The sequence below is a fragment of the Mesorhizobium australafricanum genome, from assembly GCF_033977265.1.
Classification (GTDB): domain Bacteria; phylum Pseudomonadota; class Alphaproteobacteria; order Rhizobiales; family Rhizobiaceae; genus Mesorhizobium; species Mesorhizobium australafricanum.
Genome location: NZ_JAVIIT010000005.1, coordinates 333065 through 384636, shown reverse-complemented (window position 1 = coordinate 384636; position 51572 = coordinate 333065). Strand labels below are relative to the sequence as shown.

The following is a 51572-nucleotide window of genomic DNA, read 5'->3' as shown; positions in this document are numbered from 1 at the left end:
TCCGCAGGCTCGCTCAAAACATCTTGACCGCTCACCCCCTCGACAAACCTATCGCAAGCAAAATGCGCAGAGCCAACTGGAGCAAAGACTTCTTCTATGAGCTCTTTACTCATATGCGATAGCCCTACCCTCAAGGGGGAGACCAGATGTCACACGGGACTTCGCCAATCTCCAATGTTGCAGGAATGAGCAAGGCGCCGAAGGCGACAGAGGGGGGCCTTGCGCGTGAAGCTGCGACATATCCATCGTCATTCTAGGGCGGAGCAAGGAGCGAAGCGACGCGCGCAGACCCTAGAATCCATGCCGTGACGCAGGCCGTAGAATGCAACGGTCCAGAATAGCCGTTGGCAATAGCGCTAGGTAAGATCGCAGCATGACAGGCTACGTCTACATGACTGCGAGCCAGAAAGGCGGCACGATCTGTATCGGCGTCACCAACGACCTTGCGCGTCGGATGCCCGAGCATAAGTCCGGCCAAGGCTCCAGCTTCACCAGCCGTTACGGTGTGCAGCGTCTGGTCTGGTACGAGGAGTATTTCGACATCACCGATGCTATCCAGCGCGAGACGTCATTGAAGCGCTGGCCACGGCAATGGAAGATTGAACTGATCGAGAAGACCAATCCGGAATGGTTCGAGCTCTTTCGCGGGATTGGCTGGTGAACGTTCTGCACGGTTGCGGCTCTCAACCGTCACGGCATGGATTCTAGGGTCTGCGCGCGTCGCTTCGCTCCTTGCTCCGCCCTAGAATGACGAAGGACAGGTCGGCGCGAGGCACCCCCCTCTGCCTTGCCAGGCATCTCCCCCGCAAGGGGGGAGATTGGACGTCGCGGCGACCTTCGCAAATCTCCAGCGTCGACCCTACGCCCTCCTTCTTTCCGGCCCGTGGTCCAGCCACGCCACATCCTCCGGCGTCAGCTTGATGTTCAGCGCCTTGAGGCTGTCTTCCAGCTCGTCCAGCGTGCGCGGGCCGATCAGCGGCACTGACGGGAAGGGCTGCGCCAGCACATAGGCGAGCGCAACGTGGATCGGGCTCTTGCCGAGCTTCCTCGCCAGCTCGATCGCCCGGTCGCGGCGGCCGAAATTCCTTTCCGAGTACCAGACGCGCACCAGCTCCTCGTTGTCGGTCCGGTCGCGGCCGGCGCGATCGGTGAAGAAGCCGCGGCCCTGGCTCGACCAGGCGAAGTTCGGCATCTGCCTTGCCGTCAGCCAGGCCTTCCAGGCATCGGTGGAGGAGGTGACGCAGCCGGCCCAGATCGGCTCCAGCATCTCAGCCAGCGAGAAATTGTTGGAAAGCGCGCCGGGCCTCTGCTTGCCGTTCTTCTCGGCATAGGCAATGGCCGCGTCCATGCGCTCCATCGTCCAGTTGGAGCCGCCGAAAAGGCCGCGAATGCGCCCGGCTTTGGCCTCCCGGTCCATGGCGTCGACGAATTCGCCGACCGGCACGTCCGGATTGTCGCGATGCATGAAATAGATGTCGACATGGTCGGTCTGCAGCCGGTCGAGCGACTGGGCGAGCTGCTTGCCGATCACATCGGGATAGCAGAGCGGCGAATGCGCGCCCTTGGCGATGATGACCGATTGCTCGCGCACGCGGCGATTTTTCAGCCACTGGCCAAGCAGCGTCTCGGTGTAACCCGAGCCGTAGACAAAGCCGGTGTCGAACAGATTGCCGCCGGCCTCGAAATAGGCGTCGAGCAGGATCGAGCCGGAGGAAAAGGTGCGGAAATCCTCGAAGCCGAGCGCCAGAAGCGACACTGAGCGCGGCAGGCCTGGGATGGCGCGCTTGCCGATTTCGGTGCCGTTCGTGCGCAGCGGCCGGCCGGAGAGCGTGTTGACGCGCTTAGCCGGCTTCTCGATCTCATATTCCAGTCCGACCGCGGCGCGCCATTTGTCGAGCGCGCGCAGCGTGCCGAGGCTGTCGGCCCAGCCCATGCCCGGCCAGGCGAGTTCCTGCCGTCCGGCGAGGATTGCCTCGCCGGCGGCATCGACCTCGAAGGAATAGAGGTGGCGGGTCTCGTTGAGGCTGATCACCTCGCGGGCGGCCCCGGACCGGATCACCTCGATCCGGCCCGGTCCGACATCGCGGTCGCCACCGGCGAACCAGAAATCGGGCACCTCGATGCGGCCCTTGGTGCCGAGAATACGCAGCACATTGTCCTGGTTGAGCGAGATGCTGCAGGAGATTTCGGCGACGATGCCGCCGGGGAAATGCAGCAGCGCCGAGGCCCATTCATCGACGCCGGACTGGCCGAGATGGGCGGCGCCGACAACCCTGTCGGGCTCGACGAAAGGCTGACCCACGGCAGCACCCGCGATCAGCCGCGCCATCGACACGGGATAGCCGCCGACATCGAGGATGCCGCCGCCGGCGAGCTCGTTGGCATAGAGCCGGTGGTCGGGCATGAAACCCGGCATGGCGAAGCCGAAGCTCGACTTGATCATGCGGATCTCGCCGATCGCGCCCGACTTGATCAGCTCGACCAGTTGCAGGGTCTGCGGGTGCAGCCGGTACATGAAGGCCTCGCCCAGAAACGTGCCGGCCTTGCGCGCCGCATGCATCATGGCGTCGGCTTCGAAGGCGGTCAGCGCCAGCGGCTTCTCGCACAGCACATGCTTGCCGGCCTCGGCGGCCTTGATCGCCCATTCGGCATGGCCGGGATGCGGGATAGAGATGTAGACGGCGTCGACGTCCTTGTCGGCAAGCAGCGCGTCATAGCCGTCGAGGATGCGCGCGCCCGGGAACGCTTGCGCCAGACCCGGCTTGGCAGGGTTGCGGGCGCCGAGCGCCACCAGCTCGCCGGTGCGCGACTGCGCCACGCCGCCGGCAAAGGATTTCGCGATGCTGCCGGGTCCGAGGATGCCCCAGCGGATTTTCTTGGATGAGGATGTCATGTCGAATTCTCCATGGGTCGCCGCCACGCCTGGCATGCCGGCAAAGAAAATTTGCGGGTCAGCGGATCCTCGCGCCCGTCTTGTCGAAGAGCAGCGCGCGGTCCGCCTTGATCGAAACCGTGAAATGGTCGCCGCTGGCGCGCTGCCGCGAGGCCTCGCGCTCGACGATCAGTTCCTCGGGTCCGGCGTTGGCGTAGACGTAGCTCACGGAACCCAGATGCTCGGCGACGTCGGCCTTGACGGGAATGTCGCAATCGCCCTCGCCGGCCTCGAGGAAATGTTCCGGCCTGACGCCGAGCACGACCTCGGCACCAACGGCCGGCAAAGCTTCGCAGAGCGGCTTGCGCAACCGCGCGCCGCCATGATTGACGAGCTCGATAATCGCGGCGCTGTTCGTCGTCTCGACGACCTTGGCGCCGAGAAAATTCATCTTTGGCGAGCCGATGAAGCCGGCTACGAAACGGTTGGCCGGGTCGTCATAGAGGTCGAGCGGCGCGCCGATCTGCTCGACATTGCCGGCCTTCAGCACGACGATGCGGTCAGCCAACGTCATCGCCTCGGTCTGGTCGTGCGTCACATAGATCATGGTGACGCCGAGCTCCTTGTGCAGGCGCGAGATCTCGACCCGCATTTGCACCCGAAGTTCCGCGTCGAGGTTCGACAGCGGCTCGTCGAACAGGAACACCTGCGGCTCGCGCACGATGGCGCGGCCGATGGCGACGCGCTGGCGCTGGCCGCCGGACAATTGCTTCGGGCGCCGCTGCATCAATTCGTCGATGCGCAGGATCCCGGCGGCTTTGCTAACCCGGCGATCCGTGTCGGCCTTCGGGTTGCCGTTCATCCGCAATCCGAAGGAAAGGTTCTGCTCCACGGTCATGTGCGGGTAGAGCGCGTAGGACTGGAACACCATGGCGATGCCGCGGTCGGCCGGCTCGACATCGTTCATCACCTTGCCGCCGATGGCGATGTCGCCGCCGCTTATGTCCTCCAGCCCGGCGATCATCCTGAGCAGCGTGGACTTGCCGCAGCCGGAGGGGCCGACGAAGACGACGAACTCGCCGTCGGCGATGTCGATGTTGGCGCCGTGGACGACCTCGAAGATGCCGAAGCGCTTGACGACATTGGTGAGCGTGACGGCGGCCATCGCGTCCTTTCTATTTGACGGCGCCGGCAGCGATGCCGGCGATGAAGTGGCGCTGCAAGAGCACGAAGACGACGAGCATGGGTACGGTCAGCATCACGGCGCCTGCCATGATGCCGCCCCACGACACCTTGGTGAGGCCGATCAGCGTGCCGAGCGCCACCGGCGCCGTCATGGCGCCGGGCTGGCTGTTGATGAGAAGCGGCCAGAGGTAATTGTTCCACGAAGCGAGGAAGAGGATGATGGCCAGGGCCGCCAGCATCGGGCGGGCCAGCGGCAGCGCCACGAACAGGAAAATGCGCCATTCCTTGACGCCCTCGACGCGCGCCGCGTCGAACAGCTCTGCCGGCATCATCGAAAAGGCCTGGCGCATGAAGAGAACGCCCAGCGAATTGAACAGCGGCGGCACGATCAGCGCGATCCAGGTGTTGGCCAAAGCGAAGTCGCGCGCCACCATGATGAATTGCGGGATGAGCACCACGGCGTAGGGTAGCGTGATGGTGCCGAAGATGATCGCCACCACGATGCCCTTGCCGTGGAATTCGTAGCGCGCCAGCGCCCAGCCGGCCATCGAGGTGAGCAGCACCGAAAGCACGGTGTAGGTCACCGCCACCGAGACCGAGATGCCGATGGCGCCGACGAAATTGGTGTCGCGCTGCAGATTGTTGACATTGTCGAGGAAATTGTCGTGCGGCAGAAGCTCGATGCCCGGGCTGAAGATGCCGTTGTCGGGCATGGTGGAAAACACCACCATCATCCACAGCGGAAACAGCCAGACCAGCGCCAGCGGCGTCAGGAAAAGATGCAGTGCAATGCTGCGCCCGAGCCTTGCTTGCGAACGCGAGCTCATTTCGGCTCCCTCATCAGCCAGAGCTGCACCAAGGTGATGGCGATCGCCAGGCCCGCCATGGTGTAGGCGATGGCCGAGGCGTAGCCGAAATTGAGCGAGCGGAAGCCCTGGCGGTAGAGCAGCAGCCCAAGCGTCTCGGTGCCGCCGCCCGGCCCGCCGCGCTCGGTGATCAGGAACGGCTCGGTGAAGAGCTGCATGGTGCCGATGATCGACAGCACGGCGCAAAAAACGATGACCGGCTTCAAGAGCGGCAAGGTGATGTAGAAGAACTGCCTCACCTTGGAGACGCGGTCGAGCGTCGCGGCCTCGTAGACGTCCTCGGGAATCGACTGCAGGCCGGCGAGGATGATGATGGCGTTGTAGCCCGCCCAGCGCCAGGTCACCGCGATCATGATCAGCGCCATGGCCGGCGTGACGTCGGAGAACCAGTCGATCTTGGGCAGGCCGACGCTGTTCAAGAGCTTGTTGATGATGCCGAAATCGAGGCTGAACATCAGGCGGAAGACGGCCGAATAGGCGACCTCGCCGACCACGACCGGGGCGAAGAAGGCGAAGCGGTAGAGGCCGCGCGCCTTCAACAGCGGCGAATTCAGAAGCACCGCCATGACGATCGCCAGCGAGATCATCACCGGCACCTGGATGACGAGGATCAGCAGCGTGTTCTTCAGCGCATTGTAGAAGGCCGGGTCGCCGATCAGGCGGCCCCAGTTGAAGGCCGGCGCGAAGCGCCACGGCACGGTGCGTGTCGCCTGGAAGGAGATCAGGAAGGACGAGATGATCGGCCAGATCCAGAAAATGGCGAAGATCAGGAGGTAAGGCGTGAGGAAGCGGTACGCGGTGGCGTTCTGGGTGCGCATTGGCTTCCTCCTTTCTCTGTCTTTCCCTTCTCCCCCTGCGGGAGAAGGTGGCCGCGAAGCGGCCGGATGAGGGGTGTTCCAGGGAAAGCCGACGTCTCGCTCCGCTGGAGCACCCCTCATCCGTCTTGGCGCTGCGCGCCAATCCACCTTCTCCCACAAGGGGAGAAGGGGAAAGCGGCTCGTCACTTCACCGGCAGGCCGGTCGCGGCGGCGATCTGCTTGGCGGCATCGTCGAGCGCGGTCTTGGCGTCGGGATAGCCATTGGCCAGATATTTGGTCTGCACGGCGCGCAGGATGATCTCTGCATCGCTCTGGAACTGCGTGCCGCGGCTCGGCACCACCTTGGGCAGCGTGGCCAGGATGTCCTTCCAGACCGCCTGGCCGCCCCAATAGGGCTGCCCCTGCGCGACATAAGGGTCGTCGAGCGCCGAGATCAGCGACGGCACCAGGCCGAAATCCTTCAGCATGGTGATCTGGCCCTCATTGGTCCCCAGCGTGTATTTCAGATAGGCGTAAGCGGCTTCCTTGTTCTTCGAGGCCGAGGTGATGGCCAAGGACGAGCCGCCGAGATTGGCGGCGCGCGGGCCGTCGGCGGTGAGGCTCGGCATCAGATAGACGCCCCATTTGCCGCTCTCCTTCGGCGATTCGGTGCGGATCGTGCCTTCATACCAGCCGCCATAGACCTGGCTGGCGACGGTGCCGGCGGTGTTGTTGGTGATCTTGGTCGACCAGTCGGCCGACGACACGATGCCGGCGTCCTTCATCTCCTTGACCTTGGTCAGGGCGTCGACGCATTTCGGTTCGGCCACGGTGATCGACTGGCCGTCCTCGGCGAAATAGCCGCAGCCCTGCTCGTTGGAGATCATGCGGAAGAATTCGGTGTCGCCGTTGAAGTCGGCATTGGTCATGGTGACGCCGGGATTGGTCTCCTGGATCTTCTTGCCCGCGGCGATGAAATCGTCCCAGGTCTTGATCGAGGCCGGGTCGACACCGGCTTTCTCGTAGAAGTCGCGGCGATAGAAGACGGCCACGGGGCCGGAATCCCAGGGCATCGCATAGGCCTTGTCGCCGACTTCGAGTTCGGTGCGCTTGAAATCGGGGAATTTCTTCTGATCCTCGGCGGTGTAACCCAGCGTGTGCAGGTCGACGAAGCAGTCCGGGAACTGGCTCCAGTAGTTTTCCGCCTCGCCGTTCTCGATCGAGACGATGTCGGGCAGGCCGACGCCGCCGGCGGCGCAGCCGGCGATCGATTTGTCATAGGTCGGCTGGTTGCCGAGGTCCTGAACCGTGACCTTGATGTCGGGATATTTCTTGTTGAAGCCCTCGACCGTCGACTTCAGCGACGAAGCCGCGATGTTCCAGCTCCAGATGGTGATCTCGCCGGACTGCGCCAGCGCCGGGCCTGAACCCAGGGCAAGCAAAAGCGCGGCGCAGGTCAGTGTAGTGCGCATTGAAATCCTCCCATTTCATTTGCTCTCTCGCTGTGAGCGTGGCTAGACTATGCGGCGCGGAAGGCTTGTCCCCGTCAGAGGGAATAAGAAGTTGGCGGAAAGTAAGGTGTCGGGGCGTCCGTTCTACCAGCCCGGAGCGAGCAGCGTCGAAGGACTGCCGCTCATGCTGCAGATGTTCCACAACCACCCGTTGGTGATGCTGAAGCCGCACTGGCACGCCCAGGTCGAGGTGAACTTCATCGTGCAGGGCCGCGTGCATTACCGCATGGCCGAGCACGAGATTTCACTGTCGGCCGGCGAGATGTGCCTGTTCTGGGGCGGCCTGCCGCACCAGATGGACGACCTTTCCGACGACGCCGTCTATGCGGGCGCGCATCTGCCGCTGGTGCATTTCTTCCGCCTGCATCTGCCGGCCGACATACGCCATCGGCTGATGACCGGCGCGACGCTGGTGACCAACGCGACCGACCAGTCGGACAACGACAATTTCAAGCGCTGGAACGAATATGCGCGCTCGGGCGATCCAGCCAGGACCGAGCACGCCGTGAGCGAGCTGCTGCTTCGGCTCGAGCGGGTGCGCTTCGAGCCCTACCGCCTTGTGCCGGGAGCCGCGGCCGGGCAAGGGGCAGGCAATCGATTCGACCAGCAATCCTCGCGTAATGTCGGGCGCATGTGCGATTTCATCGCCGAGAATTTCCTCTACGACATCGACTGCGTGAGCATTGCCTCGGCCGCGGACATCCATCCCAAATACGCGATGAGCCTGTTCAAGAAATCGACCGGCATGACGCTCAACGAATATGTCAATCTCCTGCGCCTGAGCTACGCGCAGGCGCTGTTGATGCATGAGAATGCCAATGTGCTGAGGGTCGCCATGGAATCGGGCTTCGGCTCGCTCAGCGCCTTCAACAAGTCGTTCCGCAAGCTCGCCGGCATGTCGCCTTCCGATTTCCGCCGGTCGGGCGCCGCGCGGTAGATTCCCCAGCACTGGGACTTTGATCCGTCGGCTATGTTGTGCATTGGCATTGCATGCCTTCGAGATTGGCCGAAACGTCCACCCCGTCGTCATTCTAGGGCGGAGCGGGAAGCGAAGCGTACCGCGTAGACCCTAGAATCCATGCCGTGGCCTCTGCCGGAAAGCGCAACGGTGCAGAATATTCTGTGACCGCCGCAACGCCTTAACGTCACGGCATGGATTCTAGGGTCTGCGCGCGTCGCTCCGCTCCTTGCTCCGCCCTAGAATGACGACGTTGGGTTGGCCGCAACCTTTCAAAATCCCCGTGTCGGATACAGCCTCAGGCCACCGGAGCTCGCACGGCCGGAAGGCTGACGGTCACGCCCAGGCCCGGATTGCGATCCTCGAGCGTTATGGCGGCGCCATGCAGGTCGGCCACCGCCTTGACCAGGCTCAAGCCCAGGCCGCTGCCCGGCGTCGTGCGGCTCGCGTCCAGCCGGTAGAGCCGACGGAACACTTTTTCGCGCTCCTCGGCCGGAATGCCCGGGCCATTGTCGCGGACATGAATGAGGACATGGCTGCCTTCCCTGGTGACCGAGAGCTCGATCGCGGTGCCAGGCGGGCAATGCCTGAGCGCGTTCTCGACGAGATTGGCGAGCATCTGCATCAGCAGGTCCCGGTCGCCGTGAATGTGACATTTCGTATCCGGAACGACCGTTGTGGACAGGGACTTGCCGTCATCCTCGGCGACATCGGCATAGACGTCGCCGATGGTCTCGACCACCGGGCCGACATCGAGATCGACGAAGCGCGCCTTGCGGGCGCCGGCTTCGATCTGAGCAATACGAAGCAAGGCGTCGAACGTGCTGTTGATCTGCTGGCTCTCAGTGCGGGCGTCGGTCAGCTCGGCGGAGACATCCTCGCCCGACACCGTCTTGTCGGCGGCGGATTCCAGGATCATCTGCAGCCGGTTGAGCGGCGTCTTGAGATCATGGGCGATGTTGGCGCTCACTTCGCGCATGCCGTCGACCAGCGCCGACAGGCGGTCGAGCGCGGCATTCACCTGGCCGGAGACGGCGTCGATGTCGTCGCCATTGCCGATCAGCTGAATGCGCGCGTCGAGCCGCCCATGCGAGACGTCGACCATGGTGCTGGCGATGCCATCCAAACGCCGCTGGACGCGCGAGGCAAGCAGCGCGCCGCCGGCGATCGCGAGGCCGGTGATGAAGAGCGTGCCCCAGCCGAAGCTCATCAGCACGATGGTCTCCAGCTCCTGCGTTTCGGACATCGAGAAGGCGACCGTCAGATTGTTGTCGCCGACCTCGCCCGTATAGGCGCGGTACATTGTGTCGGGCGGCACGCCGGGCAGCCGCACCGCAAACATGGAAAAGCCGTCGGGAAGATCGGAGGCGGTGAAATTGCCTGCCAGGCGGTTGCCGTTCTGATCCGTCAGCGAGAAGAGCTGGTCCTTGTCGGTGTCGAGCTGCACATGGTCGGTGATGGTGGCGATCAGGTCTTCCTGGTCGTTCTTGGCATAAGTCACCGCGACGACCGAATAGGTCTCCTTGATCGATTCATCCAGCCGCCTCGCCAGATCGTTGCTCATCAGCTGATAGACGATCGCGCCGGAGAGGATGAAGGCAAGCACGAACAGGAAGGCAAAGGTCAGGGCCAGCCGGAACGGCGTGCTGCGCGCGAGGCTTGGGCGCGGCCCGCTCATGTGATCGCGAACGCGGTTGGTTGCACCGCAACTCCGGACGGAAGATCAGGCCGGAACATGCAGGCTGTAGCCGGTGTTGCGCACGGTGTGGATCAGCGGCACGTCGAACGGCCTGTCGACCTTGGCCCTCAGCCGGCTGATATGCGTCTCGACGACGCTGGTCTTGGGGTCGAAATGAAAATCCCAGACGCGCTCCAGGAGCATGGTGCGGGTGATGACGCGGCCTTCGCCGCGCATCAGCACTTCGAGCAGGCTGAATTCGCGCGGCTGCAGGTCGATCGGCTGGCCCTGCCTGGTCACGCGGCGCTGGATCAGGTCCATTTCGAGGTCGGCGACGCGCAAAGCCGTCTTCTGCTCCTGCGCCGCCGGCCGCCGGCCGAGCGCATGGATGCGGGCAAGCAGCTCGGAAAAGGCGAAGGGCTTGACCAGATAGTCGTCGCCGCCCGCTTCCAGGCCCTCGACGCGGTCGTCGACGCCGCCGATCGAGGTCAGGAAAATGGCCGGCGTGTGGATACCGGCGGCGCGCACCGCCTTGATCATCGACAGGCCGTCAAGGCCGGGAACCATGCGGTCGGCGACGATCACGTCATAGGCGTTGCGGGTCGCGGCGAACAGACCGTCATGACCGTCGCGCAGCAAATCGCAGACATGGCCGGCCTCGGTCAGTCCCCTGACGATATAGTCGGCGGTTCTTGGATCGTCTTCAACAAGCAGAAGTCGCATCGTCCCGGGCTGTCCTTACGCCTCAACCTCGCCGGCATGGTAGCACCGGCTGCGGCTTTTTCTTGGCTGGCTGCACTTCTTCGTTTTGCAATTCGGGACGGAGATCGCTCTAACCATCGGTTTTTACGCGCCTCCCGACCGAAAGCCGCTTCACGCTCGTTCGGCATCATGCCCTAGTCGAGCAGGGCCTGTTCGTCTTCGTCGATCAGCCTCTTCAGCGACATATAGAGAACGATGACCACGATGCAGCCGAGAAAGGTCAGGCTGGTGACGGTGGTGCCGAAGCCCATGCCGCCATATTCGATCGGCTGCGACAGCAGGTCGCCGAAGGAGGCGCCGAGCGGCCGGGTCAGGATATAGGCAAGCCAGAAGGCGAGGATGCCGTTCAGGCCAAGGAAGGACCAGGCAAGCGTGATCGCGGCGATCACGCCGCCAAAGATGAGGCCGGTGGTGAGATAGCCCATGTCGAAGCGCTCGGCGACCAGATCGCCGGCGGCCGTGCCGAGCGAGAAGGTGAAGAGGATCGCCAGCCAGTAGAAGATCTCGCGCCTGGTGGTGAAGATGGTGTGGATCGACAGCGTCTTTTCGCTGGCGTACCAGGCCATGAAGGTCAGTGCCAGCGAGACCGAGAAGACGATCGTCGTCGTCTCCAGCCGCACGCCGAAATTGTCGACCAGGTTGTCGGTGACCAAAGTGCCGACAATGCTGATCAGGACGACGGCGAGCCAGTAGGCCCAGGGCACGTAGCGCTTCTGCGCGAATTGCAGGACAAGCGCGATAGTCAGAACCCCTGTCATGATGAGCGACGTAATGGTGAGGCCGAGGCCGAGATTGACGGCGAGATAGTCGGCCGCCGTCTCGCCCATGGTCACCGCCATGATCTTGATCAGCCAGAAATCGATGGTGACGTCCGGGACCCGGTTCAATTCGGGATTGTCGGCTTGGGAGATCATGGCGGGTCCGTTGTTCGTACGAGCCGCCTCGAATTCCAGGTGGCGACGACTGCCACGTTAGACAGACCAAATTCACCGCAGCCTGTCCGCGCGCTTACAAATTCGTAAGGTCGGCCAAAAACATCCGCCGGCCCTCGTCATCTTCCGGCAGAAGGGTTACAGAAGCCTGGCGTGCCCGTCGGCGCCGGAGCGATAAGAAGAATGGCCTACATTTCCCTCAAATCGGCGCCGAAAGCGTTCGACCAGCACAAGCGCCTGATCGTCGTGCAGGTGGCCGCCGTGCTCGCCGTCATCCTGCTTCTGTTCAGCAAGCCGGCTCTGGCCGACGGCTCGAACGGGCACGAAGTCGTCGAGACGATCGGCTTTGTGATGGTGCTGACCTGCTTCCTTGGCCGCCTGTGGAGCATCCTCTTCGTCGGCGGCAGGAAGAACGACGAGCTGGTCGTATCCGGCCCGTTCTCGATGACCCAGAATCCTCTCTATTTCTTCTCGACCGTCGGCGCGGCCGGTATCGGGCTGATGTTCGGCTCGGCGCTTGCGGCCGCGATGCTCGGTCTGGCCAGCTTCCTCGTCTTCCGGTTCACCGCGCGCAAGGAGGCAGAGTACCTCGCCGGCAAGTTCGGCGCCGTCCATGTGGCCTATGCCGAACGCACGCCGCGCTTCTGGCCAAACCCGCTGCTTTACCGCGATGAGGACCAGTGGCTGTTTTCGACGAGCGCCTTGAGAAGAACGTTCCGCGACGGGCTTTATTTCCTGGCGCTGTTTCCGGTCATCGAGGCGGTCGAGTATTTCCGCCTGAGCGGCCACCTGCCGACACTGTTCACGGTTTACTAGTTTCCCGATACAGCGGCTTTGTCTGCGTTGACAGGCTTGGAGATTGGCCGAAGCGCTTGTTATGTCGTCATTCTATGGCGGAGCAAGGAGCGAGGCGACGCGCGCAGACCACTTCGAAGCGTCACAACGGTGCAGAATTCTGCTCCGCTGCATTCCTCGACCAAGGTCCCGGAATGGATCCTCGGGTCTGCGCTCCGCTTCGCGTCGCTCCGCCCGTGGATGACGAGTTTGAGAGGCTTCCGCCAATCTCCAGCGTTTGCGCTGATTTCACGGAAACGAACGAGCCCGTCGACAAACGGCAACCTTTCAAAATCAGCGCACTCTCCCGCGCGCGGCACGGCGCGCGCTCTCCAGAAGAATTGCCAGGCAGCCGGCGAGAAGCAGGAAGCCGCCGATGAGCGGCGGCAGCCCCAGGAACTTCACCGCAGCGGTGATCAGCGCAATCAGGATCAGCGCCAGCAGCGCAAGATTGCCATCGTCGACGAACATGCCGACGAGCTCCTTGAACACAAGACGCATCATGGTCATCGGGCAACTCCTTCGGCGGCTGCCGGATAAGCGCTGCGCAGCCAGCGCACGATTGCGAAGGAAGCCGCGGCAATGATGGCGAAGATGGCGAGCAGGGCGAGATCGGCGCCCGGCCACTCGGCGCCGAGGCCTTCGCCGGTCCAGAACACGCCGAAGCTGGTCAGCATCAGCCCGACGACGAATTTCAGCGAATTCTCGGGCACGCGCGCCAAAGGCCGATGCACGGCGAGCCCGATCAGCATCACCAGCACGAAGGCCGCCAGCGCGCCGAGGCCGGCATAGAGCGTCTGTCCGTGCGCGGCGCCGACGGCAATGACGATGAACACCACCTCGACACCCTCGAGCAGCACCGCCTTGAACGACGCGACGGCCGCCAGATAGTCGGCGCGGCGGTCGTCGGCCTGCCGCCGCAAGGCCGCCGTCTCCTTGGAAAAGGCCTGCTCCTCGTCATGCAGCGCGATCACGCCGACGCTGCGCAGGATCGCCTTCCTCAGCCAGCGCATGCCGAACAGGATCAAGAGCACGCCGACCACGAATTGCAGGACGGTAATGGGAACGAGCGCCAGCAGCGGTCCGAAAATGAGCACCAGCGCCGCCAGCAGGACGAGCGCCAGGGCAGCACCCGTCAGCGCCGGGCGCCAGCTGCGCGTCACGCCGACGGCAAGCACGATGGTGAAGGCCTCGACGACTTCGACGAAGGACGCCAGGAAAGAGGCCGTCACGGTGGAAAGTATGGGTGTCAGGCCATGCATGAAGGCTCCGTCCAGGGAATCATCGATCGGCGGAAACGATACAGCGCTCTGGCGACGGCGAGAATGCGGAGATGAGCTTATCCGGTTTCGCATGGCGCGGGACGGCGCCGGAGCCGGGGCATCTCGAAGAACTCATTGACGGTCTGTATCCGTTCGGTGTCCGTTGTATCGCGGCACTGCCCTGGCTATCTGCTGGAGCAACAAGGGGTTTGAGCGGCCGATGGGCTGCTCCAGCAGGAACGGAGCACATGAAGAAGATCGGGTTTCTGTCGTTCGGGCATTGGTCGCCCTCGCCGCAATCGGGCACGCGCTCGGGCGCCGACGCGCTCCTGCAGTCGATCGACCTCGCGGTCGCGGCCGAGGAGCTCGGCGCCGACGGCGCCTATTACCGCGTCCACCATTTTGCCCGGCAGCTCGGCTCGCCCTTCCCGCTGCTGGCGGCGGCCGGCGCCAAGACCAAGCATATCGAACTCGGCACCGCCGTCATCGACATGCGTTACGAGAACCCGCTCTACATGGCCGAGGATGCCGGCTCCGCCGACCTGATTGCCGGCGGACGTTTGCAATTGGGGATCAGCCGCGGCTCGCCCGAGCAGGTGATCGATGGCTGGCGCTATTTCGGCTACGTGCCGGAAGAGGGCAAGAGCGACGCCGACATGGCGCGCCGCCACGCCGAGATCTTCCTCGACCTGTTGCGTGGCGAAGGCTTTGCCCAGCCCAATCCCCGGCCGATGTTTCCCAATCCGCCCGGCCTGCTCAGGCTCGAGCCGTTCTCGGCCGGCTTGCGCGAGCGCATCTGGTGGGGCGCGGCCACCAACGCCACCGCCGTATGGGCGGCCAAGCTCGGCATGAACCTGCAGAGCTCAACGCTGAAATTCGACGAAGGCGGCCAGCCGCTACACATCCAGCAGGCCGAGCAAATCCGCGCCTACCGCGCCGCCTGGAAGGAGGCCGGCCACGCCAGGGAGCCGCGCGTGTCGGTGAGCCGCAGCATTTTTGCCATCGTCAACGACATGGACCGCGCCTATTTCGGCGGCAGCGAGGGCGAGGATCATTTCGGCTATATCGAGCCGGAAAAGCGCGCCGTGTTCGGCCGCACCTACGCCGCGGAGCCGGATTTGCTCATCGAGCAGCTCAAGGAAGACCAGGCGATCGCCGAGGCCGACACGCTGCTGCTCACCGTGCCCAACCAGCTCGGCGTCGACTACAACGCCCATGTCATCGAAGCGATCCTGAAGCACGTCGCGCCGGCGCTGGGGTGGCGGTGAAGGCGTCTATACTTGAGTGAATCTGCACCCGATGCAGACACGCCTAAAGCGGAAGAGGACGCAATTTGCTTATCCGCTTGATAGGGATCTCGTGCATCGATGGCGCGGCGACGAGATTGGTGACCGCCTCGATCTCTGGCCATTTCCAGACGAGAGTGCCGGCCAATTGGTGCATTGCTGTTTTTTGGTAGGCCGGTGCGAGAATGAAGCCATGAAGACCGGCCGAGCGCAGAGCAGCACGCTCGGCAGGGTTCTTCAACACACGCCCGTCACCTGAGATGAATATCCAAGTGTCGGCTGACCTTTGAAGATGCCTGATCCAGTCGATATCGGCTGAGTGTCGGCCTTTGGGTAGGCCCGGCACGTCTTTGATGTGAAACGCTCTATGGCCGTAGTGGTGGACAAAGCCGTCTAGGGTCGTAGCAAGAAGAGGAGCCGTGCAGTTGTCAAACAAGACGTTCACGCCGCGAGTCCGTGCTCCAGGGAAGCCTCGAATTCGATGGCACGTCTTATGGCGGCTTCCGGCACAGCATACGCGCGAGCCGCACCAGAAACTCCTTCTTGTCTCGCAGCTGCCGCTAGGATGACGGTGGGCACGCTTGAGGCCGCTTCAATTGGTTGGCCAAAGGCTCTCGATGGATCAACGACGACGTTCATCCGGCGCCCACTGGGCCACCAAAGAAGCGGATTACCGTCATCACCAAAATCGACTGTTTTGAGGATCGGTTCGATGATTCCCTTAAACTCATACTGTCGCTTGAATAGGTTCAGTAGCCGCTCTCTTTCTTTACCGTCTTCGCCGGTCTCGATCACGGATACAAAAATCTCACGACCATCGGTCCGAAAACGATTAGTGGAGAGAGGCCTTTCCTGACCAATAACATCACGCGCCAAAATTATTGCGGCTCTGACCCGCTGCGCTGACACCCCCGCGCGAATGAATGCATCAGCGACGCGCACTTCCATCAGGTCTCGAAATCCAAGGAAGACGTGCTCGTCCCCTAAGTTGACTTCTGGCGTCCATAACGATGGATAATTCTGTTTTTTGATCCTGTGGCCTCGGAGCCAACGGGAAATTTTTGCCGGGCGGATGTGCAAAAGCCTTCCCGCTTCGGCAGGCGTATACACTCCGACTCCGATCAGATTGTTCAATGGAAACTCCTTGGTCACATTGATTCAGGGTCTCTGTCACCTGTCAATATGCCATCCAGTTGTGACCGAATTCGCAATGTAGCTATTGGTCATTGGGGAGTTCCTCACGAGCTCACCTTCAATCCAACCACCGCGGGGCGACGGCTGTCGCGCGCAGGCGAAACCGTCGAAGAACTCGCTTCGGACCTATGGGTGCTTTCCCATCCGGACCTGAGGGGCAATCCGCGCGTGCGCGCCTTCAGCGATTTTTCCGCCAAGTGGTTGCGCACCCGGCTGAATGCCGGTGCTCAGGGGCCAACACAGCCGGCAATTGAACTGTCACTGCCCGCGCCGCGCTGCTGCCTTACCGTCGATATTGACATCTGATAAAATAGCAACCTAGTTTGTCGCGTAATCGGTTACGTAACCGATTACGGCTCAATCAAGTGGAGGAGACTAATGAGCAAGATTTCGAATACGCACGGGTTTGGCCCGTTCTCGCGTCGTCAATTCCTGAAGACCAGCGCTTTGGCCGCCGGGGCGCTGGCGCTGCCGCTCGGGCCGGTTCTCGCCGCCGACAAGCCGAAGGTCGGCCTGGTGATGAAGTCGCTGGCCAACGAGTTCTTCAAGCAGATGCAGGCGGGTGCCGAGGACTATGCGGCCAAGAACAAGGACAAGTTCGATTTCGCCGCCGTCGGCATGAAGGACGAGCGCGACTTCGCCGCCCAGGTCGACGCGATCGAGAACTTCATCACCCAGAACTACAACATCATCGTCGTGGCGCCGGCCGACTCGAAGGCCATGGTCACGCCGATCGCCAAGGCGCTGAAGGCCGGCATCAAGGTCATCAACATCGACGTCGCGCTCGACGAGAAAGCCAAGAAGAAGGCCGGCATCGACCTCGCCTTCTTCGGTCCGGACAACCGTGCGGGCGCCAAGCTCGCCGGCGACGCGCTCGGCAAGGCGCTGGGCAAGGGCGGCAAGGTCGTCATCCTCGAGGGCAATCCCGAGGCCGACAATGCCAAGCAGCGCAAGCTCGGCTTCGACGATTCGGTGAAGGAGTACAAGCTGAAGCTGCTCGACTCCAAGACCGCGCATTGGGAGACCGAGGAAGCCAACACGCTGATGACCAACTTCCTCACCCAGCATCCCGACATCCAGGGCGTGATGGCAGCCAATGACTCGATGGCGCTCGGCGTCGTCAAGGCGATCGACGCGGCCGGCAAGTCCGGCCAGATCAAGGTCGTCGGTTTCGACAACATCCCGGCGGTCGGTCCGTTGCTCAAGGAAGGCAAGATGCTCGCCACCGTCGAGCAGTATGGCGCGAAGATGGCGGCGATGGGCATCGACTACGGCCTGCGCGAGCTTGCCGGCGAGAAATTCTCCGGCTGGGTCAAGACCGATGTCAAGCTGATCACTGCCTGAGGCGAGCCAGGGCGCCGGCACTCCCTTCCGGCGTTGGCTAGTCTCATCATCGCCGCCGGCAAGTGCCGGCGGCGATGACGGCGCGCTCGTACCGCCCGCGGGGCGGAAGAGCGCAATTTCGGGATTCCGCTCAAATGGACGTTGCTATCCTTTCCCTTGAAGGGGTCGGAAAGATCTTTCCCGGCGCCGTCGCGCTGAACGACGTGTCGCTGTCGATCGCGCGCGGCGAAACGCACATCATCCTGGGCGAGAATGGCGCCGGCAAGTCGACGCTGATCAAGCTGCTCGCCGGCATCTACCAGCCGGACTCAGGCACGATCGCCTTCAACGGCCAGCCCTATCGGCCGAAAACGCCGCATGACGCGCAGCAGAGCGGCATCCGCATCGTGCATCAGGAACTCAACCTCCTGCCCTATCTCAGCATCGCCGAGAATCTGATGCTGGAAAGCCTGCCGCGGCGCGCCTTCGGCATCGTCGACCGCAAGGCGCTCAACAGCCGCGCCGTGGCGCTGCTGAACGAAGTCGGGCTCGACATCGATCCGCGCACGCGGGTCGAGGCGCTCGGCGTCGCGCAGATGCAGCTGGTCGAGATCGCCAAGGCGCTGAGCTACGACGGCAAGCTTTTGGTGCTCGACGAGCCGACGGCGACGCTGACGCCGCCGGAGATCGAACGGCTCTTCGCCATCATCAAACGGCTGAAGGCCAAGGGCGTCACCATCATCTACATCTCGCACAGGCTGCATGAAGTGTTCGGGATCGGCGACCGGGTGACCGTCTTGCGCAACGGCCGGCTGGTCGCGACCCGCGATCTCAAGGGCCTCACCGTGCCCGACCTGGTGCGCATGATGATCGGCCGCGACATCGCCGACGAATTTGGCTTCGACGCTTCGATCGTGCCGGGCAAGGTCGCGCTCAGCGTCGCCAATCTGAAGCGCGACGCTTCCACCCCGGAAATTTCCTTCGCCGTGCGCCATGGCGAGATCCTCGGCGTCGCCGGCCTGGTCGGCAGCGGGCGGACCGAGGCCATGCGGGCCCTGTTCGGCGCCGATCCCAAGCTCGACGGCGTCGTCGAGATCGACGGCAAGCCGGTGGCGATCGCCGCGCCCAAGGACGCGGTGCGACACGGCTTGAGCCTCCTCACCGAGGACCGCAAGGGCCAGGGCCTGCTGCTCGACTTGGCCGTCGACAAGAACATCACCATCACCGATCTGGGCAAGGTTTCGCGCAACGGGCTGCTCAACCGCCGCGCCGAGAGTGCGGCAGCGAACGATCTCGTCGGCCAGCTGCGCGTCAAGGCAAGCTCTATCGAGCAGGCGGTGCGCAACCTCTCCGGCGGCAACCAGCAGAAGGTGGTTTTGGCCAAGTGGCTGTTCCGCGGCACCTCGACGCTGATCCTCGACGAGCCGACGCGCGGTGTCGATATCGGCGCGCGGCGCGAGATCTACCAATTGCTCTGGATGCTGGCGGCGCAGCAGAAGGGCATCATCATGGTATCGTCCGACCTGCCCGAGCTGATGGGCATGTGCCATCGCATCATCGTTTTTTCCAGGAACAAAATCGTCGGCGAGGTGCCGCGCGCCGAATTCGACCAGGAGCGCATCCTGTCGCTCGCCTATCAGGAGTATGTGCGACCATGAGCGAGACGTCCGAAGCGATCGTTTCCGCGCCTGTTTCCCCCGGCAGGGCGAAGTTCCTGCGTTTCCTCGTGCGCGATGCCGGCGTGCTGCTGGCGCTGGTGCTGATAACGCTGTTCTTCTCGGTCAGCGCGCCTTACTTCGCCACCTCCGGCAATGCGCTGAAGATCTTCGTGCAGATCGCCATCAACACGGTGCTCGCGGCAGGCATGACCTTCGTCATCCTCACCGGCGGCATCGACCTTTCCGTCGGTTCGGTGCTGGCGCTGTGCACCGTGGTTGGCGCCACCGTCATGATCAATGAGAGCCTGTCGCCCGCCGCGGCAATCACGCTCGCGCTGCTCGCCTGCATGGCGACCGGTGCTGCCTGCGGCTTCCTCAACGGCTGGATCTCGACGCGCTGGAAGATCCCTTCCTTCATCGTCACGCTCGGCATGCTCAACATGGCCGCGGGTGCCGCCCGCGTCGTCAGCGACAATTCCACCATCACCGGCCTGCCGCAAAGCTTCGTCGATTTCGGCAACCTCATCATCGGCGGGTTCCTGCCGTCGATCTTCCTGGTGGCGGTGCTGGTGATCGCGGCCGGCTGGTTCGTGCTGCGCTTCACCGTTTTCGGCCGCATGATCTTCGCCGTCGGCACCAATGACGAAGCGGTGCGGCTGTCGGGCCACAATCCGGATTTCTACAAGGTCGCCGCCTTCACCATCAGCGGGCTGACCGCCGGCATCGCGGCCATGGTCTATCTCTTGCGCCTCAACATCGGCAGCCCGATCGCCGGCGTCGGCTACGAGCTCAACGCCATCGCCGCCGTCATCATCGGCGGCACCAGCCTCAGCGGCGGCAAGGGCTCGATCATCGGCACGCTGGTCGGCGCCTGCATCCTGCAGGTGCTCAGCACCGGATTGCAGCTGCTCGGCGTCGGCGACAATTTCAAACCGATCGTAATCGGCCTTGTCATCGTGCTCGCGGTCATCCTAGACGCGTACCGGGAGAGGCTGTTGCGCAAGATTCGCTGAGCCTTTGCGGGAAAACGCCCGGCGTTGCGAGGAAAATGTAGGAGCAGTCGGGGACCAGGGCCATGACGACGATTGCCGATGTCGCGCGCTATGCGGGGGTGTCCGTCGCCACCGTCTCGCATGTGATGAACCATACGCGCCATGTCGAGCCGGAAACGGCCGAGCGCGTGCGCGTCGCGATCACGGCGCTGCGCTACAGCCCGAACTCGGTGGCGCGGAGTCTCAGGCGCGGCGAGACCAAAACGATCGGCCTGCTTCTGCCCGACAACTCCAACCCGTTCTTCGCCAGCGTCGCACGGCAGATCGAGGATGCCGGCTTCGTCTCCGGTTACACGGTGATCCTTTGCAACTCCGACGGCAGCGCCGAGAAGGAGGAGCGATATCTCTCGGTGCTGATGGCCAAGCAGATCGACGGGCTGATCTTCGCCGGCTCGTCCGACCATGCGCGGGTCTTCGCCCGCCTCTTGCCCAGTGTGCCGGCGGTGCTGCTCGACCGCGAGATCCAGTCGGTCAATGTCGATTCGGTGCTGGTCGACCATAACCATGGCGGCTATCTCGCCGGCAAATACCTGACCGGGCTCGGGCATCGAAAGATCGGCGTCATCGGCGGCCCGCGCGATTCGAGCTCCAGCCCGGCCCGCCTGCGCGGCTTCGCGCGCGCGCTTGGCGAGGCCGGCATCGAGCTGCCGGCTTCATCGATCGTCGATTCCGACTATCATTTCGCCGGTGGCCGCCTGGCGATGGAGCAGCTGATGGCGCAGGCGCCGGGCATCACCGCGCTGTTTGCCTGCAACGATTTGATGGCGATGGGCGCGCTGACGTTGCTGCGCTCGCGGGGCATGCACGTTCCCGACGACATGTCGATGATCGGCTTCGACGACATCCCCTATGCCGTCACCACCTGGCCGCCGCTGACGACGATCGCGCAGCCGGTGGAAAAGATCGGGACGCGGGCGGTGAGCCTGCTGCTCGAGCGCCTCGGCGAGCCGGAAGCGCCCTCACGCCGCGAGGTGCTGGCGCCGGTGCTGGTGGAGAGGGAAAGCTGCGCGGCTTTACGTTAGCCGTGTTTGTCGACGCTGGCGCTGGCCCCTCATCTGCCTGCCGGCATCTTCTCCCCGTGAACGGGGGAGAACAGGGCTGGCCGCCGCCTCGCCGCCCATCCTGCAACGTCTGTGATTGGCGAAAGCGCCGATGCCAGCATCTTTCTCCCCGTTCTACGGGGAGAAATGCCCGGCAGGGCAATGAGGGGCGGCGCCGAGGCTGCGAGGATTGCCTTCAAAAGCCATCCTAGGAGGCCGCAACGCGCTCATCTTCGACCGCTGGCGCTGCCCCTCATCCGCCCTTCGGGCACCTTCTCCCCGTGTAACGGGGAGAAGGGAAGGCTCTACGCCGCCGGCTGCATCGCGGCTCTCAGCAGCATGCCGAACAGGTCGCGCGGCTCATCGGGGTCGGCGAGCAGGTCGAGCTCCTCGTAGAGGCCGGTGGCCTGGAGCTGGTCGCGGACATAGCGCAGCGCTGAAAAATCCTCCGTCGCGAAGCCGACGGAATCGAACAGCGTGATCTGCTCGGGCGCCGTGCGGCCCTCAGCCTTCCCGGTCATCACCTGCCACAGCTCGGTCACCGGATGGTCGGCGTCGAGCTGCTGGATCTCGCCCTCGATGCGCGTCTGCGGCGGAAACTCGACGAAGATGTCGGAGCGCAGCAGGATGTCGCGATGCAGCTCGGTCTTGCCAGGGCAGTCGCCGCCGACCGCGTTGATGTGGACGCCGGAGCCGACCATGTTGTCGGTCAAGATGGTGGCGTACTGCTTGTCGGCCGTCACCGTGGTGATGATGTCGACGCCTTCCACCGCATCCTGCCCGGTCGCGCAGATGGTGATGTCGAAACCCTTGGCCGCCAGGTTGCGCGCGCATTTCTCCGAAGCGGAGCGGTCGATGTCGTAAAGCCGCAGCCGGTCGATGCCGGTGAGCGCCTTGAAGGCGATGGCCTGGAATTCGGACTGGGCGCCGTTGCCGATGATGGCCATGGCTTGGCTGCCCTTGGGCGCCAGGTATTTTGCCGCGACGGCGGAAGTGGCCGCGGTGCGCAGCGCTGTCAGGATCGTCATTTCGGTGAGCAGCATCGGATAGCCGGAGCCGACATCGGCCAGCACGCCGAAGGCGGTGACCGTCTGGCGGCCCTCGCGCATGTTCTTCGGATGGCCGTTGACATATTTGAAGCCGTACATCTTGCCGTCGCTGGTCGGCATCAGCTCGATGACGCCGTCATGGCTGTGCGATGCGATGCGCGGCGTCTTGTCGAACAGCTCCCAGCGGCGGAAATCCTCCTCGATAAAGGCGGCGAGCTCGGTGAGGAAGCGCTCGATGCCGATGGCGAGAACCAGCTTCATCATGCGGTCGACGCTGACGAAGGGGACGATGGCGAGGCGCGAAGGCTGGGTCATGGTCAGAGGCTCCCGGAATGGCTGCGGGTCGGGCGGTCCATGATGCGGCGGCCCATCAGGCTGGCGGTGAGGTCGACCATCAAGGTTGCGGTGCGGCCGCGCTCGTCGAGGAACGGGTTCAGCTCGACAAGGTCGAGGCTGGAAACCAGGCCTGAGTCGGACAGCATCTCCATCACCAGATGCGCCTCGCGGAAAGTGGCGCCCCCGGGCACGGTGGTGCCGACGGCCGGCGCGATCGAAGGGTCGAGGAAATCGACGTCGAGGCTGACATGGAGCAGGCCGTTCTCCTTCTCGACGCGGGCCAGGAAGGCGCGCAGCAAGGGCGCGATCCCATGCTCGTCGATGGCGCGCATGTCATGCACGGTGACGCCCGCTTCTGTAAGCGCGCGGCGCTCGGCCGGGTCGACGCTGCGCAGGCCGATGGCGCAGATGCGGGCCGGGTCGACGGCTTCAGGCAGATCCGGGAAATAGCCTTTGAAACTCGCCTGCCCGCTGGCATAGGCGAGCGGCACGCCATGCAGGTTGCCGCTGGTGGTGGTGTCGAGCGTGTGGAAATCCGGATGCGCGTCGAGCCACAGCACAAAGAGCGGCCGACGGCGCTCGGCGGCGTGGCGCGCCACGCCGGACACGGTGCCGGCGGAGATCGAATGGTCGCCCCCGAGGAAGATCGGCATGGCCTCCTTCGAGGCCGCATAGGCGGTCTCGGCGATCGCCGCCGTCCAGGCGGAAATCTCCGGCAGCGCCTTAAGCGCGAGGTTGCCATGCACCACCGGGCGTGCCACGGCCTTTTCGACCGCGCCCCAGTCCTCGACCTCATGGCCCAGCTCGGCCAGCACCGAGACCAGCCCCGCCGTGCGCAGCGCGCTCGGCCCCATTTCACATCCCATCCTGCCCGCGCCGTCCTGTACCGGCGCGCCGACGATCCTGCAGCGCATGATTCTTTTGGCCCTAATGAATATTGCGAGATTGGATCATCGGCGGCTGGCGGTTTGAACAGCGAAAATTGGCATTTCGAGAAGGCTGATCTATCATATTGAATAGATGATTTGATCGAAATGGACAGAGATGGACGCTCTCGACGAGAAGCTGGTGACGCTGTTGAGGCATGATGCGCGGCGCAGCGTATCCGATCTCGCCATCGACCTCGGCGTGTCACGCGCCACGGTAAGGTCGCGCATGGAGCGGCTGGAGAAATCCGGCGAGATCATCGGCTACACGGTGGTGCTGCGCGCCGATGCGGTCGATCAGAAGATACGCGGCGTCATGACGATCGAGATCGAAGGCCATGCCGCCGACCGCGTCGTCAAAGCGCTTGGCGGCCTCGCCGAGGTCTCGACCATCCACACCACCAACGGCCGCTGGGACCTGGTGGTGGAGCTCGGCACCGCCACGCTCACCGATTTCGACGCAGTGCTGCGGCGCATAAGGCTGATCCCGGGAATAACGGGGAGCGAAACCAGCCTTTTGCTGGCGACGCCACGGACGACGAGAGCGCGACTGGCGTAGTTGCACGACCAGCCTGCGCTGGCCGGCCGCGTGACATCGCAGCTTCGTGAGGCTCGGGACGATCGGCGGACCGAAAAGCGTTTGTAGCTGCATGATGTCCGTCAGCCGGTCGGATAACACCCTCCGTCGGAGCCGTCGCCCATGTAGGTTCCCTGGCCGGCGGCACGCTGAAGCCGCTGATGCAGCTCATTGATCCGCCCCAGGATCGAACGGCCTGAAGTCGACACGCCCTGAAGTCGATGAGGTGTGCTGGATGGTATCCGCCTGCTGCATCGCAGCGGGTGGGGCGATCCGGCCCGGCGTCTTCAGGCGACGTCGGCGAACGGGACCGACGAATTGACGGCCTGCCCGACAATTCCTGCATTGGCCTGGTCGGCAAGTTGCTCGGCTTCCTGTCGCGTCAGCCCGATCAGCAGCCGGCCTTCTATTTCCGCCGGAAGGCCGGAAACCAAATCACAGACAAGCCAGCTATCACATGGATCCTGTAAGGCTGCGTACCCCATGACCGATGTTCTTTGATCTGGTTATGCCCCAACGTAACGACTTGCGGGAAATGCTCCCGGCTAAACTGCCCGGCCGGATTTTCTCCAGCACTTTCACCGAACAGTACAGTTGTCGGACGCCAGGCAAAAGAGGCTCTACAGTCCCTTTGGCATGCGACCCAAGTCTGATGAGCCGCCGACACTTTCCACACGATGGCCGCTACCTGCCAGGAGAAGCTAGCGCGCGGCTTGTGCCGTCGATCTCTTCTGCAGGAGATCCGTTGCGGAAATACGCGATCGACGGCCTCTCCGACAGTCCGAGCGCAATCCTGGGGATTGGCAGCCGGGCTCTTCGCAAGTCCCAAACGCGAAAAAGCCGCGGTGAACCGCGGCTTTTCGTTGCTTGATCCCTGGAGGGAAACTGGAGCGGGTGAGGCGATTCGAACGCCCGACCCCAACCTTGGCAAGGTTGTGCTCTACCCCTGAGCTACACCCGCTCGCGCGGCCTTGGGCCGCAAGCCGCGCCTATATGGCCGAAGAGCGCGGCGATTGCAACAGGGAAATGACGGTCTTTTTGGAGCGAGCTCTTTCCGCGACGAGGTTCGCTTCGGAAGCGTTGAAGCGGGCGGTCCGAAACCGGACCGATCGCAATTCCGCACGGAAAACCGCGATGCACCTCCTGGAACTGCGCTCGTGCTTGCCGCAATTTTGCACGGAAGCCGCTGCGCATTTCCTGGAATTGCGCAGGCAGCCTTGCCCCAAAGGCACCATTGGCCGTAAACGGCAAGACCCTGCCGGACGATGCGAGGACCGATGCCGAAAACCGAAGCCGAGCTCAACGCTTTTCTTGCCGATCTCGGCATTGCCGTCTCGACCGTGCGGCATCCACCCTTGTTCACGGTCGCCGATTCGCAGGCCCTGCGCGGCGAAATCCATGGCGGCCACACCAAGAACCTGTTCCTCAAGGACAAGAAGGACAATTATTTCCTCGTCACCGTCGGCGAGGAGGCCGTGGTCGATCTGAAGCAGATCCATCACCTGATCGGCGCCGCCGGCCGGGTGTCGTTCGGCAAGCCCGAGATGCTGATGGCGCTGCTCGGCGTCATCCCCGGAGCGGTCACCGTCTTCGGCCTGATCAACGACACGGAAGGGAAGGTCAAGGTGGTGCTCGACCAGGAGTTGATGAGCCACGACGTCATCAACGGCCATCCGCTGACCAATGAGGCGACGACCTCGATCGCCGCAGCCGATCTGATCAGATTCGTCGAGGCAACCGGCCACGATCCTGTTATCTTGAAAGTCCCATTATCTTGAAAAGCAGGGGCTGATCGCCACATGGAGGGCGGTTCCGAAATCCGACAATGACGCGCCGGGCGCCGACGCCGGGAGCGCGACCGAAAGGGCGAGACGATGAGTGACAACAATCCGTACAGCAGCTCGTTTGGCGGCAATGGCGGCCAATACGCCCAGACGGTGCAATATGGCGCTGGCGACCGCGCCAAGGTTTCGCTGGGCGACGCGCCGGCGGCGGCCGACCTGATCAAGGACACCACGACCGCCAGCTTCGCCGCCGACGTCGTCCAGGAATCGCGCCGGCAGCCGGTGCTGGTCGACTTCTGGGCGCCATGGTGCGGGCCCTGCAAGCAGCTGACGCCGCAGCTCGAAAAGGCGGTGAAGGACGCCGGCGGCAAGGTCAAGCTGGTCAAGATGAACATCGACGACCATCCCTCGATCGCCGGCCAGCTCGGCATCCAGTCCATCCCCGCGGTCATCGCCTTCAAGGACGGCCAGCCGGTCGACGGTTTCATGGGCGCGATCCCGGAAAGCCAGATCGCCCAGTTCATCCAGAAGGTCGGCGGCAAGGGCGGCGGCGCGCCGCAGATCGCGGAGGCGCTTGCCGCGGCGACCGAGGCGCGTACGGCCGGCGACGCGCAGACCGCGGCCGACATCTATGACGCGATCCTGGAGCAGGCGCCGGAGACGATCGAGGCGATCGCGGGCCTGGGCGAGATCCTGTTCGATGCCGGGGACGCGGAAGGCGCCGAAGCCGTTCTGGCCCGGGCGCCCGAGGACAAGAAGGACGCGCCGGCGCTGGCCGCGCTGCGTGCCAAGATGACGCTGGCGGCGGAAGCCGCGGTGCTTGGCAATCCGGCCGAGCTCGAGCGCCGGCTCGCCGCCAATCCGGCCGACCATCAGGCGCGCTTCGACCTGGCGATGATCCAGAACGCGCGCGGCGAGCGCGATGCGGCGGCCGATAATCTGCTGGCGATCGTCAAGGCCGACCGGACCTGGAACGACGACGGCGCGCGGGCGCAGCTGTTGAAGCTCTTCGAGGCCTGGGGAATGACCGACGAGGCGACGCTGGGCGCGCGGCGCAAGCTGTCGTCGCTGCTGTTCTCGTAGAGCGGCTCGGCGTTTCACAGAATCGCCGAACCGTTCTTTGTTTGTTTTGCGCAATTCCGGAGGGAAGGTTACGCCAAAGGCGCCGAGCCCAACCGCTACGCAGTTTTCCTGGAATTGCTCTGAAGTTTTTTGCCGGCTGACGTGGCCGGCGGGCTTGAGCAGCGGGGCTTCAGCGCCAGATAAGGGCAGGGCCGGCGGTCAAGACGAGTTTGCCGGTGCGAGAGGAGATTGCAGGTTGATGCGCTTGCCGGCGTTGCTTTGGGAGGGTTGCGGTGCGCGTCGGTAACGCACTCTACCGGCTTGCCAAGGATCTGCCGCCGGCGATCCCGGTGTTCCCGCTTGCCGGAGCGCTGCTTCTGCCGGGCGGCCGCATGCCGCTCAACGTCTTCGAGCCGCGCTACCTGCAGATGATCGACCAGGCGATGGCGGGCTCGCGGCTGATCGGCATGATCCAGCCGAGCCTTGACGGCGCATTGCGCGATGACGGCGAGCCGGAGCTGTGCAGCGTCGGCTGCGCCGGACGCATCATCTCGCTCGCCGAGACGGGCGACGGCCGCTACCTGATCTCGCTGCAGGGCGTGTGCCGGTTTCGCATCACGCAGGAGCTCGCGGCAAAGGCGCCGTTCCGGCAATGCCGGATCGCGCCCTTTCTCGCCGATCTCGAGGAAGATCCGGCCGGCGCCGAGGTCGACCGGCCGGCGCTGCTCAAGGCTTTTCGCGCCTATCTGCAGGCCAATGATCTCGAGGCCGACTGGGAGAGCGTCAGCCGCGCCGAAAACGGCATGCTGGTCAACGCGCTGTCGATGATGGCGCCTTACGGGCCGGCCGAGAAGCAGGCGCTGCTGGAAGCGGCGGACCTGAAGACGCGCGCCGACACGTTGATCGCCATCACCGAAATGACGCTGGCGCGCGAGGATGACGATTTTGGCTCCAGCATCCAGTAGGTGTATTGATATTCAGGTGAGGTCGGCCTGATCTGAATCAAGCCTGTGCAGCGGATGGAAAATTGCCATGGCAGCGGATGGACGTGACGGGCGCAAGGCCGAGGTCGACCCGAAGCTTCTGGAATTGCTGGCCTGCCCGCTGACCAAGGGGCCGCTGACCTGGGACGCCGAGCGCGGCGAGCTGGTTTCGCGCGCGGCGAAGCTTGCCTATCCGGTGCGCGACGGCATCCCGATCATGCTGCCTTCGGAGGCGCGCACGATTTCGGCCGAGGACATGCTGGCACCGCCGCCGCCGCGGCTCAGCGGGCCTTCGTAATCGGGTTTGCGCCGTCATGCGGCCTTCGAGATTGGCGGGACGTCCCTTACCTCGTCATCCCAGGGCAGAGCAGTCGCGAAGCGGCGTCGCGGAGACCCTGGGATCCATGCCGTGACATTGATCATAGAGTACAGCTGAGCAGAATTCGGCACCGAGGTGGCGTTCCGAGGTCACGGCATGGATCCTCGGGTCTACGCCGCGTCGCTACGCTCCTTGCTCCGCCCGTGGATGACGAAGGCGCTTTTTCGCTCCGCATTTCGTTTCATATCATGCCGGAAACGTTCCTACTGAAAATTGCGCCCCTTGGGCATGACCTGCTGTGCCGAACCAGACAGTGTCGCGATGTCCTCCCGCACCGGCAGACTGCCGCTTGCAGGCCGGTTCGCATCGCCATCCGACTGATGCTCGATGACGGGTGCTTCGTGCAGCAGCACGCTCAGCCAGGAGGTCAGGTCCTCGATCCTGTCGGCGACGATGTGGATGACGTCCGATTCATGCTGCAGCTTGCCGGTGACGCGGATGAAGCGCGCGCCCATGACGATCGAGCGGAAGCGGTCGAAGACCCGCGGCCAGATGATGACGTTGGCGATCGACTTTTCGTCCTCCAGCGTGAGGAAGATCGCATTGCCCTTGCCCGGACGCTGGCGCACCAGCACCAGCCCGGCGACGGAGACGCGGCGGCCGTCGCGCACCGATGGCAAGCGGGCATTGGGGGTGACGCCGGCTCGGGTTAGCCGCTCACGCAGGAAGGCTACGGGATGCTCCTTCAGCGACAGGCCGAGCGAGCGGTAATCATGGACGACATGCTCGCCGAGCGGCATCTTCGGCAGCTTCGTTTCCGGCTCCAGCTCGCGCAGGCTGAGCGACGGCTGGTCGAACAGCGGCAGTTTCTCGGCGGCGCTCTTGCCGTCAAGGGCGCGGACTTCCCAGAGCGCGGCGCGACGGTCGAGGCCGATCGAGCAGAACGCGTCGGCCTGCGCCAGCTTTTCGATCTCGCCGACATCGAGGCCGGAGCGCAGCCAGACATCCCTGACCGACCGATAGCCATTGCCGCGCCGGGCGACGACGGCGTCCATGCGCTCCTCGGACAGGCCCTTGATCTGGCGGAAGCCAAGCCGGACGGCGTGAGCCGTCTCGATGACGCCGCGCATCGAGGCGTGGCGCTCAAGGATACGGAACGCATCGAAGGCGGTGGCCTCCAGCGTGCAGTCCCAGACGGAGTGATTGATGTCGACCTCACGCACCTCGACGCCATGGTCGCGCGCGTCGCGCACGAGCTGGGCCGGCTGGTAGAAACCCATCGGCTGCGCGTTCAGGATCGCGGCGCAGAAGACGTCGGGATAGAAGGTCTTGAACCAGCAGGAGGCATAGACCAGCAGCGCGAAGGACGCGGCATGGCTTTCGGGAAAGCCATATTCGCCAAAGCCCTCGATCTGCTTGAAGCAGCGCTCGGCGAAGTCTCTAGGATAGCCCTTCTTGACCATTCCTTCGACCATTCGCGTTTCATAATTTCCGATCGTGCCGGTGCGCTTGAAGGTCGCCATGGCGCGGCGCAACTCATCGGCCTCGCCCGGCTTGAAGCCGCCAGCGACGATGGCGATCTTCATTGCCTGTTCCTGAAACAAAGGCACGCCCAGCGTCTTGCCGAGAATCTCTTCCAGCTCGGGCTTGGGATATTCGGCCTTTTCCTTGCCCTGCCGGCGGCGCAGATAAGGATGCACCATGTCGCCCTGGATCGGGCCGGGCCGCACGATCGCCACTTCGATGACGAGGTCGTAGAAATTTGCCGGCTTGAGGCGCGGCAGCATCGACATTTGCGCGCGCGATTCGATCTGGAAGACGCCGAGCGTGTCGGCTCGCTCGATCATGGCGTAGACGCGCCTGTCTTCTTCCGGGAGGGTGGCGAGCACATAGGGCTGTCCAAACGGATCGCGGGCTCGCGGATAATGGTCGTTGAGCAAGGTGAAGGCGCGCTTCAGGCAGGTCAGCATGCCGAGCGCCAGCACATCCACCTTGAGGATCTTGACCGCGTCGAGGTCGTCCTTGTCCCACTCGACCATCTTGCGCTCTTCCATCGCCGTCTTGACGATGGGCACGACCTCGTCGAGCCGGTCGCGGGTGATGACGAAGCCGCCGACATGCTGGGAAAGATGGCGGGGAAAGCCCATGATCTCATTGGCGCGCTCCAGCACCTGCCGCGACAGCGGATCGGTGCGGTCGAGCCCGCCGGCATTGGCTTCCCTTTCGCCGAGCTCGGAGGTCGACCAGCCCCAGATGGTGCTCGACAGCGCGCTGCGCACATCCTCCGACAGGCCCATGGCCTTGGCCACCTCGCGCAGGGCCGAGCGGCCGCGATAGCTGATGACGGCGGCGGCCAACGCGGTGCGCTTGGCGCTGTACTTCTCGTAGATATAGGCGATGACCTCGTCGCGCCGCTCATGCTCGAAGTCGACATCGATATCGGGCGGCTCGTTGCGCTCCTCCGAGATGAAGCGCTCGAACAAGGTGTCGATGCGTTCGGGGCCGACCTCGGTGATGCCGATGCAGAAGCAGATGATCGAATTGGCGGCCGAACCTCGGCCCTGGCAAAGAATGTCCTTGCTGCGGGCGAATTTGACGATGTCATGGACGGTCAGGAAATAGCGCGCATAGTTCAGGCGCTCGATCAGGGCGAGCTCGCTGTCGATCCGCTGCGTGACGTGGTCGGGAACACCGGCCGGATAGCGAACGACCGCGCCTTCGCGCGCCAGGCGTTCGAGCTCGGCCTGCGGGCCGAGACCGGATTCGGTCGGCTCGTCCGGATAATTGTATTCGAGATCGCTGAGCGAAAAGGCGAGCTCATCGGCAAAGCGCAGCGTTTCGGCCAGCGCTTGCGGGTGGCGGCGGAAAAGCCGCGCCATCTCCAGCGGCGGTTTCAAATGGCGCTCGGCATTGGCGGTCAGCTCAAGCCCGACCTCGGAGACAGGCGTGTTGAGGCGGATCGCGGTGAGCACGTCCTGCAGCGGCCGGCGATCGGCGGCATGGTAGAGCACGTCGTTGGTCGCCATAAGCGGGACGCGCGCGTGCTCCGACATCGCCGCCGCCTGCTCGATGCGGAAACGGTCGTTGCCGGCATAATCCGGCGCCACGGCCAGCCGGAGCGCCGAGCCGAAGCGGTCTTTAAGCCGGCTAATGAGCCGCAGACTGTCTTCCGCGCTGCCGGACAGATCGGGCAGCACCGCCAGCGACATCAGATCGCCCCATTCGAGCAGGTCGTCGAGCTCGAGCAGCGTCGCGCCCTTCTCGTTCTCATCGCGCAGATTGGCCTGGGTCAGCATGCGGCAGAGATGTCCCCAGCCCTGGCGGTCGCGGGGATAGGCGAGGATGTCCGGCGTGCCGTCGCCAAAAACCAGGCGGCAGCCGGGGTGGTAGGCAAGTTTCTCGACCCTGGCCTGCTGCCAGGCGCGCACGACGCCGGCGACCGTGTTGCGGTCGGCAAGCCCGATCGAGGCAAAGCCATAGAATTTCGCCGTGACCACCAGTTCCTCGGGTTTCGAGGCGCCGCGCAGGAAGGAGAAGTTCGACCGGATGCCGAACTCGGCATAGGGGATGACGGTCAGCGCGTTCATGCGAACATCCCATGCATGAACCAGCGTGGCGTCGCGGCTTGCGGAGCGGTGCTGTAGAGGCCCTGGCGGTAAAGCCAGTAGCGGCGTCCCTCGCTGTCCTCGATGCGGTAATAGTCGCGGGTCGGCGCCTCGTCCTCGCCGGGAAGCTGCCGCCACCATTCGGCGGCGATGCGCTCCGGCCCCTCGGCGCGGGTGACGCGGTAAAGCGCGCGCCGCCAGCGGAAATTCATCGGCGGGCCTTCCGGGATCTCGGTCGCCGGCACCTCGATCGGCTCGGGCGAGCGGAACAGCCGCACCGGCCGCTCCGGCGGGTAGATGGTCATCGGCGGCGCTGTTCGGGGCGCCGCGGCCCGGCCGGTCGCCGGCGCCCGCCTTTGCGGAGCTTCCGCGAAAGGCACGATTGCGACGGCGCGCTCCGGCAGATGGCTCTCGACGACGACCGGCTTCAGCACGGCGGCCTCGCCGAGGCGGGCGCGGACGCGGTCGGCAAAGAGCGCGATGTCGGCGTCGTCATCGTCCGCCTCGCCGGTGAGGGCGCCCTGAGCCAAGTCGAAAGCGGCGACCGACAGCACGGACAGCCGCACAAGGTCGAAACCGAAGCCGGCGTCGATGTTCTGCTCCAACGCGGTGAGCCGCTCATGGAACAGTTTTTGGATCAGCCGCGGCTCGCGCATCGGGCGCGAGGTGCCGACCGCGATGCGGCTGACGGCGCCGTCGACGCGGAAGAGAAGCAGCGCCAGCGTCCTTGCGCCTTCGCCGCGCCGTTCGAGGTCGGTCTTCAAGGCGATCGCCAGCCGGCTCACCAGCCGCTCGATATCGTCGGTGTGCATGACCGGCTCGGCAAGGTGGCGCTCAACCGAGAGCGGCGCGACGGGAAGGCGCGGCGACACGGCCTCGTCGAGGCGGCCAAGCGCCTGGTCGAGGCGCAAAAGCAAAGTGGCGCCGAAGCGGCGGGCGAGCGGCGCGCGGGGCGCGGCCATCACCGCGCCGGCGGTGCGCAGGCCGACGCTCTCCAGGCTGGCGCGGGTTTCCGGGGCGATGCGCAGCGCCGACAGCGGAAGTGGCGCCAGCAGCGCCTCCTCCTCGCCGCCGGCAACGATGCGGTCGCCATGGAAGTGCGCCGCCGCCCAGGCGGCGCCCGGCGTCGAGGCGAGGCCGGCGCGGACATCGAAACCCTGCTGGAAGAAGCGGGTGAGGATCTCGTCCTGCATGGCGCGCTCGCCGCCGAACAGATGCGTGCAGCCGGTGACGTCGAGGAACAGCCCGTCCTCGGCGTCGATCGCCACCAGCGGCGTGTAACGGTCGCACCAGTCGGCGAGGCCTTCGAGCAGGCGGCGGTCGGCTTCCGCGTCGGCCTCCACCACATCGATCGAGGGGTGCATGGCGCGGGCATCGGCAATGCCCATGCCGCGCTTCAATTTGAGCGCCTCAGCCCGCTCGTCGAGGGCTGCGATGCGCTGGGTGTTGTTGTCGCGATGGCTGATCACCAGTGGCAGGTGATGCGAGGGCCGGGAACGCCAGGACCGCCCCAGACGCTGGCGCAGGATCCGCTCCGCGGCCAGATGCGGGAACCACAGCGACAGAATTCTCTGTTCTTTCTGCAAAAGCGTGCTCATTTGGGTTCCACTCCAGTGTGAATTGTCCGGGCAGGGCCGTGCGGCTCTTGCCGATATCGACTTTGAAGGCGGGACGGCCGATCGAGCCGGCGAGCGGCCCGGCGACCGTTCCGCGGCTTGCCGCCGGTGCGGCCGAAACGATGAGGCGCACGGGCGCGGCGGTGGGGTCGGCCTCGCCGGCCTGGCGCAACAACAGCACCGGCCGGCCGGCGCTCTGGGCGCGGGCGTGCAGGCGGCGCGTGGCAGTGAGGTCGAGCCGTTGCGGACTTCCGCGGATCTCGAGAATGACGGCGGCGAAGGCCGTCATGCGGGCGGCCTCCTCGGCGATCCACAGCGCGTCCAGCAGCTTCGGCGCCTCGGAAAACAGCAATTGCTCCGGCGCGATGCCGAACAGGGCGTGAAGCCCCCTGGCATAGGGAAGGCCAGCCTCATGAAAGATTTCCGACGTGCCGACCCAGAGGATCGGCAGGCCCTGCTTCTCTCTGAGGATCAGGCTTACGAGCGAGAGCGCGAAGCCGGTGACAGCGCCGGCATCGCGGGTCTCCAAGCCATGGATCTCGCTGAGCGCCGCCTTGGGCAGGCCGCCGCCAAGGGCGGTGTCGAGGCGCTCGATGCCGGTATGCAGGAAGGCGTCCGCCGAGGCCACGGCGAGGCCGCGCCGGACGATCGTCATATCCGGCGTCATATCCGATCCGCCCGCATCGTTAGAGCGGTTCAGCCCTTCCGCAATTCCGGACGGAAAACCGCCTCGCACTTTTCCTGGAATTGCTCCAGACACGCCAGGCGCCGGCGCTTGCAGGCGCTCGGGCAGCGTTCCTTCGATCTTCGCGATCTGGCGGCGCAGGGCAAAAACAGTATCCCGCGCCACGGCGTTCATCGCCATGACGTTCACTTCCGGCAGAAATTGTTCCTGTTATGTTCCTATAGATTCCAGAGGCGCCCGGAAGAGTCAAGCAGAGTCACAAGGAATTTATTCCTTCGCCTTTTACCGTGAAAGCGAACGGCCAGCCGGCTCATTTGCCTCGACCGTCGCGAAAGCCTATATGCCGGGATCAAAGGACATTTCATGGCCCGTATCTACAAGACACGCACCTGGCACGACCAGCTCTCGCCGTCGATCGACGAATTGGAGCTTCTGGCGCTGGAGACCTATGCCCATCTGCCGGACGAGTTCCGCAAGCTCACCGGCGAGATCATCATCCAGATCGCCGATTTCCCGACCGACGAGATCATGGACGACCTGTCGCTGGAGACGCCTTTCGACCTGCTCGGCCTGTTCGAGGGGCGCGGCATCGCCGAGCGCTGGAACCCGCAGACCGGCGAGGGCCCGAACCGCATCACGCTCTACCGCCGCGCCATACTCGACTATTGGGCCGAGAACGAAGAGACTATGGGCGACATCGTCACCCATGTGCTGATCCACGAGATCGGCCACCATTTCGGCCTGTCGGACGACGACATGGAGCGGATCGAGGAAGCCGCCGAGCAGGTGGCGCTGGGGTGAGCGCACCTCGTCATCCTAGGGCGAAGCAAGGAGCGAAGCGACGCGCGCAGACCCTAGGATCCATGCCGTTCCATCAACACCAAACCAGCGGTGCAGAACAGACGCTTGCCGCCTGACACACACTGCAAATCGTCCACGAATTCTGATCCGCCGCGCCCTCCGGCAGGGGTCACGGCATGGATCCTAGGGTCTGCGCTCCGCTTCGCGTCGCTACGCCCTAGGATGACGAGCGAGAGGGCCTTCTGCCCTGCCTCTACCAGTCGCTCAGCTTGGTATCCGGCGTGTATTCCTGGCCTTCGACGTCCTTCACCACGGCCTGGCCGCAGCGCATCGATTTCGCCTCCTGGTCAAAGCCATAGGTCGGCGAGCCGAACAGGTGCCAGCCCTTGTTCAGCGCCGCCGTCACCTTGTGGCAGAAGGTGGCGTCGTCCGGGCCGGTGAGGAAGCGGTAGAGTTTCATCGTGTCTATCCTGTCGTGACCGGACGGAAAGCCGCCCACAGTCCTGTGAAATCGTTTCTGTCCCGCCTTGCGCATCATGCGCGAACAGCGGCGGCCTTCGCCAGAAGTTTCTCCGCCTCGGCCAGGTGCAGCCGCTCGACCATGCGGCCATCCATCGCAATCACGCTCTTGCCGGCATTTTCGGGCCGCGCGAACGCATCCCTGATTGCACGGGCCGCGGCCAGCCTCTCGGGCGACGGCGAAAAGGCGCGGTTCGCCGGCTCGATCTGGTTGGGATGGATCAGCGACTTGCCGTCAAAGCCCATGGCGGCGGCCTCGGCGCACTCCCGCGCCAGGGCATCGAGATCGCGAAAATCATTGGCGACGCCGTCGATCACGTCAAGGCCGCCGGCCCGCGCCGCGAGCACCAGCTGCATGAGCCAGGGCATCAGGTAGCGCCGGTCGGACGTTGCCAGAATGCCGGTGCTCTTCACCAGGTCATTCGTTCCGGCCACGAAACAAGCCAGCCGCGACACGGGATCGCGGCCGAGCTCGGCGATGGCGCCGATGTTGAGCAGCGCCTTGGGCGTCTCGACCATCGCCCATAGTTTCACGCTGTCCGGCGCGAAATTGTCGTCGAGCAGGTCGCCGGCTTCGAGGATGTCGCGCGGCGTGCCGATCTTGGGCAGAAGAATGCCGTCGGGTTCGGCCCCGGCCACGGCCAACAGGTCGTCGGCGCCCCATTCGCTGGCTAAAGGATTGATGCGCACCACCATCTCGCAGCGCCGTTCGGGACCGGCGAGGATGCCGGCAATCTTGTCACGCGCCGCCGGCTTGTCGGCGGGCAGGACGGCATCCTCGAGGTCGATGATGATGGCGTCGCAGGCAAACGAGGCGAGCTTGGCGAGCGCCTTGTCGTTCGAGGCGGGAATGTAAAGCACCGAGCGGCGCGGGCGATAGGTGTCGACGGTCATGGCCGATCTATGCCGGGTGATGGCGGGCGAGGCAAGCTCGCTGCACGAGCAACCCCGGCCTCACGAGCATCTGCAAATCGTCAAAGCTGGCGCCGCCCCTCATTGCCCTGCCGGGCATTTCTCCCCGTAAACGGGGCGAAAGGGCTGGCTGCGGCCTCGGCGGCTACCTTGCAACGCTGGCGGTTGGCGAAAGCGGCGATGATAGCGCCCCTCGCCCCGTTTACGGGGAGAGGACGCCGGTCCACCCTCCGCAGCTGCAGCGCAGCTGCTGCGGAGGACGGGCAGGCAGGTGAGGGGCGGCGCCAGCCTCAACCGATTTGCTCCTGCACCAAATCTGCAAAGCAGTGCTGAAAAGCTCCTCCAATCCGCCGCGCGCTTTCCGCGCCGGCCGGCGAAACAGGAGGCATGCGAACAGATCACAAATTCCGTTGGTCGCTGCCACGCCGTCTGCGCAATGAAGGCTGGTGGCTCGTCGAGCCGCAAGGGCCGCGCCGCACGGCGAGTGTTCTGCCTTTCGTCCCGAGATCGCGACATGCCGTCCGCCCAGCCCTGTCAAGGGGCGCGAGACCACGACAGCGATATCGTTTGGCTTGAACTCTCCCGCCGCATCGGCGAACCGGCCTTTCGCGACCGGCGGCTTTTGCGCTATCTCGACAGGAACGGCGCGCTAAAATCTAACTAACCTGCCGCCACCGAACCATACGCACCGGGCCGCTGATTAAATGCCGCACAACATCCTCGTCGCCGACGACGACCCGCATATCCGCGAGATCATCTGCTTTGCGCTGGAGAAGGCCGGCATGAAGACGGCCGCCGTCGCCGACGGTGCGGCAGCGCTGCAGGCGGTCGAACGCCGCGCGCCCGACCTCATCGTGCTCGACATCGGCATGCCGGAGATGGACGGGCTGGAAGTCTGCCGCCGGCTGAGGCAAAAATCCGACGTGCCGGTGCTGTTCCTGTCCGCGCGCGATGAAGAAATCGACCGCATCCTCGGGCTGGAGATGGGCGGCGACGACTATGTGACCAAGCCGTTCAGCCCGCGCGAACTGGTCGCCCGCGTCAACGTCATCCTGCGGCGCGCGCGTCCGGCAGCCGTGGAGGAAGAAGCGGGCGACCGGCAGTTCGCGCATGGCAAGCTCATGCTTGTCCCGGCAAGCCACGAAGCCCGTTTCGACGGCAAGCCGCTCACCCTGACGGCGATCGAGTTCGCTATCCTGAAAGGCTTTCTTGCCCGCCCGCAGCATGTGCTTGGCCGCGACGCTGTGATGGCCAATGCCTATGCCTCGAACATCCATGTCTCGGAACGCACCGTCGACAGCCACATCCGCAACGTGCGGGCCAAGCTGGCGGCGGCCGGCTGCGCCGACGCGATCGCCACGGTGCATGGTGTCGGCTTCCGGCTCGGCCGATGCGGTGGTTGAGCAAGGAAAGGTGGCGGCCGCGGCTCGCCACCGTCGTCATCGCCATCCTGATCGTGGTCATGGCGCTGCCGCTGGTCGGGCTGTTCTTCTTCCGGCTCTATGAGAACCAGCTGATCCGCCAGACCGAGGGCGAGCTGATTGCGCAAGGGGCGGTCGTCGCCGCCGTCTATGCCCAAGAGGTGCGCGCGGCCGGCATTGCCCAAGAACAGTTGGGGGCGCCGGTCTCGGCCGATCCGGCAAGGGACAACAACTATCCTTACGAGCCGGTCGAGCCGCGCCTCGACCTTGCCTCCGACGATGTCATGCCGACGCGCCCCGCTGCCCTTCCCGCCACCCCCGATCCCGCCTTCGCGGCAATAGGCGCGCGGCTCGACGGCATTCTGGACGAGACGCAGAAAACGACGCTTGCCGGCTTTAGGCTGCTCGACCCGCATGGCGTTGTCATTGCCGGCGGCGACGAGGTCGGCCAGTCGCTCGGTGGGGTCGAGGAGGTGCGGACCGCACTTTCGGGCACCTATGCCAGCGAGCTCAGACTGCGGATCCCCGACCAGCCGCCGCCACCGCTTTACTCGGTGAGCCGGGGCACCAGGGTGCGTGTGTTCGTCGCCCTGCCGGTCGAGCTCGACGGCAGGGTCGCCGGCGTCGTCTATCTGTCGCGAACGCCCAACAACATCGTCAAGCACCTCTATGGCGAGCGCGGCAAGGTAACGTTGGCGGCGATCGCTATACTCGGCGGCACGCTGTTGATCGCGCTGGTGTTCATCCGCACCGTCAGCCGGCCGATCTATGCGCTGATCGACCGCACCAAACGCATCGCCGCCGGCGACCGCGAGGCGATCAGGCCGCTCGACCATCACGGCACGCGCGAGATGGCGGCGCTGTCGACGGCCTTCCTCGACATGGCGACCAAGTTGCAGGCGCGCTCCGACAGTATCCAGACCTTCGCCACCCATGTCTCGCACGAATTGAAATCGCCGCTGACGGCCATCCAGGGCGCGGCCGAGCTGCTTCGCGATTCCGGCGGCGCGATGGACGAGGCCGAACGCCGGCGCTTTTCCAACAACATCGTCACCGACGCCGGGCGGCTCAATCTCCTGGTGCGCCGGCTGCTCGACCTGGCGCGCGCCGAGAACCTGGCGCCAAGCGGCGAAAACACGACGCTGGGCGGCGCGCTGGCACTGCTGCCGGTCGACACAAGGCTGGAGGCGCGCATCGAGGCCGGCAGCGAGATCGGCCTCGGCATTTCCGGCGAGAACCTGGCGATCGTGCTCGCCAACCTCATCGACAATTCGGCACGGCACGGCGCTCGACAGGTGGCGATCGATGCTTCGGCCGCGGGCGAGCGTGTGTTGGTCCATGTCGGCGACGATGGTGGCGGCATCTCGGCCGCCAACCGCGCCAAGATCTTCGAGCCGTTCTTCACCACGCGGCGCGAGACCGGTGGCACCGGCATGGGGCTCGGCATCGTGGTGGCCCTCCTGAAAGCGCATGATGGCACGATCAGGCTGGTTGACTCCGAACGCGGCACGCGCTTCGAGATCGATTTGCCGGTAGTTTGAATCCGAGCATGATCTTGTCCGAAAACCGGTCCCCGCTTTTCGCTTTCGCGGACCGTCGGTTCGGGATCATGCTCTAGAGCTGGAGAGCCGAAAGCGTGCGCTACGACATCGTCATCATCGGGGGGGCCATCGTCGGCTCCTCGGTTGCCTATTATCTGCGCGAGGAGGGATTTTCCGGCTCCATCGCGCTGATCGAACGCGATCCGCAGTTCTCCCACGCGGCGACCACGCTGTCCCTGGCCTCGATCCGCCAGCAATTCTCGATCCCTGAAAACATCCGCCTGTCGCAGTTCACCCTGAAATTGTTCCGGCGGCTGAAGGAAACTTTCGGCGCCGACGCCGATATCGGTTTTCGCGAAGGCGGCTATCTCATCCTTGCCGGCGAGGCCGGTCTGCCGATCCTCAAGGCCAATCACGAGGCGCAGATCGCCGAGGGCGCCGACATCGTGCTGGAGGACGCCGAGCAGCTGGCGCGCCGCTTCCCCTGGCTGTCGGTGGAAGGCATCACCGCCGGCGCCTTTGGCCGCAGCGGCGAGGGCTGGTTCGACGCGCATGCGATGCTGACGCTGTTCCGCAAGGCGCTGCGCGACAAGAACATCGATTTCATCACGGCTTCGGTCACCGGCATCGCGCGCGACGGTAGCCGCGTCACCGGTGTCTCGCTCGACAATGGCGAGACGCTGGAAGCCGGCACCGTCGTCAACGCCGCCGGGCCGAACGCCGGCAAGGTCGCGGCTTTTGCCGGGCTTGCGCTGCCGGTCGAGCCGCGCAAGCGCAACGTCTTCGTCTTCGAGGCGCGTGAAAAATATGCCGACATGCCGCTGCTGGTCGATCCCTCCGGCATCTATGTGCGGCCGGAAGGCTCGGTCTATCTCACCGGCGGCGCCGAACCGGAGGAAGGCGATGTCGCGCCAGATCCGAAGGATTTCGACGTCAACTGGCCGCTGTTCGAAGAGGTGGTCTGGCCGACACTAGCCACCCGCATCCCGGCCTTCGAGGCGATCAAGCCGACGCGCGCCTGGGTCGGCCATTACGACTACAACACGCTCGACCAGAATGCGGTGATCGGTCCGCACCCGGAGGTCGAGAACTTCCTCTTCGCCAACGGCTTTTCCGGCCACGGCCTGCAGCAGGCTCCGGCGGTCGGCAAATCGCTTGCCGAACTCATCGTGCATGGCGGGTATCGCACGGTGGATTGCACGGCGTTCGGCTACGAGCGGGTGGCGGAAGGTAGGGCGTTCCGGGAGCTGAACGTGATTTGAGGGCGCCCTCCTTCTCCCCTTGTGGGAGAAGGTGGATCGGCGCGTAGCGCCGAGACGGATGAGGGGTATTCCAGCGGAGTGAGACGTTGGCGTTCCCTGGAGCACCCCTCGTCCGTCGCCTTCGGCGACACTGCCCGGCCCTTCGCAAGCTCAGGGCGTTCGAAGCTCGAAAAGCCAAGCAATTGGCTTTTCGTCCGCTGCGCAGACCGCTTCTCACCCCACAAGGGGAGAAGGTGAAGTCGCGCCGCCGAAATACCCCTGCAACCACCCAAGCACCCGCGCCCAGCCCTCGGCATGCTCGGCAGCCGCGTCCGGGAAACCGGCGAAGCCGCCATGGCAGATGGTGAGCCGGGTGCCGCCGGCGATCGGCTTCAGCAGATAGGCGAGCGTCGTTTCGTGACGACCCAGCGTCGGATGGTCCCAGTCGTAGCGCCTCGTCTGCACGATCCGGCGCGGCATCTCGATTTCGAGGAATCTGCCGTCGGCCGGCAGGCGCCTGCCGTCGGCGGTTCGCACCGTGACGCGCCAGCTTCCGCCGGCGCGAAGATCGGCCGTCCAATCGGTCATCCGGTAGGTTTCGGACGAACCCCACCAGCGCTCGACCTCTTCGGTGACCAGCGCGGCGATGACCTCGCCCGGCGAGGCGAGGAGGTCGGCCGAGGCCATGACCGTGTCCGCATTCGCCATGGCTTGCGGCAAGGACAATTGAAGCATCTAACGCACCTTTGTCAGGATCGTCTCGTATCCGAAACCAATGCTCATGGCTTTGATGGCGGGCGCTCAAATCCCTTGCCGGTCTCAAGCAGGCTCTTGAGGCTCGCCAGCACCAGCGGCCAGCCCTTGGCGACGTTCGGGATCAGACTGTGCGGGCCGTCGGCCTCGTGGACAACGGCGAGTTTCGTCAACTCGCCATCCTGCTCGATGGCGAAGGTGCAGCGCGTATAGCCATCCTCCTTCACCTCGGGCAGCCATTCGTTGCGCCATTTGATCACGAGGCGTTTGGGCGGATCGATCTCCAGGATCTCGCCGGAGTCGGCGACGCGGCCGTCAGGGAAGATCAGTTTCCAGCTCGATCCGACTTTCCAGTCGCTCTCCTGATAGGAGCAGAGGAAGAACTGCCGGTTGAAGTCCGGATCGGTCAGCGCTTCCCAGAGTTTTTCGGGCGTTGTGCGGATATAGGTGACATAGACGAAGCTGTTCTCGCTCACGGCTCTTCCCTTTCAAGGCGTTGCTTCAGGTCGCTCAATGCTTTGAGCCGATGGCGCTCGAACTTGCCGATCCAGCGCTCGGCGATTTCGTTGATCGGAACGGGGTTGAGGTAGTGCTCCTTCTCCCGGCCCCGGCGCATGGTGGTCACGAGGTTCGCCTCTTCGAGGATCGCCAGGTGCTTGGTCACCGCCTGCCGCGTCATATCCATGTGTTCGCAGAGCGCGTTCAGCGTCTGCCCGTTGCGGGCACAGAGACTGTCCAGCAACTGCCGGCGGGTCGGGTCGGCCAAAGCGCGAAAAACAGCATCCATGCTCATGGCTTAATATGCAACCATTTGGTTGCATGTCAAGCGACAAGCCAACAGAAATTGGCGCCTGCAGCTTGTAAGTCGGTCAGGCAGGGTCAGCGCTTGCGGGAGAACCAGAAGGCGTCGGTCATGCGCGTCATGCCGATGCGCTCGTAGAAACCGACGGCGTCGGGCATCGAGATCAGGCTGACGGCGACCGAAGGGCCGAGCTGCCGCTGCGCCTCGTCCATCAGGCCCTTGCCGACGCCGAGCCCTTGCGCTGCCTTGGAGACGGCGAGGTCGGAAATGTAGCAGACCCAGGAGAAATCGGTGATGCCGCGCGCCACGCCGACCAGTTGCCTGTCCGCCCGGTCGAGCCGCGCGGTCAGCACCAGATTGGCGTTGTCCAGCATCGTCTTCAGTCGCGCCTCGTCGTCGACGGGCCTCACCTTGCCAAGGCCGGATTCCACCAGTACGCGGCGGAATTCGGCGACGTCGAGCGCGGGCTCGCTGGCGTAGAGGACTTTGGAAGGCACGGCCATGCCGGCAAAGTGGCGCAGTTGGCGGCGTTTTGAAAGCGCCCGGTGCCGATCTTGTGTTCGATGGCTGAAGCCAAGGCGCCAACACCTGCCTTTCATTTGCCCGGCGCTTTGTGTAAACCGTGCCCAGCAATCAAGACGGGCAAAGACCATGGACAAATTCACAAAGCTCACCGGCGTCGCCGCGCCCATGCCGATCGTCAATGTCGACACCGACATGATCATCCCGAAGGATTATCTGAAGACGATCAAGCGCACCGGGCTTGGCACCGGCCTTTTCGCCGAGATGCGCTACAATGAGGACGGTTCGGAGAACCCGGATTTCGTGCTCAACAAGCCGGCCTATCGCAAGGCGCAGATCCTCGTCGCCGGCGACAATTTCGGCTGCGGCTCGAGCCGCGAGCATGCGCCCTGGGCGCTGCTCGATTTCGGCATCCGCTGCGTGATCTCGACCTCCTTCGCCGATATTTTCTACAACAACTGCTTCAAGAACGGCATCTTGCCGATCACCGTCAGCCCTGAAGACCTGGACAAGCTGATGGACGACGCCTCGCGCGGTTCGAACGCGACAATTTCGGTCGACCTCGAAGCCAAGGAAATCCGCGGTCCGGATGGCGGCGTCGTGACCTTCGACCTCGACGACTTCAAGCGCCACTGCCTGCTCAACGGCCTCGACGATATCGGGCTGACCATGGAGAAGGCGACCGCCATCGCGTCCTTCGAGAAGAAGAACGCCGAGCTGCGCCCCTGGGCCTGAGCGGCTTTGGGGCGGTTTGACCGCTTCATCGAAACGGCGCTCCGCTCTGATGGAACGATAGGCCCGGCCGTTGCAGGCCGGGTTCGTGGCGACTGAATGGAGGGACAGTCATGACACGTTCGCTTCTGGCCGCCGGCGCCTCAGTGGCAATTCTTCTCGCCACGATCGGGGCCAATGCGCAGACCACCGCGCCGGCAACGCAGCCGGCGCCCGCCGCGTCGGACCAGGGATCGGACAGCGACCAGGCCGGTTCGGACGAGGAAAAGCAGGCGCCCATCCCTTTCGAGGGCGGCCAGTTCACCATCACCCAGCAGGAGCAGTATGGCGAGAAGGTGCTGGCCTTTGACGGCAAGCAGCTTGCCAGCAACTACGACGTCTTCTTCGAAAAGATCGTCAAGGTCGGCGACGTCAATGTGGCGCTGTTCGACGTCGGCGACGGCGGCAATCAATGCGGCCCGGCGAGCCTGATCGCCTGGAAGCCGCAAGACGGCGAAATCCAGACCACCACCGTCGAGCAGGACGAGTGCGGCGCGCCGCCGGTCGCGATCTCCGAGAGCGCCATCTACTACGTGCCCTATCTTCTGCCGGGCGATTCCAAGCCGGCGCTGCAATGGTCGCCCACGGAAGGGTTGACGACCTCCGGCAACCTGGCCTACACGCCGGAACCCGGCACTGACTGGAAGGATGTCGACCCGTCGAAATACGATAACATCATCGACGCCTTCCACAACGAGGCCGTCTACAAGGCCGGACAGGCGCTGCTCGGCAACGACATGCCCGACATGGCGACCAGCCTGCTGGTCGGCGGCGGCACCGAAAAGACCGCGTCGGGCGCCTTCTACGCCACCGGCTGCGTGCCGCATGATTGCGGCGGCAATGACGGGTTCATGGCCGTCGACCCGGCCAGGCACAAGGTCTATTTCGCCCGCCGTGGCGACAATGGCGAGCCGCAGGCCTGGCCACTGGTGAAGGACTGGCCGGCGGATATCAAGAAGGCGTATGACGACGCGCAGGGGTCGGGGAATTAGGGTTTCGGCTCTGCTATCCGCGCGGCTTCGTCATCCACGGGCGGAGCGACGCGAAGCGGAGCGCAGACCCGAGGATCCATGCCATGACAGTTGCCGTAGAGTGCGACGATGCGGAGTTCTGCGCCGCTGGCGGCGCTTCGGTGAAACGGCATGGATTCCAGGGTCTGCGCGCGTCGCTTCGCTCCTTGCTCCGCCCTGGAATGACGACCGGAGGGGGGCCGCGGCCAATCTCCGAAGCTTGCCCTTTGCTGGACCACGACAACGGTCCGTCCAGCTTGGCCCACGACCACGCCGTCTTCCGCTGCTAGACGGGTGGCAACCGACGCGAGACCTCCCATGCGCAAACTCATCTCAACCGGTTCGCCCTTCGAAAAAACCGCCGGCTATTCGCGCGCGGTGGTGCAGGGCGACTGGTGCTTCGTCTCCGGCACGACCGGCTACGACTATGCCACCATGACAATGCCCGACACGGTCGAGGCGCAGACGCGCAATTGCCTCGCCACCATCGCCAAAGCGCTCTCCGATGGCGGCTTCGACATGGCCGACGTGGTGCGGGCGCATTACTACATCACCGACCAGGCTTTCGTCGACGTGGTCTTCCCGATCCTCGGCGAGGCGTTCGGCGACATCCGCCCGGCGGCGACGATGATCGTGTGCCAGCTCAACAAGCCGGAGATGAAGATCGAGATCGAGGTGACGGCGCTCAGGCGGACGGCCTGAGGGGGCTGCGATGACAGTCCGGCGCATCGTAACCAACATTGCCACGAAGGATATCGCGGCGGCGAAGCGCTTCTATCATGACGTGCTTGGCCTCGACATCCTCATGGATCACGGCTGGATCGCCACCTACGGCTCCGATGAAAGGATGCAGGTGCAGGTCAGCTTCATGGCGCAAGGCGGATCGGACACGCCGGTGCCGGAGCTTTCGATCGAGGTCGACGATGTGGACGCGGCGCTTGTCGCTATGCGCGAAGCGGGTTTCGCCATCGAATACGGCCCGGCCGACGAGCCCTGGGGCGTGCGGCGCTTCTATGTGCGCGACCCGTTCGGGAGATTGGTGAATATTTTGTCGCATCGGTAGGCGCGCCCACGGGTTTCTCGCGAGACGCCGGCGGGACAGCACCCCCCTCTGTCCTGCCAGGCATCTCCCCCGCAAGGGGGGAGATCAGATGTCGCGCAGGCTTTCGGCAATCGCCAACGTTGCAGGGGAGCGCCGGCGCCCAAGCTGCCAATCTCCCCCCTTGCGGGGGAGATGCCCGGCAGGGCAGAGGGGGGTGCGAAGGATCGCCGAGGTCTGTGATTGTCTTCACCACTGTTCCGGCTTGCACACAGCCCGCTTGGCGTTTAGCAAGGCCGCGTTTCTCCAAACTGCATTGGGACGGTTCTCCATGGCTTCGAAAAATCTCTTCCTGCTCGCCGGCGACGGCATCGGCCCCGAGGCCATGGCCGAGGTGAAGAAGCTGATCAAGGCCATGAACGACAAGCTCGGCAGCGGCTTTGCCACCGACGAGGGCCTGGTCGGCGGCTGCGCCTATGACGCGCATGGCGTGGCGATCTCCGAAGCCGACATGGCAAAGGCTGTTGCCGCGGATGCGGTGCTGTTTGGCGCCGTCGGCGGGCCGAAGTGGGACAAGGTACCTTACGAGGTGCGTCCCGAGGCCGGGCTTTTGCGCCTGCGCAAGGACATGGAGCTGTTCGCCAACCTGCGTCCGGCGATCTGTTATCCGGCTCTCGCCGCCTCTTCCTCGCTCAAGCAGGACGTGGTCGAAGGCCTCGACATCCTGATCGTGCGCGAGCTCACCGGCGGCGTCTATTTTGGCGAGCCGAAGCAGATCATCGATCTCGGCAACGGCCAGAGGCGCGGCATCGACACCCAGGTCTACGACACGTTCGAGATCGAACGCATCTCGGGCGTCGCCTTCGAATTGGCGCGCACCCGCAAGAACCACGTCACCTCGATGGAAAAGCGCAACGTCATGAAGTCGGGCGTGCTGTGGAACGAAGTGGTCAGCCAGACGCACAAGGCCAGGTACAGCGACGTCAAGCTCGACCACATGCTGGCCGATGCCGGCGGCATGCAGCTGGTGCGCTGGCCAAAACAGTTCGACGTCATCGTCACCGACAATCTGTTCGGCGACATGCTGTCCGACATCGCCGCCATGCTCACGGGCTCCATCGGCATGCTGCCCTCGGCCTCGCTCGGCGCGCCGGACGTGAAGACCAAGAAGCGCAAGGCGCTCTACGAGCCGGTGCACGGCTCGGCGCCCGACATCGCCGGCAAGGGCATCGCCAACCCGATCGCGATGATCGCCTCCTTCGCCATGTGCCTGCGTTATTCCTTCGGCATGGTCGCCGAGGCCGACAAGCTCGAAGGCGCAATCGCCGCCGTGCTCGACGACGGCCTGCGCACCAAGGACATTTCTTCCCCGGGCATGACCGAGGTCGGCACCACCGCGATGGGCGACGCCATCATCGCCAAGTTCCTGGGGTGATCCGTCACGGCCGGTGGTGGCGGGCGCCTGGTTGCACCCAGGCGCTCACACCTGCCAGGTCCGCGATTGGCGGTGGGCGACCATCCATCGTCATTCCAGGGCGTAGCGACCCTGGAAGCCATGCCGTGACGCCTGCCGAAGAATGCAACAGGGCAGAAAGAAAGCCTTGGCGTTCCGGTTGCCATGATCTGCACCGCCGCGACGCTCATAGGTCACGGCATGGATTCCAGGGTCTGCGCGCGTCGCTTCGCTCCTTGCTCCGCCCTGGAATGACGAAGTCAAACTACCGCTCTTGAAAGCGAGGCTGCTGGCGCGTCGGCTTACAGCTAGATTGGCCGCTTCTTCGACTTCTTGTTTTTCGCCGGTCCTGGCTTGTCGAACTTCGCCTTACCCGCCTTCTTCGCCCACGGCTTTGAGTCCGGCGCGCCAGCAGGCTGCCGCTCGCCCGGCGCCCGCTTCTCGAATCCGGGCGCGTTCTGGTCAAAAGAACGCTTGCCGCGGTGCGGCTTCTTATCCGGTTTCGGTGGCTGGTAGCCGGCGCGCGACAGGTCCGGCGTGCCGTCGATCCGCTTGACCGCGATGTTGCCCTGCAGCTTGCGGTCGGGGCCGATCGCCATCAGGAACCGGTCGGCCCACTCGGCGGCGATCTGCACGAAGGTCTCCTCCGGCTGCATCTTGATGGCGCCGATCTCTCGCTTGGACATGCCGGCGGTGCGGCACAGCATCGGGATCAGCCAGCGCGGCTCGGCATTCTGCCGGCGCCCGACCGACAGCGAGAACCAGACGCTGTCGCCGAAATCGTCGCGGCGGGCTGGGGCCTCGTCGCTGCGCGCAAATTTCTCACGCGACGGTGCGAAAGGCGCGACGTCAAGCAGATCCTCCGGCGCGGAGCGGCTGGCGCGGCAGAGCCGCACGAAGGCGGCGGCCACCTGCTCGGCGCCGTGCTTTTCCAGAAGCGTGTCGATAAAGCCACGCTCCTCCTCGCGCACCGGTTCTTCGAAGGCCGGGTCGGCAAGGATGCGCTCGTCGTCGCGGCGCAGCACCTCGTCGGCCGAGGGCGGGCTCGCCCAGGTCGCGGTGAGCTTGGCGTTCTGCAACAGCCGTTCGGTACGCCGGCGGGCGTTGTTCGGCACGATCAGCGCGCTGACGCCCTTGCGCCCGGCGCGGCCGGTGCGACCGCTGCGGTGCAGCAGCGTCTCCGGGTTGCTCGGCAGGTCGGCATGGACCACCAGTTCGAGATTGGGCAGATCGATGCCGCGCGCGGCGACGTCCGTCGCGATACAGACCTTGGCGCGGCCGTCGCGCATCGCCTGCAGCGCGTGGCTGCGCTCGTTCTGGCTGAGCTCGCCCGATAGCGCCACAACGGAAAAGTTGCGGTTGTTGAAGCGCGCGGTGAGATGGTTGACCGCCGCACGCGTGTTGCAGAACACCAGCGCGTTCTTGGCCTCGTAAAAACGCAGCACGTTGATGATGGCGTTCTCGCGGTCGGCCTGGGCAACGTTCAGCGCCCGGTATTCGATGTCGAGATGCTGCTTCTCCTCGCCGCCGGCCGAGATGCGCACCGCATCGCGCTGGTAACCCTGCGCAAGTGTGGCGATGGAGCGCGGCACCGTAGCCGAAAACATCAGCGTGCGGCGCTCGGCCGGGGCGGCGTCGAGGATGAATTCGAGATCCTCGCGAAAACCGAGGTCGAGCATCTCGTCGGCCTCGTCCAGCACCACCGCCTTCAGCGCGGACATGTCGAGCGCGCCGCGCGTGATGTGGTCGCGCAGCCGGCCCGGCGTGCCGACGACGATGTGGGCGCCGCGCTCCAGCGCGCGCCGCTCGGTGCGCATATCCATACCGCCGACACAGGAGGCGATCTCAGCGCCGGTCAGTTCGTAGAGCCATTCCAGCTCGCGCCGCACCTGCAGCGCCAGCTCGCGCGTTGGCGCCACGACCAATCCCAGCGGCGCGGCCGCCTGGGCAAAACGCTCAGCGCCGCCAAGCAGGGTCGGCGCCACGGCAAGGCCGAAGGCGACGGTCTTGCCGGAGCCGGTCTGCGCCGAAACCAGCGCGTCGGCCTCGCCGAGCTCCGGTCCAAGCACCGCCTTCTGCACCGGCGTCAGCGCGGCATAACCGCGCTTTTCCAGCGCCTGCGCCAGCGCAGGAACGATCGTTTCGAAACTGGACATTTTCTTCTTTCGGAATTCGGAGCTTGCTTATCGAGCAGCACATGCAGGCCTGACGCATGCAGGCCAATGGATATTTTGAGCGTTCGTACTTCTTGCGACTGCGATTGTACAGAGCGGGAGGCACGGGCTTCCCCTTCTCCCCTTGTGGGAGAAGGTGTCGCCGAAGGCGACGGATGAGGGGTGTTCCAGGGAAAGCCGACGTCTCACTCCGCTGGAACACCCCTCATCCGTCTCGGCGCTATCGCGCCGATCCACCTTCTCCCACAAGGGGAGAAGGAGAGCGCTGGCGCCGATTGACTCTTTTACCAAACCGCGTAAAAGCCCGCGTCGAACGGGATCGTTTTTCGATGCGCGGCCTTTTGATGGCTCTTCTTGCATTCGACGCCCCCAGCCACGATGTTAAGCATTGGGCCGGGCGCTCCGACGCGTCCGTCCGTTCCAGCAAAACTACGGCCAAAACCACCACCAAAACGGTGTGATTCCCTTGGCCTAACCACCCTCTCCCGGGTCCGGCCCGGGGGACGAAACCCGCATGAGGCCGGCGGGTTTTCTCCAACAACCAAGCGGAGAGGGACAGGAGATCTTTATGAGTTTCAAGGTTGCGGTAGTCGGCGCCACGGGCAATGTGGGCCGCGAAATGCTCAACATACTGGACGAGCGCGGCTTCCCGGTAAGCGAAGTCGTGGCGCTGGCCTCGCGGCGCAGCCAGGGCACCGAGGTGTCGTTCGGCGATCGTACGCTGAAGGTCAAGGCGCTCGACCAGTATGACTTTTCCGACACCGACATCTGCGTCATGTCGGCCGGCGGCAACATCTCGAAGGAATGGTCGCCCAAGATCGGCAAGCAGGGCTGCGTGGTCATCGATAATTCGTCGGCCTTCCGCTACGACCAGGACGTGCCGCTGATCGTGCCGGAGGTGAACCCGGACGCGATCTCGCTGTTTACCCGCAAGAACATCATCGCCAACCCGAACTGCTCGACGGCGCAGCTGGTCGTGGCGCTGAAGCCGCTGCACGACGTCGCCACCATCAAGCGCGTCGTCGTCGCCACCTACCAGTCGGTCTCAGGCGCCGGCAAGGAAGGCATGGACGAGCTGTTCACGCAGACCCGCGCCGTGTTCGTCGCCGACCAAGTCGACGTCAAGAAGTTCACCAAGCGCATCGCCTTCAACGTCATCCCGCATATCGACGTCTTCCTCGACGACGGTTTCACCAAGGAAGAGTGGAAGATGGTCGCAGAGACCAAGAAGATGCTCGACCCCAAGATCAAGCTGACAGCGACCTGCGTGCGCGTGCCGGTGTTCATCGGGCATTCGGAAGCGGTCAACATCGAGTTCGAGAAGCCGATCACCGCCGACGAGGCGCGCGAGATCCTGCGCGAGGCGCCCGGATGCCAGGTGCTCGATAAGCGCGAGGACGGCGGCTACATCACGCCGCTGGAATCGGCCGGCGAGGACGCAACCTTCATCTCGCGCATTCGCGAGGATTCGACCGTCGACAACGGCCTGTCGATGTGGGTCGTTTCCGACAATCTGCGCAAGGGCGCGGCGCTGAACGCGGTGCAGATCGCCGAGCTCCTGGTCGAGCGCGGCCTGATCCAGCCGAAGAAGAAGGCGGCATAATCTCGCTCACGGGCCGCACCGCCGCTGCCGCGGCTGGCCCTCCGCGGGGGCGCCGGACGACCGGCGGCCCGCAGTCGCGGGCTCGGCCTTCAGCCGGGGCGCCTTTCCTTCTCCCCGTTTTACGGGGAGAAGGTGCCCGAAGGGCGGATGAGGGGCAGCGCCGGCATGTCCAGTTTTCCTGAAATCTTGCTTCGCCCAGCCACAAGCTCGGACGCCGCCGCCATCGCGACGATGATGCGTGCATCGCTCAATGCCTTTGACTGGATGCCGGTTCTGCATACGCCGGATGAGGATCTTTTCTTCATCCGCGACATCCTGCTGCCCAGTCAGCAGGTGACGGTCGCCGAAGCCGGCGAGCGTATCGTCGGCTTCATCGCCGTCAACGGCGATTGGGTCGAGCAGCTCTATCTCGATCCAGCCTGGACAGGGCAAGGCATCGGCAGCCGGCTGCTTGTCCAGGCCACTGGCGGCCTATCTTCGGTAAAACTTCACTGCTTCCAGGCCAATAGCGGCGCGCGACGGTTCTACGAACGCCATGGCTTTCGCGCAGAAGCCTTCGGCGACGGCTCGACCAACGAGGAAGGCCTGCCGGATATTCTTTACGTGCTCAGGCGCTGAGTTCACTGCTTTCCGCCGCTAGCTCGCGCAATATGGTGAGCGCTTCTTCCGCCCGCTCGGCCGGCACGAAGAGATGATCGTGATAGAAGGCCGAGACCGGATTGACGCCCATGCCGGCGGCGGCCAGCCGCGCCGTGATGGCGGCGAGGAAGCCGACGGCCTCCAGCGACGAATGGATGTCGAGCGTGATCATCCGGCAGCGGAACGTGCCGGCGAGGCCGGCGGCCTTCGCTTCGTCCT

At 64.5% G+C, this 51572-nt stretch carries 51 protein-coding genes and 1 tRNA gene (1 of these 52 cut by a window edge); 25 read left to right on the top strand and 27 right to left on the bottom strand.

Going from position 1 to position 51572, the window contains the following annotated elements; genetic code table 11:
* Positions 1-373 precede the first annotated feature (373 nt).
* Positions 374-661, top strand: coding sequence for a GIY-YIG nuclease family protein (locus RFM98_RS13240; protein ID WP_320309279.1), 288 nt, complete (start codon positions 374-376; stop codon positions 659-661).
* Positions 662-859: 198 nt separating this feature from the next.
* On the opposite strand, the gene RFM98_RS13235 is transcribed toward RFM98_RS13240, so the two are convergent.
* From RFM98_RS13235 to RFM98_RS13215, 5 genes are all read right to left on the bottom strand, one after another.
* Complete coding sequence (locus tag RFM98_RS13235) at positions 860-2893, bottom strand: aldo/keto reductase (RefSeq protein WP_320309278.1); 2034 nt, start codon at positions 2891-2893, stop codon at positions 860-862.
* Between the two features lie 58 nt (positions 2894-2951).
* Positions 2952-4037, bottom strand: a complete 1086-nt coding sequence (locus RFM98_RS13230; protein ID WP_320309277.1) for an ABC transporter ATP-binding protein — start codon at positions 4035-4037, stop codon at positions 2952-2954.
* A gap of 10 nt (positions 4038-4047) precedes the next feature.
* Positions 4048-4884, bottom strand: coding sequence for a carbohydrate ABC transporter permease (locus RFM98_RS13225; RefSeq protein ID WP_320309276.1), 837 nt, complete (start codon positions 4882-4884; stop codon positions 4048-4050).
* A complete protein-coding gene (locus RFM98_RS13220; protein ID WP_320309275.1) occupies positions 4881-5741 on the bottom strand; it encodes a carbohydrate ABC transporter permease in 861 nt (286 codons plus the stop codon). The genes RFM98_RS13225 and RFM98_RS13220 overlap by 4 nt, the downstream gene beginning before the upstream one ends.
* Before the next feature lie 182 nt (positions 5742-5923).
* Positions 5924-7192 (bottom strand): extracellular solute-binding protein, encoded by a 1269-nt coding sequence (locus RFM98_RS13215; protein WP_320309274.1) that lies wholly within the window; start codon positions 7190-7192, stop codon positions 5924-5926.
* Positions 7193-7298: 106 nt separating this feature from the next.
* Here RFM98_RS13215 and RFM98_RS13210 point away from each other — a divergent pair, with 106 nt between their 5' ends.
* Entirely contained in the window at positions 7299-8168 is an 870-nt protein-coding gene (locus tag RFM98_RS13210; protein WP_320309292.1) for a helix-turn-helix domain-containing protein, read from the top strand.
* A 319-nt stretch (positions 8169-8487) separates the two neighbouring features.
* On the opposite strand, the gene RFM98_RS13205 is transcribed toward RFM98_RS13210, so the two are convergent.
* From RFM98_RS13205 to RFM98_RS13195, 3 genes are all read right to left on the bottom strand, one after another.
* Positions 8488-9867: a sensor histidine kinase gene (locus RFM98_RS13205; protein WP_320309273.1), complete on the bottom strand. Its 1380-nt coding sequence runs from the start codon at positions 9865-9867 to the stop codon at positions 8488-8490.
* Positions 9868-9912: 45 nt separating this feature from the next.
* A complete protein-coding gene (locus RFM98_RS13200; RefSeq protein ID WP_126063578.1) occupies positions 9913-10590 on the bottom strand; it encodes a winged helix-turn-helix domain-containing protein in 678 nt (225 codons plus the stop codon).
* Between the two features lie 173 nt (positions 10591-10763).
* Positions 10764-11543 (bottom strand): COG4705 family protein, encoded by a 780-nt coding sequence (locus tag RFM98_RS13195; protein WP_320309272.1) that lies wholly within the window; start codon positions 11541-11543, stop codon positions 10764-10766.
* Positions 11544-11744: 201 nt separating this feature from the next.
* On the opposite strand from RFM98_RS13195, the gene RFM98_RS13190 reads away from it, so the two are divergent.
* On the top strand, positions 11745-12377 hold the full coding sequence (locus RFM98_RS13190; RefSeq protein WP_320309271.1) for a methyltransferase family protein: 633 nt from the start codon (positions 11745-11747) through the stop codon (positions 12375-12377).
* Between the two features lie 312 nt (positions 12378-12689).
* Here RFM98_RS13190 and RFM98_RS13185 read toward each other — a convergent pair whose 3' ends face one another.
* Both RFM98_RS13185 and RFM98_RS13180 read right to left on the bottom strand, forming a co-directional pair.
* A complete protein-coding gene (locus tag RFM98_RS13185) occupies positions 12690-12905 on the bottom strand; it encodes a hypothetical protein (protein WP_320309270.1) in 216 nt (71 codons plus the stop codon).
* The gene (locus tag RFM98_RS13180; protein ID WP_320309269.1) at positions 12902-13657 is read right to left on the bottom strand and encodes a COG4280 domain-containing protein; all 756 of its coding nucleotides are present in this window, start codon (positions 13655-13657) and stop codon (positions 12902-12904) included. The genes RFM98_RS13185 and RFM98_RS13180 overlap by 4 nt, the downstream gene beginning before the upstream one ends.
* A gap of 248 nt (positions 13658-13905) precedes the next feature.
* Between RFM98_RS13180 and RFM98_RS13175 the strand changes: the two genes are divergently transcribed.
* Complete coding sequence (locus RFM98_RS13175) at positions 13906-14925, top strand: LLM class flavin-dependent oxidoreductase (protein WP_320309268.1); 1020 nt, start codon at positions 13906-13908, stop codon at positions 14923-14925.
* Between the two features lie 43 nt (positions 14926-14968).
* On the opposite strand, the gene RFM98_RS13170 is transcribed toward RFM98_RS13175, so the two are convergent.
* Together RFM98_RS13170 and RFM98_RS13165 are read right to left on the bottom strand one after the other, a co-directional pair.
* A complete protein-coding gene (locus RFM98_RS13170) occupies positions 14969-15388 on the bottom strand; it encodes a PIN-like domain-containing protein (RefSeq protein WP_320309267.1) in 420 nt (139 codons plus the stop codon).
* Positions 15385-16077 carry a hypothetical protein gene (locus RFM98_RS13165; RefSeq protein WP_320309266.1) on the bottom strand — a complete coding sequence of 231 codons (693 nt, stop codon included), beginning with the start codon at positions 16075-16077 and terminating at the stop codon, positions 15385-15387. The genes RFM98_RS13170 and RFM98_RS13165 overlap by 4 nt, the downstream gene beginning before the upstream one ends.
* A 192-nt stretch (positions 16078-16269) precedes the next feature.
* On the opposite strand from RFM98_RS13165, the gene RFM98_RS13160 reads away from it, so the two are divergent.
* The 5 genes from RFM98_RS13160 to RFM98_RS13140 all read left to right on the top strand — a co-directional run bounded on the left by RFM98_RS13160 (position 16270) and on the right by RFM98_RS13140 (position 21192).
* Entirely contained in the window at positions 16270-16443 is a 174-nt protein-coding gene (locus RFM98_RS13160) for a hypothetical protein (protein ID WP_320309265.1), read from the top strand.
* Positions 16444-16515: 72 nt separating this feature from the next.
* Entirely contained in the window at positions 16516-17481 is a 966-nt protein-coding gene (locus RFM98_RS13155) for a sugar ABC transporter substrate-binding protein (RefSeq protein ID WP_320309264.1), read from the top strand.
* A 134-nt stretch (positions 17482-17615) separates the two neighbouring features.
* A complete protein-coding gene (locus RFM98_RS13150) occupies positions 17616-19118 on the top strand; it encodes a sugar ABC transporter ATP-binding protein (protein WP_320309263.1) in 1503 nt (500 codons plus the stop codon).
* Positions 19115-20131, top strand: coding sequence for an ABC transporter permease (locus RFM98_RS13145; protein ID WP_320309262.1), 1017 nt, complete (start codon positions 19115-19117; stop codon positions 20129-20131). The genes RFM98_RS13150 and RFM98_RS13145 overlap by 4 nt, the downstream gene beginning before the upstream one ends.
* Before the next feature lie 62 nt (positions 20132-20193).
* Entirely contained in the window at positions 20194-21192 is a 999-nt protein-coding gene (locus RFM98_RS13140; RefSeq protein ID WP_320309261.1) for a LacI family DNA-binding transcriptional regulator, read from the top strand.
* A 323-nt stretch (positions 21193-21515) separates the two neighbouring features.
* Here RFM98_RS13140 and ocd read toward each other — a convergent pair whose 3' ends face one another.
* Both ocd and rocF read right to left on the bottom strand, forming a co-directional pair.
* Positions 21516-22574: an ornithine cyclodeaminase gene (gene ocd / locus RFM98_RS13135; protein WP_320309260.1), complete on the bottom strand. Its 1059-nt coding sequence runs from the start codon at positions 22572-22574 to the stop codon at positions 21516-21518.
* 2 nt (positions 22575-22576) lie between these two features.
* Entirely contained in the window at positions 22577-23509 is a 933-nt protein-coding gene (rocF, locus tag RFM98_RS13130) for an arginase (RefSeq protein WP_320309259.1), read from the bottom strand.
* 130 nt (positions 23510-23639) lie between these two features.
* Between rocF and RFM98_RS13125 the strand changes: the two genes are divergently transcribed.
* Entirely contained in the window at positions 23640-24080 is a 441-nt protein-coding gene (locus tag RFM98_RS13125) for an Lrp/AsnC family transcriptional regulator (RefSeq protein WP_095769871.1), read from the top strand.
* Between the two features lie 305 nt (positions 24081-24385).
* On the opposite strand, the gene RFM98_RS13120 is transcribed toward RFM98_RS13125, so the two are convergent.
* Positions 24386-24583 carry a hypothetical protein gene (locus RFM98_RS13120; RefSeq protein WP_320309258.1) on the bottom strand — a complete coding sequence of 66 codons (198 nt, stop codon included), beginning with the start codon at positions 24581-24583 and terminating at the stop codon, positions 24386-24388.
* A gap of 401 nt (positions 24584-24984) precedes the next feature.
* Positions 24985-25059: transfer RNA gene (locus RFM98_RS13115), tRNA-Gly, on the bottom strand.
* Positions 25060-25375: 316 nt separating this feature from the next.
* On the opposite strand from RFM98_RS13115, the gene RFM98_RS13110 reads away from it, so the two are divergent.
* The 4 genes from RFM98_RS13110 to RFM98_RS13095 all read left to right on the top strand — a co-directional run bounded on the left by RFM98_RS13110 (position 25376) and on the right by RFM98_RS13095 (position 28225).
* Positions 25376-25876: a prolyl-tRNA synthetase associated domain-containing protein gene (locus tag RFM98_RS13110; protein ID WP_320309257.1), complete on the top strand. Its 501-nt coding sequence runs from the start codon at positions 25376-25378 to the stop codon at positions 25874-25876.
* 96 nt (positions 25877-25972) lie between these two features.
* Complete coding sequence (gene trxA, locus RFM98_RS13105) at positions 25973-26965, top strand: thioredoxin (protein WP_320309256.1); 993 nt, start codon at positions 25973-25975, stop codon at positions 26963-26965.
* Between the two features lie 272 nt (positions 26966-27237).
* A complete protein-coding gene (locus tag RFM98_RS13100; protein WP_320309255.1) occupies positions 27238-27909 on the top strand; it encodes an LON peptidase substrate-binding domain-containing protein in 672 nt (223 codons plus the stop codon).
* Between the two features lie 67 nt (positions 27910-27976).
* On the top strand, positions 27977-28225 hold the full coding sequence (locus RFM98_RS13095; RefSeq protein ID WP_320309254.1) for a Trm112 family protein: 249 nt from the start codon (positions 27977-27979) through the stop codon (positions 28223-28225).
* A 284-nt stretch (positions 28226-28509) separates the two neighbouring features.
* On the opposite strand, the gene RFM98_RS13090 is transcribed toward RFM98_RS13095, so the two are convergent.
* Genes RFM98_RS13090 through RFM98_RS13080 form a run of 3 tightly spaced genes read right to left on the bottom strand, consistent with a single transcriptional unit; the run spans position 28510 to position 34332 of the window.
* A complete protein-coding gene (locus tag RFM98_RS13090; protein WP_320309253.1) occupies positions 28510-31833 on the bottom strand; it encodes an error-prone DNA polymerase in 3324 nt (1107 codons plus the stop codon).
* Positions 31830-33320, bottom strand: coding sequence for a DUF6504 family protein (locus tag RFM98_RS13085; protein ID WP_320309291.1), 1491 nt, complete (start codon positions 33318-33320; stop codon positions 31830-31832). The genes RFM98_RS13090 and RFM98_RS13085 overlap by 4 nt, the downstream gene beginning before the upstream one ends.
* Positions 33262-34332: an ImuA family protein gene (locus RFM98_RS13080; RefSeq protein ID WP_320309252.1), complete on the bottom strand. Its 1071-nt coding sequence runs from the start codon at positions 34330-34332 to the stop codon at positions 33262-33264. Before RFM98_RS13080 ends, RFM98_RS13085 begins: the two co-directional genes overlap by 59 nt.
* Positions 34333-34515: 183 nt before the next feature.
* Here RFM98_RS13080 and RFM98_RS13075 point away from each other — a divergent pair, with 183 nt between their 5' ends.
* Complete coding sequence (locus tag RFM98_RS13075; protein WP_320309251.1) at positions 34516-34953, top strand: metallopeptidase family protein; 438 nt, start codon at positions 34516-34518, stop codon at positions 34951-34953.
* A gap of 253 nt (positions 34954-35206) precedes the next feature.
* Here the strand turns inward: RFM98_RS13075 and RFM98_RS13070 are convergent, their stop codons facing one another.
* Both RFM98_RS13070 and RFM98_RS13065 read right to left on the bottom strand, forming a co-directional pair.
* Complete coding sequence (locus RFM98_RS13070; protein WP_320309250.1) at positions 35207-35413, bottom strand: DUF1737 domain-containing protein; 207 nt, start codon at positions 35411-35413, stop codon at positions 35207-35209.
* A 74-nt stretch (positions 35414-35487) separates the two neighbouring features.
* On the bottom strand, positions 35488-36366 hold the full coding sequence (locus tag RFM98_RS13065) for an HpcH/HpaI aldolase/citrate lyase family protein (RefSeq protein ID WP_320309249.1): 879 nt from the start codon (positions 36364-36366) through the stop codon (positions 35488-35490).
* Between the two features lie 722 nt (positions 36367-37088).
* Here RFM98_RS13065 and RFM98_RS13060 point away from each other — a divergent pair.
* The 3 genes from RFM98_RS13060 to RFM98_RS13050 all read left to right on the top strand — a co-directional run bounded on the left by RFM98_RS13060 (position 37089) and on the right by RFM98_RS13050 (position 40608).
* Entirely contained in the window at positions 37089-37787 is a 699-nt protein-coding gene (locus RFM98_RS13060) for a response regulator (protein WP_320309248.1), read from the top strand.
* Positions 37788-37846: 59 nt separating this feature from the next.
* On the top strand, positions 37847-39346 hold the full coding sequence (locus tag RFM98_RS13055) for a sensor histidine kinase (RefSeq protein ID WP_430682299.1): 1500 nt from the start codon (positions 37847-37849) through the stop codon (positions 39344-39346).
* A gap of 95 nt (positions 39347-39441) precedes the next feature.
* Positions 39442-40608: an NAD(P)/FAD-dependent oxidoreductase gene (locus RFM98_RS13050; protein ID WP_320309246.1), complete on the top strand. Its 1167-nt coding sequence runs from the start codon at positions 39442-39444 to the stop codon at positions 40606-40608.
* Between the two features lie 213 nt (positions 40609-40821).
* Here RFM98_RS13050 and RFM98_RS13045 read toward each other — a convergent pair whose 3' ends face one another.
* The 4 genes from RFM98_RS13045 to RFM98_RS13030 all read right to left on the bottom strand — a co-directional run bounded on the left by RFM98_RS13045 (position 40822) and on the right by RFM98_RS13030 (position 42645).
* A complete protein-coding gene (locus RFM98_RS13045; protein ID WP_320309245.1) occupies positions 40822-41322 on the bottom strand; it encodes an SRPBCC family protein in 501 nt (166 codons plus the stop codon).
* A gap of 44 nt (positions 41323-41366) precedes the next feature.
* Entirely contained in the window at positions 41367-41816 is a 450-nt protein-coding gene (locus RFM98_RS13040) for an SRPBCC family protein (protein ID WP_320309244.1), read from the bottom strand.
* Positions 41813-42133: an ArsR/SmtB family transcription factor gene (locus tag RFM98_RS13035; protein ID WP_320309243.1), complete on the bottom strand. Its 321-nt coding sequence runs from the start codon at positions 42131-42133 to the stop codon at positions 41813-41815. The genes RFM98_RS13040 and RFM98_RS13035 overlap by 4 nt, the downstream gene beginning before the upstream one ends.
* 86 nt (positions 42134-42219) lie before the next feature.
* The gene (locus tag RFM98_RS13030; RefSeq protein WP_320309242.1) at positions 42220-42645 is read right to left on the bottom strand and encodes a GNAT family N-acetyltransferase; all 426 of its coding nucleotides are present in this window, start codon (positions 42643-42645) and stop codon (positions 42220-42222) included.
* A 148-nt stretch (positions 42646-42793) separates the two neighbouring features.
* Here RFM98_RS13030 and leuD point away from each other — a divergent pair, with 148 nt between their 5' ends.
* The 5 genes from leuD to leuB all read left to right on the top strand — a co-directional run bounded on the left by leuD (position 42794) and on the right by leuB (position 46919).
* Positions 42794-43399 carry a 3-isopropylmalate dehydratase small subunit gene (gene leuD, locus RFM98_RS13025; RefSeq protein WP_320309241.1) on the top strand — a complete coding sequence of 202 codons (606 nt, stop codon included), beginning with the start codon at positions 42794-42796 and terminating at the stop codon, positions 43397-43399.
* A 110-nt stretch (positions 43400-43509) separates the two neighbouring features.
* On the top strand, positions 43510-44427 hold the full coding sequence (locus tag RFM98_RS13020; protein ID WP_320309240.1) for an Ivy family c-type lysozyme inhibitor: 918 nt from the start codon (positions 43510-43512) through the stop codon (positions 44425-44427).
* A 336-nt stretch (positions 44428-44763) separates the two neighbouring features.
* A complete protein-coding gene (locus RFM98_RS13015; RefSeq protein WP_320309239.1) occupies positions 44764-45147 on the top strand; it encodes a RidA family protein in 384 nt (127 codons plus the stop codon).
* A 10-nt stretch (positions 45148-45157) separates the two neighbouring features.
* On the top strand, positions 45158-45508 hold the full coding sequence (locus tag RFM98_RS13010; protein WP_320309238.1) for a VOC family protein: 351 nt from the start codon (positions 45158-45160) through the stop codon (positions 45506-45508).
* A 307-nt stretch (positions 45509-45815) separates the two neighbouring features.
* Positions 45816-46919, top strand: a complete 1104-nt coding sequence (leuB, locus tag RFM98_RS13005) for a 3-isopropylmalate dehydrogenase (RefSeq protein ID WP_320309237.1) — start codon at positions 45816-45818, stop codon at positions 46917-46919.
* Positions 46920-47245: 326 nt separating this feature from the next.
* Here leuB and RFM98_RS13000 read toward each other — a convergent pair whose 3' ends face one another.
* Positions 47246-49093, bottom strand: coding sequence for a DEAD/DEAH box helicase (locus tag RFM98_RS13000; RefSeq protein WP_320309236.1), 1848 nt, complete (start codon positions 49091-49093; stop codon positions 47246-47248).
* A 586-nt stretch (positions 49094-49679) separates the two neighbouring features.
* Here RFM98_RS13000 and RFM98_RS12995 point away from each other — a divergent pair.
* Both RFM98_RS12995 and RFM98_RS12990 read left to right on the top strand, forming a co-directional pair.
* Positions 49680-50714: an aspartate-semialdehyde dehydrogenase gene (locus RFM98_RS12995; protein ID WP_320309235.1), complete on the top strand. Its 1035-nt coding sequence runs from the start codon at positions 49680-49682 to the stop codon at positions 50712-50714.
* A 165-nt stretch (positions 50715-50879) separates the two neighbouring features.
* Positions 50880-51332, top strand: a complete 453-nt coding sequence (locus RFM98_RS12990) for a GNAT family N-acetyltransferase (RefSeq protein WP_320309234.1) — start codon at positions 50880-50882, stop codon at positions 51330-51332.
* Here RFM98_RS12990 and RFM98_RS12985 read toward each other — a convergent pair.
* A protein-coding gene (locus tag RFM98_RS12985; RefSeq protein WP_320309233.1) for an ACT domain-containing protein crosses the window boundary here: on the bottom strand, positions 51322-51572 show its 3' portion. It continues 166 nt past the right edge of the window; 251 of the gene's 417 nt are visible here — the last part of the coding sequence; its start codon lies beyond the right edge, outside the window; its stop codon occupies positions 51322-51324. The two genes, RFM98_RS12990 and RFM98_RS12985, sit on opposite strands and share 11 nt — an antisense overlap.

Coding starts and splice junctions, on each gene's coding strand:
- trxA (WP_320309256.1), top strand. CDS start 25,973: ATGAGTGACAACAATCCGTACAGCAGCTCGTTTGGCGGCAATGGCGGC.
- RFM98_RS13125 (WP_095769871.1), top strand. CDS start 23,640: ATGGACGCTCTCGACGAGAAGCTGGTGACGCTGTTGAGGCATGATGCG.
- RFM98_RS13030 (WP_320309242.1), bottom strand. CDS start 42,645: ATGGCCGTGCCTTCCAAAGTCCTCTACGCCAGCGAGCCCGCGCTCGAC.
- RFM98_RS13200 (WP_126063578.1), bottom strand. CDS start 10,590: ATGCGACTTCTGCTTGTTGAAGACGATCCAAGAACCGCCGACTATATC.
- RFM98_RS13080 (WP_320309252.1), bottom strand. CDS start 34,332: ATGGCGATGAACGCCGTGGCGCGGGATACTGTTTTTGCCCTGCGCCGC.
- RFM98_RS13225 (WP_320309276.1), bottom strand. CDS start 4,884: ATGAGCTCGCGTTCGCAAGCAAGGCTCGGGCGCAGCATTGCACTGCAT.
- RFM98_RS13070 (WP_320309250.1), bottom strand. CDS start 35,413: ATGAAACTCTACCGCTTCCTCACCGGCCCGGACGACGCCACCTTCTGC.
- RFM98_RS13190 (WP_320309271.1), top strand. CDS start 11,745: ATGGCCTACATTTCCCTCAAATCGGCGCCGAAAGCGTTCGACCAGCAC.
- RFM98_RS13215 (WP_320309274.1), bottom strand. CDS start 7,192: ATGCGCACTACACTGACCTGCGCCGCGCTTTTGCTTGCCCTGGGTTCA.
- RFM98_RS13075 (WP_320309251.1), top strand. CDS start 34,516: ATGGCCCGTATCTACAAGACACGCACCTGGCACGACCAGCTCTCGCCG.
- RFM98_RS13195 (WP_320309272.1), bottom strand. CDS start 11,543: ATGATCTCCCAAGCCGACAATCCCGAATTGAACCGGGTCCCGGACGTC.
- leuB (WP_320309237.1), top strand. CDS start 45,816: ATGGCTTCGAAAAATCTCTTCCTGCTCGCCGGCGACGGCATCGGCCCC.
- RFM98_RS13120 (WP_320309258.1), bottom strand. CDS start 24,583: ATGGGGTACGCAGCCTTACAGGATCCATGTGATAGCTGGCTTGTCTGT.
- RFM98_RS13045 (WP_320309245.1), bottom strand. CDS start 41,322: ATGCTTCAATTGTCCTTGCCGCAAGCCATGGCGAATGCGGACACGGTC.
- RFM98_RS13010 (WP_320309238.1), top strand. CDS start 45,158: ATGACAGTCCGGCGCATCGTAACCAACATTGCCACGAAGGATATCGCG.
- RFM98_RS12990 (WP_320309234.1), top strand. CDS start 50,880: ATGTCCAGTTTTCCTGAAATCTTGCTTCGCCCAGCCACAAGCTCGGAC.
- RFM98_RS13145 (WP_320309262.1), top strand. CDS start 19,115: ATGAGCGAGACGTCCGAAGCGATCGTTTCCGCGCCTGTTTCCCCCGGC.
- RFM98_RS13065 (WP_320309249.1), bottom strand. CDS start 36,366: ATGACCGTCGACACCTATCGCCCGCGCCGCTCGGTGCTTTACATTCCC.
- RFM98_RS13140 (WP_320309261.1), top strand. CDS start 20,194: ATGACGACGATTGCCGATGTCGCGCGCTATGCGGGGGTGTCCGTCGCC.
- rocF (WP_320309259.1), bottom strand. CDS start 23,509: ATGCGCTGCAGGATCGTCGGCGCGCCGGTACAGGACGGCGCGGGCAGG.
- RFM98_RS13000 (WP_320309236.1), bottom strand. CDS start 49,093: ATGTCCAGTTTCGAAACGATCGTTCCTGCGCTGGCGCAGGCGCTGGAA.
- RFM98_RS13230 (WP_320309277.1), bottom strand. CDS start 4,037: ATGGCCGCCGTCACGCTCACCAATGTCGTCAAGCGCTTCGGCATCTTC.
- RFM98_RS13150 (WP_320309263.1), top strand. CDS start 17,616: ATGGACGTTGCTATCCTTTCCCTTGAAGGGGTCGGAAAGATCTTTCCC.
- RFM98_RS13020 (WP_320309240.1), top strand. CDS start 43,510: ATGACACGTTCGCTTCTGGCCGCCGGCGCCTCAGTGGCAATTCTTCTC.
- RFM98_RS13220 (WP_320309275.1), bottom strand. CDS start 5,741: ATGCGCACCCAGAACGCCACCGCGTACCGCTTCCTCACGCCTTACCTC.
- RFM98_RS13235 (WP_320309278.1), bottom strand. CDS start 2,893: ATGACATCCTCATCCAAGAAAATCCGCTGGGGCATCCTCGGACCCGGC.
- RFM98_RS13155 (WP_320309264.1), top strand. CDS start 16,516: ATGAGCAAGATTTCGAATACGCACGGGTTTGGCCCGTTCTCGCGTCGT.
- RFM98_RS13240 (WP_320309279.1), top strand. CDS start 374: ATGACAGGCTACGTCTACATGACTGCGAGCCAGAAAGGCGGCACGATC.
- ocd (WP_320309260.1), bottom strand. CDS start 22,574: ATGACCCAGCCTTCGCGCCTCGCCATCGTCCCCTTCGTCAGCGTCGAC.
- RFM98_RS13055 (WP_430682299.1), top strand. CDS start 37,847: ATGGCGCTGCCGCTGGTCGGGCTGTTCTTCTTCCGGCTCTATGAGAAC.
- leuD (WP_320309241.1), top strand. CDS start 42,794: ATGGACAAATTCACAAAGCTCACCGGCGTCGCCGCGCCCATGCCGATC.
- RFM98_RS12995 (WP_320309235.1), top strand. CDS start 49,680: ATGAGTTTCAAGGTTGCGGTAGTCGGCGCCACGGGCAATGTGGGCCGC.
- RFM98_RS13110 (WP_320309257.1), top strand. CDS start 25,376: ATGCCGAAAACCGAAGCCGAGCTCAACGCTTTTCTTGCCGATCTCGGC.
- RFM98_RS13060 (WP_320309248.1), top strand. CDS start 37,089: ATGCCGCACAACATCCTCGTCGCCGACGACGACCCGCATATCCGCGAG.
- RFM98_RS13095 (WP_320309254.1), top strand. CDS start 27,977: ATGGCAGCGGATGGACGTGACGGGCGCAAGGCCGAGGTCGACCCGAAG.
- RFM98_RS13185 (WP_320309270.1), bottom strand. CDS start 12,905: ATGACCATGATGCGTCTTGTGTTCAAGGAGCTCGTCGGCATGTTCGTC.
- RFM98_RS13035 (WP_320309243.1), bottom strand. CDS start 42,133: ATGAGCATGGATGCTGTTTTTCGCGCTTTGGCCGACCCGACCCGCCGG.
- RFM98_RS13175 (WP_320309268.1), top strand. CDS start 13,906: ATGAAGAAGATCGGGTTTCTGTCGTTCGGGCATTGGTCGCCCTCGCCG.
- RFM98_RS13015 (WP_320309239.1), top strand. CDS start 44,764: ATGCGCAAACTCATCTCAACCGGTTCGCCCTTCGAAAAAACCGCCGGC.
- RFM98_RS13205 (WP_320309273.1), bottom strand. CDS start 9,867: ATGAGCGGGCCGCGCCCAAGCCTCGCGCGCAGCACGCCGTTCCGGCTG.
- RFM98_RS13090 (WP_320309253.1), bottom strand. CDS start 31,833: ATGAACGCGCTGACCGTCATCCCCTATGCCGAGTTCGGCATCCGGTCG.
- RFM98_RS13180 (WP_320309269.1), bottom strand. CDS start 13,657: ATGCATGGCCTGACACCCATACTTTCCACCGTGACGGCCTCTTTCCTG.